General features: G+C 47.3%; 53 protein-coding genes, 1 tRNA gene and 1 pseudogene (2 of these 55 running past the window's edge). 29 read left to right on the forward strand and 26 right to left on the reverse strand.

The window, feature by feature from the left end; genetic code table 11:
• On the forward strand, positions 1–2,416 hold the 3' portion of the coding sequence (gene iatC / locus ACJHYD_RS12805) for an inverse autotransporter adhesin IatC (protein ID WP_078207437.1). 8,714 nt of this gene lie to the left of the window's left edge; the window shows 2,416 of its 11,130 coding nt (coding positions 8,715–11,130); its start codon lies off the left edge, out of view; it ends in the stop codon at positions 2,414–2,416.
• A 51-nt stretch (positions 2,417–2,467) separates the two neighbouring features.
• Here the strand turns inward: iatC and eilA are convergent, their stop codons facing one another.
• From eilA to yicS, 7 genes are all read right to left on the reverse strand, one after another.
• A complete protein-coding gene (eilA, locus tag ACJHYD_RS12810; protein ID WP_001176835.1) occupies positions 2,468–4,165 on the reverse strand; it encodes a HilA family transcriptional regulator EilA in 1,698 nt (565 codons plus the stop codon).
• Between the two features lie 202 nt (positions 4,166–4,367).
• Positions 4,368–5,717: an IpaD/SipD/SspD family type III secretion system needle tip protein gene (locus ACJHYD_RS12815; RefSeq protein WP_000608464.1), complete on the reverse strand. Its 1,350-nt coding sequence runs from the start codon at positions 5,715–5,717 to the stop codon at positions 4,368–4,370.
• Between the two features lie 43 nt (positions 5,718–5,760).
• Positions 5,761–6,891, reverse strand: a complete 1,131-nt coding sequence (locus ACJHYD_RS12820) for a hypothetical protein (protein WP_000183751.1) — start codon at positions 6,889–6,891, stop codon at positions 5,761–5,763.
• A gap of 12 nt (positions 6,892–6,903) precedes the next feature.
• Positions 6,904–8,685: a YopB/SseC family type III secretion system translocon subunit gene (locus ACJHYD_RS12825; protein WP_001551889.1), complete on the reverse strand. Its 1,782-nt coding sequence runs from the start codon at positions 8,683–8,685 to the stop codon at positions 6,904–6,906.
• Positions 8,686–8,740: 55 nt separating this feature from the next.
• Positions 8,741–8,923 (reverse strand): hypothetical protein, encoded by a 183-nt coding sequence (locus tag ACJHYD_RS12830; RefSeq protein ID WP_001551887.1) that lies wholly within the window; start codon positions 8,921–8,923, stop codon positions 8,741–8,743.
• Positions 8,924–8,932: 9 nt separating this feature from the next.
• Positions 8,933–9,430 (reverse strand): SycD/LcrH family type III secretion system chaperone, encoded by a 498-nt coding sequence (locus tag ACJHYD_RS12835; RefSeq protein WP_000443168.1) that lies wholly within the window; start codon positions 9,428–9,430, stop codon positions 8,933–8,935.
• A gap of 301 nt (positions 9,431–9,731) precedes the next feature.
• Positions 9,732–10,025, reverse strand: coding sequence for a protein YicS (yicS, locus tag ACJHYD_RS12840; RefSeq protein ID WP_001306625.1), 294 nt, complete (start codon positions 10,023–10,025; stop codon positions 9,732–9,734).
• Between the two features lie 209 nt (positions 10,026–10,234).
• Between yicS and nlpA the strand changes: the two genes are divergently transcribed.
• Positions 10,235–11,053 (forward strand): lipoprotein NlpA, encoded by an 819-nt coding sequence (gene nlpA / locus ACJHYD_RS12845; RefSeq protein ID WP_000779408.1) that lies wholly within the window; start codon positions 10,235–10,237, stop codon positions 11,051–11,053.
• 3 nt (positions 11,054–11,056) lie between these two features.
• Here nlpA and ACJHYD_RS12850 read toward each other — a convergent pair whose 3' ends face one another.
• The 4 genes and pseudogenes from ACJHYD_RS12850 to ACJHYD_RS12865 form a co-directional block, all read right to left on the reverse strand.
• Positions 11,057–11,980: a carboxylate/amino acid/amine transporter gene (locus ACJHYD_RS12850; RefSeq protein ID WP_000535949.1), complete on the reverse strand. Its 924-nt coding sequence runs from the start codon at positions 11,978–11,980 to the stop codon at positions 11,057–11,059.
• Between the two features lie 110 nt (positions 11,981–12,090).
• Positions 12,091–13,275 carry a sugar efflux transporter gene (locus ACJHYD_RS12855; RefSeq protein ID WP_001172876.1) on the reverse strand — a complete coding sequence of 395 codons (1,185 nt, stop codon included), beginning with the start codon at positions 13,273–13,275 and terminating at the stop codon, positions 12,091–12,093.
• Between the two features lie 428 nt (positions 13,276–13,703).
• A pseudogene (gene rhuM, locus ACJHYD_RS12860) lies at positions 13,704–13,831 on the reverse strand (RhuM family protein); the annotation flags it as partial.
• Positions 13,832–13,909: 78 nt separating this feature from the next.
• Positions 13,910–14,004, reverse strand: a tRNA-Sec gene (locus ACJHYD_RS12865).
• A 292-nt stretch (positions 14,005–14,296) separates the two neighbouring features.
• Between ACJHYD_RS12865 and ACJHYD_RS12870 the strand changes: the two genes are divergently transcribed.
• The 10 genes from ACJHYD_RS12870 (at position 14,297) to ACJHYD_RS12915 (ending at position 25,245) form a co-directional block, all read left to right on the forward strand.
• Positions 14,297–15,679, forward strand: a complete 1,383-nt coding sequence (locus ACJHYD_RS12870) for a glycoside-pentoside-hexuronide family transporter (protein WP_001551865.1) — start codon at positions 14,297–14,299, stop codon at positions 15,677–15,679.
• Positions 15,680–15,688: 9 nt separating this feature from the next.
• Entirely contained in the window at positions 15,689–18,007 is a 2,319-nt protein-coding gene (gene yicI, locus ACJHYD_RS12875; RefSeq protein WP_001551861.1) for an alpha-xylosidase, read from the forward strand.
• Between the two features lie 294 nt (positions 18,008–18,301).
• Positions 18,302–19,855, forward strand: coding sequence for a BglG family transcription antiterminator (locus tag ACJHYD_RS12880; protein ID WP_001177975.1), 1,554 nt, complete (start codon positions 18,302–18,304; stop codon positions 19,853–19,855).
• A gap of 26 nt (positions 19,856–19,881) precedes the next feature.
• Entirely contained in the window at positions 19,882–20,352 is a 471-nt protein-coding gene (locus ACJHYD_RS12885) for a PTS sugar transporter subunit IIA (RefSeq protein WP_001521621.1), read from the forward strand.
• Between the two features lie 17 nt (positions 20,353–20,369).
• Positions 20,370–20,684 carry a PTS fructose transporter subunit IIB gene (locus ACJHYD_RS12890; protein ID WP_001028074.1) on the forward strand — a complete coding sequence of 105 codons (315 nt, stop codon included), beginning with the start codon at positions 20,370–20,372 and terminating at the stop codon, positions 20,682–20,684.
• Between the two features lie 24 nt (positions 20,685–20,708).
• On the forward strand, positions 20,709–21,800 hold the full coding sequence (locus ACJHYD_RS12895; RefSeq protein WP_000662199.1) for a PTS fructose transporter subunit IIC: 1,092 nt from the start codon (positions 20,709–20,711) through the stop codon (positions 21,798–21,800).
• 11 nt (positions 21,801–21,811) lie between these two features.
• Entirely contained in the window at positions 21,812–22,663 is an 852-nt protein-coding gene (locus ACJHYD_RS12900) for a class II fructose-bisphosphate aldolase (protein ID WP_000457123.1), read from the forward strand.
• An 80-nt stretch (positions 22,664–22,743) separates the two neighbouring features.
• On the forward strand, positions 22,744–23,604 hold the full coding sequence (locus ACJHYD_RS12905) for a ketose-bisphosphate aldolase (RefSeq protein WP_001551859.1): 861 nt from the start codon (positions 22,744–22,746) through the stop codon (positions 23,602–23,604).
• A 47-nt stretch (positions 23,605–23,651) separates the two neighbouring features.
• The gene (locus tag ACJHYD_RS12910) at positions 23,652–24,584 is read left to right on the forward strand and encodes an ROK family protein (RefSeq protein ID WP_001551858.1); all 933 of its coding nucleotides are present in this window, start codon (positions 23,652–23,654) and stop codon (positions 24,582–24,584) included.
• Positions 24,565–25,245 carry a D-lyxose/D-mannose family sugar isomerase gene (locus tag ACJHYD_RS12915; RefSeq protein ID WP_001551856.1) on the forward strand — a complete coding sequence of 227 codons (681 nt, stop codon included), beginning with the start codon at positions 24,565–24,567 and terminating at the stop codon, positions 25,243–25,245. Before ACJHYD_RS12910 ends, ACJHYD_RS12915 begins: the two co-directional genes overlap by 20 nt.
• Positions 25,246–25,287: 42 nt before the next feature.
• On the opposite strand, the gene ACJHYD_RS12920 is transcribed toward ACJHYD_RS12915, so the two are convergent.
• On the reverse strand, positions 25,288–26,997 hold the full coding sequence (locus ACJHYD_RS12920; protein ID WP_001551854.1) for an AsmA family protein: 1,710 nt from the start codon (positions 26,995–26,997) through the stop codon (positions 25,288–25,290).
• Between the two features lie 120 nt (positions 26,998–27,117).
• Complete coding sequence (gene xanP, locus ACJHYD_RS12925) at positions 27,118–28,509, reverse strand: xanthine/proton symporter XanP (RefSeq protein ID WP_001295238.1); 1,392 nt, start codon at positions 28,507–28,509, stop codon at positions 27,118–27,120.
• A gap of 279 nt (positions 28,510–28,788) precedes the next feature.
• Between xanP and gltS the strand changes: the two genes are divergently transcribed.
• The gene (gene gltS / locus ACJHYD_RS12930) at positions 28,789–29,994 is read left to right on the forward strand and encodes a sodium/glutamate symporter (protein ID WP_000468836.1); all 1,206 of its coding nucleotides are present in this window, start codon (positions 28,789–28,791) and stop codon (positions 29,992–29,994) included.
• Positions 29,995–30,027: 33 nt separating this feature from the next.
• Here gltS and recG read toward each other — a convergent pair whose 3' ends face one another.
• Genes recG through gmk form a run of 5 tightly spaced genes read right to left on the reverse strand, consistent with a single transcriptional unit; the run spans position 30,028 to position 35,891 of the window.
• On the reverse strand, positions 30,028–32,109 hold the full coding sequence (recG, locus tag ACJHYD_RS12935) for an ATP-dependent DNA helicase RecG (RefSeq protein ID WP_000678399.1): 2,082 nt from the start codon (positions 32,107–32,109) through the stop codon (positions 30,028–30,030).
• Between the two features lie 5 nt (positions 32,110–32,114).
• Positions 32,115–32,804: a tRNA (guanosine(18)-2'-O)-methyltransferase TrmH gene (trmH, locus tag ACJHYD_RS12940; RefSeq protein WP_001070187.1), complete on the reverse strand. Its 690-nt coding sequence runs from the start codon at positions 32,802–32,804 to the stop codon at positions 32,115–32,117.
• Positions 32,805–32,810: 6 nt separating this feature from the next.
• Entirely contained in the window at positions 32,811–34,919 is a 2,109-nt protein-coding gene (spoT, locus tag ACJHYD_RS12945) for a bifunctional GTP diphosphokinase/guanosine-3',5'-bis pyrophosphate 3'-pyrophosphohydrolase (protein WP_000280488.1), read from the reverse strand.
• Between the two features lie 18 nt (positions 34,920–34,937).
• The gene (gene rpoZ, locus ACJHYD_RS12950; RefSeq protein WP_000135058.1) at positions 34,938–35,213 is read right to left on the reverse strand and encodes a DNA-directed RNA polymerase subunit omega; all 276 of its coding nucleotides are present in this window, start codon (positions 35,211–35,213) and stop codon (positions 34,938–34,940) included.
• Positions 35,214–35,267: 54 nt separating this feature from the next.
• Positions 35,268–35,891, reverse strand: coding sequence for a guanylate kinase (gene gmk / locus ACJHYD_RS12955; RefSeq protein ID WP_001295237.1), 624 nt, complete (start codon positions 35,889–35,891; stop codon positions 35,268–35,270).
• Between the two features lie 257 nt (positions 35,892–36,148).
• Between gmk and ligB the strand changes: the two genes are divergently transcribed.
• Positions 36,149–37,831, forward strand: coding sequence for an NAD-dependent DNA ligase LigB (gene ligB, locus ACJHYD_RS12960; protein WP_001445719.1), 1,683 nt, complete (start codon positions 36,149–36,151; stop codon positions 37,829–37,831).
• On the opposite strand, the gene ACJHYD_RS12965 is transcribed toward ligB, so the two are convergent.
• From ACJHYD_RS12965 to ACJHYD_RS12975, 3 genes are all read right to left on the reverse strand, one after another.
• Entirely contained in the window at positions 37,828–38,445 is a 618-nt protein-coding gene (locus ACJHYD_RS12965) for a trimeric intracellular cation channel family protein (protein WP_000924289.1), read from the reverse strand. The genes ligB and ACJHYD_RS12965 overlap by 4 nt on opposite strands.
• 290 nt (positions 38,446–38,735) lie before the next feature.
• Positions 38,736–39,560: a DNA damage-inducible protein D gene (gene dinD, locus ACJHYD_RS12970; RefSeq protein ID WP_001551850.1), complete on the reverse strand. Its 825-nt coding sequence runs from the start codon at positions 39,558–39,560 to the stop codon at positions 38,736–38,738.
• A gap of 220 nt (positions 39,561–39,780) precedes the next feature.
• Positions 39,781–40,644 (reverse strand): YicC/YloC family endoribonuclease, encoded by an 864-nt coding sequence (locus ACJHYD_RS12975; RefSeq protein ID WP_000621336.1) that lies wholly within the window; start codon positions 40,642–40,644, stop codon positions 39,781–39,783.
• Positions 40,645–40,770: 126 nt separating this feature from the next.
• Here ACJHYD_RS12975 and rph point away from each other — a divergent pair, with 126 nt between their 5' ends.
• On the forward strand, positions 40,771–41,487 hold the full coding sequence (gene rph / locus ACJHYD_RS12980) for a ribonuclease PH (protein ID WP_001247093.1): 717 nt from the start codon (positions 40,771–40,773) through the stop codon (positions 41,485–41,487).
• 65 nt (positions 41,488–41,552) lie between these two features.
• Positions 41,553–42,194: an orotate phosphoribosyltransferase gene (gene pyrE / locus ACJHYD_RS12985; protein ID WP_000806177.1), complete on the forward strand. Its 642-nt coding sequence runs from the start codon at positions 41,553–41,555 to the stop codon at positions 42,192–42,194.
• Between the two features lie 36 nt (positions 42,195–42,230).
• On the opposite strand, the gene slmA is transcribed toward pyrE, so the two are convergent.
• The 3 genes from slmA to coaBC form a co-directional block, all read right to left on the reverse strand.
• Positions 42,231–42,827 carry a nucleoid occlusion factor SlmA gene (gene slmA, locus ACJHYD_RS12990; RefSeq protein WP_000818601.1) on the reverse strand — a complete coding sequence of 199 codons (597 nt, stop codon included), beginning with the start codon at positions 42,825–42,827 and terminating at the stop codon, positions 42,231–42,233.
• Between the two features lie 106 nt (positions 42,828–42,933).
• Positions 42,934–43,392, reverse strand: a complete 459-nt coding sequence (dut, locus tag ACJHYD_RS12995; RefSeq protein WP_000976070.1) for a dUTP diphosphatase — start codon at positions 43,390–43,392, stop codon at positions 42,934–42,936.
• Complete coding sequence (gene coaBC / locus ACJHYD_RS13000) at positions 43,370–44,590, reverse strand: bifunctional phosphopantothenoylcysteine decarboxylase/phosphopantothenate--cysteine ligase CoaBC (RefSeq protein ID WP_000050171.1); 1,221 nt, start codon at positions 44,588–44,590, stop codon at positions 43,370–43,372. Before coaBC ends, dut begins: the two co-directional genes overlap by 23 nt.
• A 171-nt stretch (positions 44,591–44,761) precedes the next feature.
• Here coaBC and radC point away from each other — a divergent pair, with 171 nt between their 5' ends.
• The 4 genes from radC (at position 44,762) to mutM (ending at position 46,978) form a co-directional block, all read left to right on the forward strand.
• On the forward strand, positions 44,762–45,430 hold the full coding sequence (radC, locus tag ACJHYD_RS13005; RefSeq protein WP_001297375.1) for a RadC family protein: 669 nt from the start codon (positions 44,762–44,764) through the stop codon (positions 45,428–45,430).
• A 216-nt stretch (positions 45,431–45,646) separates the two neighbouring features.
• Positions 45,647–45,883 carry a 50S ribosomal protein L28 gene (rpmB, locus tag ACJHYD_RS13010; protein ID WP_000091955.1) on the forward strand — a complete coding sequence of 79 codons (237 nt, stop codon included), beginning with the start codon at positions 45,647–45,649 and terminating at the stop codon, positions 45,881–45,883.
• 20 nt (positions 45,884–45,903) lie between these two features.
• Positions 45,904–46,071: a 50S ribosomal protein L33 gene (gene rpmG / locus ACJHYD_RS13015; RefSeq protein ID WP_001051798.1), complete on the forward strand. Its 168-nt coding sequence runs from the start codon at positions 45,904–45,906 to the stop codon at positions 46,069–46,071.
• A gap of 97 nt (positions 46,072–46,168) precedes the next feature.
• Positions 46,169–46,978, forward strand: a complete 810-nt coding sequence (mutM, locus tag ACJHYD_RS13020; protein ID WP_001114542.1) for a bifunctional DNA-formamidopyrimidine glycosylase/DNA-(apurinic or apyrimidinic site) lyase — start codon at positions 46,169–46,171, stop codon at positions 46,976–46,978.
• 38 nt (positions 46,979–47,016) lie between these two features.
• On the opposite strand, the gene coaD is transcribed toward mutM, so the two are convergent.
• Positions 47,017–47,496 carry a pantetheine-phosphate adenylyltransferase gene (coaD, locus tag ACJHYD_RS13025; protein ID WP_001171866.1) on the reverse strand — a complete coding sequence of 160 codons (480 nt, stop codon included), beginning with the start codon at positions 47,494–47,496 and terminating at the stop codon, positions 47,017–47,019.
• Positions 47,497–47,503: 7 nt separating this feature from the next.
• Complete coding sequence (waaA, locus tag ACJHYD_RS13030; RefSeq protein WP_000891564.1) at positions 47,504–48,781, reverse strand: lipid IV(A) 3-deoxy-D-manno-octulosonic acid transferase; 1,278 nt, start codon at positions 48,779–48,781, stop codon at positions 47,504–47,506.
• A 412-nt stretch (positions 48,782–49,193) separates the two neighbouring features.
• Between waaA and rfaQ the strand changes: the two genes are divergently transcribed.
• The 9 genes in view from rfaQ to ACJHYD_RS13075 are tightly spaced (at most 34 nt apart) and all read left to right on the forward strand, a layout consistent with a single transcriptional unit that may run on beyond the window.
• On the forward strand, positions 49,194–50,252 hold the full coding sequence (rfaQ, locus tag ACJHYD_RS13035) for a lipopolysaccharide core heptosyltransferase RfaQ (RefSeq protein ID WP_001521608.1): 1,059 nt from the start codon (positions 49,194–49,196) through the stop codon (positions 50,250–50,252).
• Positions 50,249–51,373 (forward strand): glycosyltransferase family 4 protein, encoded by a 1,125-nt coding sequence (locus ACJHYD_RS13040; RefSeq protein ID WP_000634253.1) that lies wholly within the window; start codon positions 50,249–50,251, stop codon positions 51,371–51,373. The genes rfaQ and ACJHYD_RS13040 overlap by 4 nt, the downstream gene beginning before the upstream one ends.
• Positions 51,366–52,163, forward strand: a complete 798-nt coding sequence (gene rfaP / locus ACJHYD_RS13045; protein WP_001366774.1) for a lipopolysaccharide core heptose(I) kinase RfaP — start codon at positions 51,366–51,368, stop codon at positions 52,161–52,163. Before ACJHYD_RS13040 ends, rfaP begins: the two co-directional genes overlap by 8 nt.
• Before the next feature lie 15 nt (positions 52,164–52,178).
• Positions 52,179–53,195 (forward strand): lipopolysaccharide 3-alpha-galactosyltransferase, encoded by a 1,017-nt coding sequence (waaO, locus tag ACJHYD_RS13050; RefSeq protein WP_001272745.1) that lies wholly within the window; start codon positions 52,179–52,181, stop codon positions 53,193–53,195.
• A 16-nt stretch (positions 53,196–53,211) separates the two neighbouring features.
• Positions 53,212–54,207, forward strand: a complete 996-nt coding sequence (locus ACJHYD_RS13055; protein ID WP_001551848.1) for a glycosyltransferase family 8 protein — start codon at positions 53,212–53,214, stop codon at positions 54,205–54,207.
• A gap of 9 nt (positions 54,208–54,216) precedes the next feature.
• Positions 54,217–54,909 (forward strand): lipopolysaccharide core heptose(II) kinase RfaY, encoded by a 693-nt coding sequence (rfaY, locus tag ACJHYD_RS13060; RefSeq protein ID WP_000633080.1) that lies wholly within the window; start codon positions 54,217–54,219, stop codon positions 54,907–54,909.
• A gap of 25 nt (positions 54,910–54,934) precedes the next feature.
• Positions 54,935–55,963, forward strand: coding sequence for a UDP-galactose--(galactosyl) LPS alpha1,2-galactosyltransferase (locus ACJHYD_RS13065; protein WP_000364807.1), 1,029 nt, complete (start codon positions 54,935–54,937; stop codon positions 55,961–55,963).
• Between the two features lie 31 nt (positions 55,964–55,994).
• Positions 55,995–56,768 carry a glycosyltransferase family 25 protein gene (locus ACJHYD_RS13070; RefSeq protein WP_001052917.1) on the forward strand — a complete coding sequence of 258 codons (774 nt, stop codon included), beginning with the start codon at positions 55,995–55,997 and terminating at the stop codon, positions 56,766–56,768.
• Between the two features lie 34 nt (positions 56,769–56,802).
• Positions 56,803–57,671, forward strand: the 5' portion of a protein-coding gene (locus ACJHYD_RS13075; RefSeq protein WP_000453196.1) for an O-antigen ligase family protein. It continues 385 nt past the right edge of the window; 869 of the gene's 1,254 nt are visible here — the first part of the coding sequence; the start codon lies at positions 56,803–56,805; the stop codon falls past the right edge of the window.

Consider the following 57,671-nt stretch of genomic DNA (forward strand, 5'->3'; position numbering starts at 1 on the left):
GGACCTGGTGGTCATTAAGGACGACTCAGTGGCAGACGGTGCAATGGCGAATATGCTGCGGGCGAGAGTCACCGATGCGTTCGGTAATGCGCTTGCCGGGCAGACGGTCAGCGTGTTGGCGGGCAACAGCGCAACGGTTGCTCCGACGATGACCACAAAGCCGGATGGCACGGTGGAGATCAGTGTCACCAGCCAGACGGCGGGCACCAGTACAGTCACCGCCAGCATCAACAACAGCAGCCAGAGCCAGAACGTCACCTTTGTACCTGGTGATGCATCGCAACTCACTTCAATCGTTGAAACAAATAAGTCGAACTATACGGTTGGAGAGACAATCACCATCACGGTAACGCTCCGGGATGCGTTCGATAATCTGGTAACCGGTGCAGCTTCACAGTTAGCCGCTGATGGTGTGCTGACGGTGGCTGGCACTGACCCGTCAGAAATGGGAAGCTGGGTTGAATCAGGTGGCGTGTATACCACAACCCGAATGGCGACGATTGCCAGTACCAATCAGCACGCCAACCTGCAATTGCAGACGTGGAGTGATGGCGTAACGTCAGATCGCTATGACATCCAGTCCGGTTCTCCGGCGCAAGCCACATCAACTATCGCTACGGATAAAAACGCCTACACCGCTGGCGACACTATTACCGTCGCCGTGACGCTGAAAGACGCGCACGGTAACCTGGTTGAAGGGGGCGAGTCCTTACTGTCTGGTGATAACGTAATAGTGGAAGGAGCCGTACGTTCAGGAGGATGGTCTGAAAACGCCGGTGTTTATACTGCTACATGGTCGGCGCAAATGGCGGGAGACTCTCACCACGCGACGCTGAAGTTGTCTGAATGGGGCAGCAGTAAACAATCAGAGAGTTATTCCATCCACAGCGGTGCTCCGGTGCAGGCAAATTCTGCTATCAGGACAGATAAATCGGCATATATCGCCGGGGAGCCATTAACCGTCACAATAACGTTGCGGGATGAGTTTGGTAACCCTGCTTTAGGGCTGACATCAGAAGTCATCGAGTCTTATATTGATAGTTTCGCGGTAGGCGGCGCAACTCCCGATTCTATGCGGTGGGTCGAGCAGAATAATGGTGAATATACCATTGTCTGGACAGCATGGGTTGCCGACGAAAATCTGGTTGCCAGTCTGAAATTAAAAACATGGGCAACGGAGATTAAGTCCTCGCTATACGGGATACAACCAGGTGCAGCGGCAAAAACTCAATCAACGATTGTCGCGGACAAAACGATATATATCGCTGGGGATAGCATAACGGTGACCGTTGTTCTTAAAGATGCCCAGGGTAACTTTATTACTGATGGTGTTGTTCAGCTTAATGAGGAAAACGTACAAGTCAGGAATGCGGATCCTATCCAGGGCAATAATTGGGTTTACAACGGCAATGGGCAATATCAAAGACAGTATATGGCGCATTTTGCGGAAGCGAATTTGAATGCGCAACTGAAGATGGCTGGTTGGAGCGATGCCAATTATTCAAACAATTACACTATTAAACCAGGTGAAGTGAGTCCGCTTGGTTCACAGCTTCGTATACGAGAAGTTTTAGTAGTGGAAGGGGCGGATTTACCTGTCAGTGCTTTATTAGTTGATGATTTTGGAAATCCGGTGGATAACGGTCTGGATTTGCTGGATGATGCAGTGTACTTACAAAATGTAGAAAAAAAAGAAGGGGAAAAATGGAGATATGTGGGTGATGGAATATATGAACGTACATATATGGCCTACCAAGAAGGAGAAAATTTAACTTCATTTATGGAGATTAAAGGTTGGCGTATATACGGACAACCATCCTATACCATCCTTCCTTTTGTGGAAGTCGAGTTACTGAGTGTTAATGGTGTAAAATTCAGGGCGACAGATGGTTTTCCAGAAACAGGGTTTGATGGTGCAAAATTCACGCTGTTACTAACCCATAATATGAAAAATACGGATTATAATTGGACGGCTGGGATTTATGGAATTAATGTTGACAGTAATGGAGAAGTAACATTATCTGTGCTGATAAGAAGTGAAGTTACTATTACTGGGAAACCCAAGAATGGTAAAGGGAATGATGTTGTATTTAAATTCAAGATTAAAAAATGGTTTACTAGTTTAGGTGCTACCAGTAGTAATACCTGGGATATCATAAATACTTCATGTAGTTATGGTCAAATGCCGTCATCTTTAGAATTAGCGCAGCGGCCAAGCGGTGGGGTAGTACCGCGAAAAGTAGGTACGTTGTGGGGCGAATATGGTAATTTAAAAACTTATGGGAACGCTTTTAGCGGTACGGATTATTGGACAAGCACTCAGCTCATGGGAGTACACGAGAAATTTAATCCTGAAACTGGTATATCAGAGCTTGGGACAGGAAAGTCTTCTGGCTTGTGCGTAGAGTATTATTAACGAAGTAATTACTAAATTGCCCTGCATCAGCAGGGCAATTTATATTCGTTATTACGCAGAAGTACGCATCACACCGATAGTATTAAATTCATTTTTTACACTGAGCAAACGGGGGTCATGAAGCAAAACATTTGACCATAAATCATTGTCTTTAATTAATTGTTGCCAGCGCTTTTCATATTCTTTTTTACCATACACAGTGTAAATCAACGGCAAAATCACACCATTGATTTTGTTGGTGTTAATATTTGCCAGTAACTTCATAATGTCATTTTTTATAGATGCGCCATAGATCAGAAATTTCGTATAAAGCGAGTTAACACAGGTGTAATCAAGACCATGTTCAGGCTCAAGTTTAAGCAATAAACTTTTGGCTTTGTCATTATGTCCTTTCAGTGCCATGAACATAGCCAGAATAGAGGTAATAATTGGATTATTACAGGTGTTTTGACTGTTAAGATTTAATGCAAAAGATATCGCGTTATCGAGGGGGGATGTGTAATAAAGTATAATTAATTTAAGAATGCTTATACCCATTTTATTGGGTTCAAGAGCAATACTTTTTTCTATTAGATTAAATGCTCTTGCAAGGTCACCGTTCAAAAAACATAGCAGAGACTGATAATAATAAACGTCTGGCGAATTAGGTTTGAGTAAATGTGCTTGCTTAAATAGCACATTAGACACTGAATGTTCATCTTTTAGCCCACTGATTAAACCCAGTAAACCCAATGCCTGAGAATTTGAAGGGTTAATTTCAAGAGCCTTTTCAATGGAGGTTACTGCCGTAGTTATTGCTTGTTTTTGTTCACTGAGTCCAAGGAGGGCTAATGATATATGGCATTCCGCCAGGCAACAGTAGGGCAAGGTATTTTGCGGTTGCGTACTCACACAATCTCTAAATATTACTAATGCTCGTTTCAAACTCTCTGGTGTATAACGATACATTTCCATTCTGCCATTCATATACATAACAGCAGAATCCAGAGATGGCATTTGTTGTGTATTAATAGATTTAAAATTAATATTGGGTATTTTTTCAATAAGAATATTAATTACTTGTGATAATAATACGGAAAGAGGATTATCGGGGTTGAAATCAATACTTTGATGATCAATCAATTTATGTGTTCTGGCATGAATTAACTCAATAAATAAACGCCAGTTTTTACCATAGTGAACGACCTGACCCATAATATAATATTCTGGACCTGTTTTATTGATAAACTGATGGATAGTGGAAAAATCACTGGCCTCATTTGTTACCGAAGCGGGTAAAATATCTAAACCACAAAAAGCATATTTTGAAAGGCCCTGGACAAGTTCGTAATGGAGTTTTAGAACATTGATCGAACCTTCAGTACGAAAGGGAAAAACGGCAAGAGTAGTGGTCGACTTTACCGGTTCATTATCGGTCACAATCACAATAGGTACAGTAAAACGGTATCCACGACCATAGACCGTTTCGATATACTTACACTGTTTATTCTCATGCAAAAGTTTGCGCAATGCATAAATACATCGTGTTAGAGATTCATCACTGGCAACACTCGCGCTCCAGACCTTATCGATAATCTCTTCTTTGCTAACAATTTCACCGTCAGCATTAAGCAATAGAATAATAACGCCAAGTTCTTTCGGGGGAATATGATATTCTTTGTTTTTGAATAATAATATTCCATTGTTTTTTAATACAAAGTCGCCAAATATATATTGTTGTGTATTATTTTTTCCATGTTGCAGTTGCATAGAACGCTCCTTCCGTTTTCTCTATTCATAGTATTAATTTGATCAATATAAAATAAAGTATTGGCAGAATTGCTCTATCAAAAAACGCTCATTTTGTAAGATTGTGATGAAGAAATGAATGAAAGCTGATGCTTAATAATATGAAACGCTGGTCCCATTTTTCGGGACCAGATAGTGGGCGATAATTGTGGATGTTACTTAATCAGAAACGTAAATAATCTTTTGCTGAATCAAACAACGCAGTAATGGTTGAAGATAATAATTTGATAATTGTATCGTAGGTGGAGTTGGCTGTACTGTATTTAGTCGTGATAACCTGCACGTCGGTTTTCATGTTTTCTGCCTGGCTGTTATAACCCGCCAGCCATGCCTGGTATTCAGCCGTGCTTATTTCGTAGCCGGTGAATTCTTTAGATATATTTTTTTCCTTCCCTTTATCGTCCCTATGCACCATTGAGTCTGAAGACTGACTCATACTGTCTATAATCTGAGGGTTGGGAATAATAACATACAGACCGCTACCTTGCGGTTCAACTTCGACAATCGGAGAAGGTGTGCGGTGTTTGGGATCGGGTGGAATTACCGGAAGTCCTAAAGCGGCGCACCATTTTTCTGCTTCTTCCAGTGGAACGCCAATTTTGTCCGCAGGTGCCGGAGGGTATAAAACATAGTCTGGATTGTAATGATAGTGGAAATCACCATTAGGATATTTATCGATATAATAAAAATGCATCAAGGCTTTTTGGAATGCATTGACGTCAAAAACTATCGCATCGCCTTTTTTATTAGAGTGAGTCCATTTTCCCATATTGCTTTGGATATGTTCACTGAAGTCCTGCCAGTATGCGCTCATTATCTCAACGCTATTCGCATAAATTTCGAGGTAGTCGCTACCGAGCACACTCATCAAATCAGCAATATCACTGCATATATATTTATCACTTTTAAATTCGTTTGAACTACTGGCCGTTAAAGTACTGCTGGTTGCTGAACTTCTCACTTCAGGTGCAGAACTATCTAAAGAAGCGATAGCGTGATTTAAGGTACCTTTGGTCGATGCCATTGCACTTGACCCGGTTGTGTTGTCAGCAACGTTAGCCAGGGTTTTTCTCACAGAGTTATGCAAGGTCAATATTTTAGCGGGATCCTTTAATTTTCCGTCAATAGTATTAACATTTTCTGTAAGCTGCAGAACGTTTTTTATCAGCGAATAACTTTCGTGTAAGAGCGCAGATCCCTTCTCTGACAGGTTCTCAGTTGGGAAATTTCTGAGCATGTTTTTAACGAAGTTGAGTTGTATGTCATGCTGGCATTTCCAGTCTTCATTTCGCGGGCTACGTTCACTGACTAAAGTTGATAGTTTTTCAACATCTTTCTTGAGCATAGCGCCAATATTATTATCCATACTGGCGCTGTTATACAAATTACCCTCGCTTTTGCTGTTTTCCAGTTGATGAGGCTCCTCACTTTGTGAGGATGCCTCTTTAAGAGGAATGTTTGTATTCTGCTGACGTAAAATATCTATATTTAGATTATTATCTTTATTAATCATGTGCCATTCCTCCTTAAATATAACTAACTATTATTGCAATAATTTATGAGCGAATGCCTTGAACGATTGCACTATCAGTATCAATAATGGTTTGTATTATTTGCTGTAATAAATTGAGTGCTTGATCTCTTCCTTGAACATCACGATTAATTTGATCCAGATAGCTACTCATAACTGAATGCATAACATTTTTAGCTTGCTCAGCCAAGTCTTTTTCTGCACGAGTATGTTCTGCTGCCACTGTTCCGCCGTATTGAGATAGATTTGCAATAGACTGAAATAGATTATTGGTATGAGAAATAGAACTGGTAATACCATATCTTAGATTGTGACTATTAATTTTTTCTTTGTCTTTAATTTTATTAGTGATACTTTCTTTTTCTTTTTGTAACTTACTTGATTGCTCTTGTTTGTCATTATCCTCAATATTCTTGTTATTTGATAAATCTTTTTGTTGATTTTCTATTTCGGCAAGTCTGGCTTTCGCATTTGCCATATCTTCTTTTGATTTTATCCGAGTTTGGCTATCTGGTTTGTCTGTATTTTGTTCCTGGTTTTCTGCGATATCATCTATCTTTCCCGCGGGCTTCGCAAGTTCTGCACCTGCCATAAATACAGCTCCCGTAGCATTAATAGCTGAGCCTGCTAATGCACCTGCAAAATTTGCCCAAGAAGCATTTTTTGTTTCGCTACTCTGAAGATGGACAAGCTGTTCAAAAACGATGCTCATGCTAGCATCAGCCTTGGCAGAGGCATTGTACATTGATGTAAAGACTCTTAGAAAGGCCTCCATAATGTTCTGTTGTCTCATCGTCAAATTATCTAACATATCGAGAATATTAAATGTTATGGTTTTCTCTATTGACTCGGTAGACTGACAGGATGATTTTGTTGCTATGGCAGAATTTTGATTTATATTATGTAGTGTATTCTTAGCATAATTAAGACCATCTAGTACCTTACATTGTAATTCAGGAGAGAGAGCACGGACAGACTCTATCAGACTAATAAATTTAGTATTTGTATCAACTTTAATATCATTTGGCGCAAAACTTTGCAGTATTTTTTTAGCTTGTGATACTCTTGTTTCATAAGCAGGTTGTTCATCGAATGTTGTTTTATCGAGATTCTTATTATGAGCTGTATTGTTTATATTGCTAATATTATTGGTCATTTTTGAATCCTCTTATACGATAGAATGAGAAGCAAATTTCAAAGCTTCAGTTCGGTGTTGTAATACACGCACCATCTGAGCTACCTCTTGTTCGACGGTTTTATCTATCCTTTGCATCACTGTAAGCATTTGTTCGCGCGTTTTTGATAGATTGCTTATATCTTGTTGTAGAATTTCGATATCTGCAGACTTACTGGCAGCGTATTGATTCATGCTCGATGTAATTATTGTACAAACGCCCGAGGCAATTTTTTCAAGAAGAATAGTTATTTTTGCAAATATCATTATAAATTGTGATGATGCTTTTATTTTGTCACCGAGAAAATTTAATGCTGACATGATTTTTTTTGATACTGACTTGATCATAGATTCCACGGTGGATTTTATACTGTCAGTTATTTCTTTTGTGATTTCTTCGGCGGCAGTTTTTGAGAGTGCCTTTACAAGTTCACTTATTGCTACTGAACAAATTAATGTTGCACCAATCATTAATGTTACCATAACAATAGAAGCGGCTGCAGATGAGTAAATATCTTGTACTAAATCAATAGTCGTTTGTTGGACACCCAAGGCGTCCAGAAGAGCGCAGATTGCGAGTAGTGTGGGGTCATATTTAGAAATAATACCCGCAAGACCTTCAGTTAGTTTTCCCAAAATCCAACCGGTAGCCGTGGTACCCAGAGTGATTTGACAAATAATATCAACACCTAATACTACTGCCCCCGCGATTCCTCCAATTAGTGCCAGCGCTCCAGCAAAGCTTGCCCCAGCACTTGGAACTGCTGCGACAATACCAATCACAATTAAGGCTGCACTTACGGCAAATGTAACTACAGTAACGACCTCATTAATAATGTTTAAAACTTTTGTCCATGTAGTATAGCTACGCGCTGTTTCATTGAGTTTATTTTCCCTGACATGGTTAATCTCTTTCATTACCTCAGATTGATTTTTAATAGAGTCGCAATTGGTATCACCAATAACTTCCATTACTGAGGTAATCAAAAGGATAAATGTGGCTGTCGCGTTTCTGTTTTTCTGGTTTTCTTGCGTCAGGCAAATATTGGTGGTGAAGTTATTAATCTGTTCTTGCTGTTGAATTTCGTCAAAAATTTCCATACTTTGGCCGATCGCAGCATCAGCATCCATAATGGCTGTATTTAACGATTTCTCAGCTAACGATTTTTTTTGTAATGACAGCGTGAGTGTTTTTTCAGCCGCACTTTTTTGCGTCACTACTTTATTATATTGCGGATCGCCAGGTTGCAGTTGCGAGAGCTCTTGATTCAATGTGTTGACTTTTTTCTCCAGCGATTGCACCTTTTTATCGACCGCATTGTAATTATTATTGGCCTGATGCATGATGTCGTCGGCTTTTTGCGCGGAATCTAATGACGATGAGTAAGCGTCACTTAATTCACGAAACTTATTATGTGCCATTTCGTGTCGAAGCAGGGTGCTGTCAAGGTTATTATGCAAACGTGTTGTAATATCCTGATCGGCAATGCCTGTTAGATTACCCAAAATCATTGTCAGGCGGGCATCGTTCGTCTTTGCTGTAGTGGCGTTGTCGGAATCTGAAACCTGCATTGCAGGCGGAGCAAGCATCGGTTTGTTTTCAAGACGAGCGCGAATATCATTATCAAGGGATTTCGGGTTTTTATTAAGCCGCATGGGATCAACTTGCGTTTTGTTGCTGTCCTGCAGTCTTTTTTCCGCATCGCTATACTGTGTGCGCAATGTTTCGCTGATTTGTTCAAACGTGATCGTTTGTCCCGTAATCGGTGCCGACATAATTCACCTCCTTTTTAAGCTATCATCGGGTGTAATTAATTCTTTTTTATTTAACTCATGGCAGATGTTTATTCCCATCTAAAATGGCATCAACGGGAAAGTAAGTAATGTGTTTATTGTTATTCTTCTCATTTATTTTATCGCCATGGTTATTTTTTAAATCAACCGGGGCTTCCTCATGATATTTCCTGATTAACTCTTCAGGCGTAAAAGAAGCGTTTTTTCCGTTTATGTTCATTTTGCCGACTCACTCTGTTTGAACTTCCTCTTCGGTATTGGCTGTCAAGAGTTCAAGATAAGCAGTAGCCATCTCTTTAACTTTTTCATTTTGGCTGTAGGTTACGACTGTATTAAATAACTCAGTGGCCATTTTAATGTTTTTTAAGCCCATCTGGCATTGGCCCATATAATAAACCAAAGAGAAATCGTTATCGGGAGATAGCATTAAACAGATATGATACATGTCGAATGCCTTTTGATAATCTTTCTTCAACTGACAAACGGCGGCATATCCTTTTAAATAGTTATAATTTTGGAAATCATAAATACAGAGAAATTTAAAAAAGAGCTCAGCTTCGTCAAGTCTTCCTTTTTCATAAAAGTTATAAGCGTAAGCATAAACGCCTTCAAGGGTATCCGGAGTAATGCCATGCAGCTCTGCAAGTGTTGCTCCCATACCTAATGCACGTTCGAACTTACTGGCAATTTCTTTATTTTCTTCTAAATCCAGATTTGCGCTTTCCATCTCTACTCTCTCCTTTCGAACATTCTTTGTTCAGACTTCACCATTTTTTAGAGGGGGGTGATATCAAAATTCGCTCATTTTTATGCCCATCCGTTGGGCTTCCTTTTCTGCATTAAAAACAAGTATTGTTTCAATGAGATAAGATTTTCTATGTGATGAAATGAAAACAATGTAGAGGGAAATTTATCCACAATCCTGATGAACTGGTGCAATTTTGATTGGAATTTGAAAAAGCAGGTGATTTACTGATGTGCGAGCTTAAGTCAGCGGCTGCTGGCCTGAGCGCGGAGGTGTGCGAAATTCACATATCCGGGCATTCCACCTTACCCAGCGCTTCCCAGTAGTTATTCTGATTATTACGCTCCATCGCCACAATAGCTTCGCGGATATGTTGTTTGTTACTCTCATCAGACAACATTAATTTTTCCCACGCTTCGTCTGATAATGACGCCTGTGGCGTGCAAATTTTACGTAAATCTTGCAATACCGTGGTCTTTTCTTTTGCCGACTGTAGAGAACTGAATGGCGATTCGGCCTGAGAAATGGCTGGGAAAGTCAGGAATACGGTAATCATGAGTAGCATCGTTGGCTTCATAGCGGCAACCTTCTGCAAATGTGCATCGAATGAAGCATAAGTGTAGTTTGCTTTTGCCGCTCTCATCATGCTGTACGAAAGGTGTTTGCGTGGTCAGTAAGAAGTGCCAGTTTTATATACCTTTTTCTTCTATTCGATAGCTTTTCGTTTTTTAAATCGGAGTGATCTTGCCATTATAGTCAGTTAACGATTAAAAAAAGGATAAAAAAGTGAAACTGACAACACATCATCTACGGGCGGGGGCCGCATTATTACTGGCAGGAATTCTGCTGGCAGGTTGCGACCAGAGCAGCAGCGATGAAAAGCACATTAAAGTGGGCGTTATTAATGGCGCAGAACAAGATGTCGCGGAAGTCGCTAAAAAGGTGGCAAAAGAGAAATATGGCCTCGATGTTGAATTGGTAGGATTTAGCGGTTCGTTGCTACCGAACGATGCGACAAATCATGGCGAGCTTGATGCGAACGTCTTCCAGCATCGACCCTTTCTTGAACAAGATAATCAGGCGCATGGTTATAAACTGGTAGCGGTGGGAAATACGTTTGTCTTCCCCATGGCGGGTTATTCCAAAAAAATCAAAACCGTGGCGCAAATAAAAGAAGGCGCGACAGTGGCGATCCCCAACGACCCGACCAACCTTGGTCGCGCGCTTTTACTGTTGCAAAAAGAGAAGCTAATTACTCTGAAAGAGGGAAAAGGGTTACTACCTACCGCGCTGGATATAACCGAGAATCCTCGTCATTTGCAGATTATGGAACTCGAGGGGGCGCAGCTCCCGCGCGTACTGGATGATCCCAAAGTTGATGTGGCGATTATCAGCACCACTTACATTCAGCAGACCGGGCTTTCTCCGGTGCACGACAGCGTATTTATTGAAGATAAGAATTCGCCGTATGTGAATATTCTGGTAGCACGGGAAGATAATAAGAATGCAGAAAACGTGAAGGAATTTCTGCAATCTTATCAATCATCCGAAGTCGCTAAAGCGGCAGAAACCATCTTTAACGGTGGCGCGGTGCCTGGCTGGTAATTCTCACTCATCCCGCGCCGGACGATTTATTTTTCTGGCGCGGCGACGGGAATCCATTGAAATCAAAATCACCGATGACAGAATCAGCAGTGTGCCCAGCCAGTCCGGTAATGTGAATGTGATCCCCAGCAACAGCAAAGAGAGCAGCGCGCTACTTAATGGCTCTGCACAGCTCAAAATGCTGGCTTTTGGCCCGCCAATTAATTGTGCTCCTTTCAGGTACAGACTAAATGTCAGGGACGTACCAATGACCACCAAATAAAAAAACGCCAGAATCAAACTGCCGTTAACGACAAAGTTTGTCCCTTGTCTGGCATAAAAAGGCAACAGAATTAGACCGCCGATCAGCATACTCCAGCCGACGACAGGCAACGTGCCATAGCGGGCAATTAGCGTTGAGGGATAGGTGGTATAGAATGCCGCAGCAAATGCCGAGGCAATGCCCCAGAATAACGCGGCAGGAGAGATCGATAATGACGTCGGATTACCGTGTGTCACCAATAAAAAAGTCCCGATCAGCGATGTCAAAATAGCGCAGAAAACCAGAATGCCCGGGCGAGATTTACGCACCAGTGAGAACCAGGCGACGATAATCGTCGGTGAGAGGAATTGCAGCACCGTTGCCGTGGCAGCATTCGATTTTTCAATGGTTAGCAAAAAAGTGAGCTGTACGGTTAGCGCGCCAACCACGGAAAAAATCAGCAGACTAATGGCATCTTTGTGATTGTTAATAATAGAAAAGATTTTATCGCCATGAACAAATGACAGCGTCAGCAGAATCAAACCGGCGAATATCAAACGCGTCATAGTCAAAAACTGCGACGACATCTGGCTTTGCTCCATGATGTATTGCGCGCAGACCCCTGAACTTCCCCACAACACGGCGGCAATCAGAACGTTCAGCATCCCCTTTCTGGTGGAACCCATTTTTCCCTCTGCATACTGTTTTGTCGTTTATGTATGCAGGCATGATAGCAAAAATGGCGAGGATGGCTCTGTTTGCGCCACTCCGATTTTTCTTAGCCCAGACAGGTGAGCTAAATATCTTTAATAAACAGCAGGCAAATCATCGCAATACCCAACATCCCTATCGCCAGCCAGAACAACGCGTGGTAGCTCCAGATTTCAACCATAATTCCGTCAACAGAGCCGGCGATAATCCAGCCGACGCGTGAAGTATTTGCATATAACGTTGTCGCAGAGCCTATTTTTTCAGGCATCAGGTCCTGAAAATAAAGCATGCCGATACCACAGAGAATACCAAGGAAGATGGCATTTAGAATTTGCAATTCCAGCTCAACTGCCGGAGTCGTCGCCATGAGTACGCTGGCGTAAAAACACATTCCACTCACGATAGCAATGAGCATTAATAGCCGCTTGCCAATACGTTTCATGTAATAGCCTGCGATTAACATCATCGGAATTTCCAGACCGGCAGCAATACCAATCATTTCTCCAGCCAGTTTATCGGTTAGATGCAGTTCATCAATAATAAATAGCGGCATATTTATCATGTAGAGATTATTCGCCGCCCACATCATTGAACAAACCACGAAAAGTAGCCGTGTATCCCGCTTCCTATGGGTGGAGGGTAAAATTTCTACGGGTTGGGTAACGACAGGAATATTTCTTTGTATTGATGGCAAAAACAACCAGACTATCAGCCCGCAAACAACAAATGCGATGGCTGCGGTGAGATACATCACTTTAAAACTAAATCCCATTGCCAGCTCATAAGCGAGCGGTGGCCCGATAACCCAGGCAAGCGAGATCTGAGCACGTAAAAATGTACTGAACATTACCGTCTCACGGCCTGTTCTGTCGGCGTGTTCACGGGCGAGGGCGAACATTTGCGGGTTTGCGGTGGAAGCAAAACTACTCAGAAGTACGCCCGTAGAGAGGAGAATGAAGTAGTTGCGATTCCACGCAAAAAGCGTGCAGGCCAGCACTCCAAATAAGCAACATAGCAGGATCAGTAATTTACGGTCGCCTTGTTTATCGGAGTGTCTTGCCAGAAATTGACTGACAAGAATTCCCATAATAGCGCTACCGGTGAAGAAAAAACCTACCATTATAGGACGGGCTTTCAGTTCATCTGCGAGGAATATACTTAGGGTAGGAGTCTGGAGAGCGCCCGCAATACCCGTCAGAAAGGCGACAAGTAAAAATGCCGCGGCAGTGAGATCAAGTATTTTTGATGGAGTGGTAGCCGTTTTTTGCATTCTTCTGAATCACCGGGCGACAAAATATAACTGAGTTACAAATAAGTACCAGTCGAATGAGTATTGTATTAAGAATTTTTGAGTATCGCTGATACAACCAGAAAGCAATGCTAGCGCAATATTATAGGGCCAGCAATTGAGATTATTAGCAAAAGCATGTTAAGAATTAATCACCGAATTTATATATTAATTATAGTAAGGCAATGAGCTATTTTTGATAGTAAAAATAAAACAAGTTGATTTGATATATTAAATGAAAAAATTAATCTTGATGACAGTCTGATTATTGGTGAAGTTTACAGGTCAGTTTTTTTCGCCAGCTGTTAAAGGAATAGAATCGTCGTATAAAAAAGGTGTTCTGGGGCGTATGAAACAACATCTTCACCTTAATGGCGATACAGTTGGCTGAGAGCCAGCAGGGGGTAAATCACCTGCAAATAAACACGGCACATGCTGGCGCGCATATCGCGGATGCGTTGAGGACAGAAGAACCGACAGGCGGATTCTTCAGCCGCTCATCGTCCATCACAAAACCTTTGACCAGGTATTCCTGAAGCCGATTGAATATTGAGCAGTAGAAAATATCTGGATTGACAGTATTACAAGGGATTGGAGAACGTCAGAAGAGGTATTTTGGCGGAAGATCACAGGAGTCGAACCTGCCCGGGACCGCTGGCGGCCCCAACTGGATTTGAAGTCCAGCCGCCTCACCGGAGACGACGATCTTCCGCGCCTCGATTGCTACATGGAGGCGGGGCGCATTATAGCTACTTCCTTGAGTTTCTACATCCCCCAGATCAGTTTTTTCCGCCTAATACACGCAGCGTATTATCACGGAAGCATTATAATTCATATAAAACCCATATTTTACAATGATATATGAGCGGAATTAACGCTACCACGATCACATAAAACAAGAATCATAAATTAATAACCAGATATCGGAATATTCGCTCTCACAGGGATGGTTTACAAAATGCGTTATCGGTCTCAGCACCCCTATAGCATCAAGGAAAAGCAGATGAAGAGTGAAGTGTTGTCCGTTAAAGAGAAAATTGGTTATGGCATGGGAGACGCCGCCAGCCACATTATTTTCGATAACGTAATGTTATATATGATGTTCTTTTATACCGATATTTTTGGCATTCCTGCCGGATTTGTCGGAACTATGTTTTTGGTCGCTCGTGCACTGGATGCGATTTCCGATCCTTGCATGGGGTTGTTGGCCGATCGAACGCGCTCTCGCTGGGGTAAATTTCGTCCGTGGGTACTGTTTGGCGCACTGCCATTTGGGATCGTCTGTGTACTGGCCTATAGCACGCCAGATCTCAGTATGAACGGAAAAATGATTTATGCAGCAATTACTTACACCCTACTTACCTTACTTTATACCATCGTTAATATCCCTTACTGCGCATTGGGTGGTGTAATCACCAATGACCCGACTCAGCGTATCTCGCTGCAATCCTGGCGTTTTGTGCTGGCGACCGCGGGAGGCATGCTCTCTACTGTGCTGATGATGCCGCTGGTTAATTTAATTGGTGGTGATAATAAACCACTCGGTTTCCTGGGCGGTATCGCGGTCCTTTCCGTGGTGGCATTCATGATGCTGGCATTTTGTTTCTTTACCACTAAAGAACGCGTTGAAGCACCACCTACAACGACGTCTATGCGGGAAGATTTACGTGATATCTGGCAAAACGATCAGTGGCGGATTGTCGGTTTACTGACCATTTTCAATATTCTGGCGGTGTGCGTACGCGGCGGGGCGATGATGTATTACGTCACATGGATTTTGGGTACGCCGGAAGTGTTTGTCGCTTTTCTTACCACTTATTGCGTGGGTAACCTGATTGGTTCCGCACTGGCGAAACCGCTGACCGACTGGAAATGTAAAGTCACTATCTTCTGGTGGACGAACGCCCTGCTGGCAGTGATTAGCCTCGCGATGTTCTTTGTTCCTATGCAGGCCAGCATCACTATGTTTGTCTTCATCTTCGTGATTGGTGTGTTGCATCAACTGGTGACACCTATCCAGTGGGTAATGATGTCCGATACCGTCGACTACGGCGAGTGGTGCAATGGTAAACGCCTGACCGGGATCAGTTTTGCTGGCACGCTGTTTGTGCTCAAGCTGGGGTTGGCCTTCGGCGGCGCTCTTATCGGCTGGATGCTGGCTTATGGCGGATATGATGCGGCAGAAAAAGCGCAGAACAGCGCCACGATTAGCATCATTATCGCGCTATTCACGATTGTTCCGGCGATCTGTTATTTGCTGAGCGCGATTATCGCTAAACGCTACTACTCACTCACGACGCACAATCTGAAAACCGTTATGGAACAGCTGGCTCAGGGCAAACGCCGTTGCCAGCAACAATTCACCTCTCAAAATGTGCAGAACTAAGGAACGGCAATGAAAATTAGCGACGGAAACTGGTTGATTCAACCTGGCCTCAATTTGATTCACCCGCTTCAGGTGTTCGAGGTTGAACAGCAGGGTAATGAAATGGTGGTCTATGCTGCCCCTCGTGATGTGCGTGAACGTACCTGGCAGCTTGATACGCCTTTATTTACGCTGCGCTTTTTCTCCCCACAGGAAGGTATTGTCGGTGTACGGATTGAGCATTTTCAGGGGGCGCTGAATAACGGTCCTCATTACCCGCTCAATATTTTGCAGGACGTGAAGGTCACAATCGAAAACACAGAACGTTACGCTGAGTTTAAAAGTGGCAACTTAAGTGCGCGTGTCAGCAAAGGTGAGTTCTGGTCACTGGATTTTCTGCGTAACGGCGAACGTATTACCGGTAGTCAGGTGAAAAATAATGGCTACGTGCAGGACACGAATAATCAACGAAATTATATGTTTGAGCGGCTGGATCTTGGCGTTGGCGAAACAGTTTACGGTCTGGGAGAGCGCTTTACTGCGCTGGTGCGCAATGGCCAGACGGTAGAGACCTGGAACCGGGACGGCGGCACAAGTACTGAACAGGCGTATAAAAATATCCCGTTCTATATGACTAACCGTGGCTATGGGGTACTGGTCAATCATCCTCAATGCGTCTCTTTTGAAGTGGGATCGGAGAAAGTCTCCAAAGTGCAGTTCAGCGTTGAGAGTGAATATCTCGAATACTTTGTTATCGACGGCCCGACGCCGAAAGCGGTACTTGATCGTTATACCCGTTTTACTGGTCGTCCGGCGCTGCCGCCCGCGTGGTCCTTCGGCCTGTGGCTAACCACTTCATTTACCACCAACTACGACGAAGCGACGGTAAACAGTTTTATCGATGGTATGGCGGAACGCAATCTGCCACTGCATGTTTTCCACTTTGACTGTTTCTGGATGAAAGCCTTCCAGTGGTGCGATTTTGAGTGGGACCCGCTGACTTTCCCGGACCCGGAAGGGATGATCCGCCGCCTGAAAGCGAAAGGGCTAAAAATCTGCGTCTGGATTAACCCCTATATCGGGCAAAAATCCCCTGTCTTTAAAGAGTTACAAGAGAAAGGCTATTTACTCAAACGCCCGGACGGTTCGTTATGGCAGTGGGATAAATGGCAGCCAGGTCTGGCGATTTATGACTTTACCAATCCGGATGCCTGCAAATGGTACGCCGACAAACTGAAAGGTCTGGTCGCGATGGGCGTTGATTGCTTTAAGACCGACTTTGGCGAACGTATTCCAACCGATGTTCAGTGGTTTGACGGTTCCGATCCGCAGAAAATGCATAACCATTATGCGTACATCTACAACGAACTGGTGTGGAAAGTGCTCAAGGAAACCGTTGGCGAGGAAGAAGCCGTCTTGTTTGCTCGCTCGGCCTCCGTTGGTGCGCAGAAATTCCCGGTACACTGGGGTGGTGACTGTTACGCTAACTACGAATCAATGGCGGAAAGCCTGCGCGGTGGTTTGTCTATTGGCCTTTCAGGTTTTGGTTTCTGGAGCCACGATATCGGCGGCTTTGAGAATACCGCGCCGGCGCACGTTTACAAACGCTGGTGCGCGTTTGGTTTGCTCTCCAGCCATAGCCGTTTACACGGCAGCAAATCTTATCGTGTGCCGTGGGCCTACGATGATGAGTCCTGTGATGTGGTGCGCTTCTTCACGCAACTGAAATGCCGCATGATGCCGTATCTGTATCGTGAAGCTGCTCGTGCGAACGCGCGGGGTACGCCGATGATGCGGGCCATGATGATGGAGTTTCCGGACGATCCGGCTTGTGATTACCTTGACCGTCAATACATGTTAGGCGACAACGTGATGGTTGCGCCTGTGTTCACTGAATCGGGCGATGTGCAGTTCTACTTGCCTGAAGGTCGCTGGACACACCTGTGGCACAACGATGAACTCGATGGTAGTCGCTGGCATAAACAGCAGCACAGCTTCCTGAGTCTGCCCGTTTATGTGCGTGATAACACCCTACTGGCGCTGGGCAACAACGAGCAACGTCCCGATTACGCGTGGCACGAAGGCACGGCATTCCAGCTCTTTAATCTACAAGACGGGCATGAAGCCATCTGTGAAGTGCCCGCTGCTGACGGTTCCGTTCTTTTCACCCTGAAAGCGGCGCGTACTGGCAACACGATTACTGTGACTGGTGCGGGCGAGGCGAAGAACTGGACACTGTGCTTGCGCAATATTGTGAAAGTAAATGGTCTGCAAGGCGGTTCGCAGGCTGAAAGTGAGCAGGGACTGGTGGTGACTCCTCAAGGGAATGCGCTGACAATTACGTTGTAATCTATTGAAGAATGCCGGATACGAATGGTTTTGTGTCGTATCCGGTAAATAATCTCACATCTGGTAATAAATATTTCTTCCATCGTATTTGCGAGCATGATCACGATTATTCATCACGAAAATGTGATCTGTGCCGAAAAATATCTATTAACCGCCCCGTTTTGTTTTATACATGTCCGGACTACGGACAGATTTTAGTATTGTTGTGAAATTATTCTGCTTTATATTTACCCTCAGAGATGGCAACTGAAGCTCTTCCACATGGGGCTTCTTAATCTGTGATAAGGGTAAAAAATGCAAATGATTACCTCGCGACAAAACAGATTATTACGATTCCTTTTACCACGAAGGGAATATACGACTATTGTTACGATTGCCGGCTATTTAAATGTTTCGGAAAAAACCATTCAACGTGATTTACGTTTACTTGAGCAATGGCTGGAACAATGGCGAATAACCGTTGAGAAGCGTGCTGGCGCGGGTGTGATGTTAGACTCGAAGAATATTACTGATTTGCTGCATCTTGATCATTTGTTGGGAGCAGAATGTGAAGAGATTGATGGTGTAATGAATAATGCCAGGCGCGTTAAAATAGCGTCGCAGTTATTAAGTGAAACACCGAATGAAACGTCGATCAGTAAATTGTCAGAGCGCTATTTTATCAGTGGAGCCTCTATTGTTAATGACCTGAGAGTGATTGAGTCCTGGCTTGCGCCGTTGGGGTTATCATTGATCCGCAGCCCAAGTGGTACGCATATTGAAGGTAGTGAAGGGCAAGTCCGACAGGCAATGGCATTACTGATTAACGGCATTATTAACCATAATGAGCCGCAAGGTGTCGTGTATTCACGTCTGGATCCCGGAAGTTATAAAGCATTAGTCCATTATTTTGGAGAAGAAGAGGTGTTATTTGTCCAGTCATTGTTACTGGATATGGAAAATGAATTAAGTTGGTCTTTGGGAGAGCCTTATTACGTTAACATTTTTACTCACATCCTTATTATGATGTATCGCAACACGCACGGGAATGCGTTATCCAGAGAAGAAGATCAAACCAGGCAATATGATGAAAATATCTTTAATGTTGCCAGTCAGATGATTCATAAGATAGAACAACGAATTGCACATACATTGCCCGATGATGAAGTCTGGTTTATTTATCAATATATCATTTCATCAGGTGTGGCGATTGATGGACAAAAAGATGTGAGCATTATTTCACATATGCAGGCCAGCAATGAAGCGCGTCTGATTACCTGGCGTTTAATTACGGTATTCAGTGACATCGTGGACTGCGATTTTAGTGAAGACAGCGCATTATATGATGGCTTGTTGGTTCATATTAAGCCGCTGATTAACCGACTAAATTATCGCATTCATATCCGTAATCCATTGCTGGAAGATATTAAAGCAGAATTAGCGGATGTCTGGCGGTTGACGCAATATGTGGTGAATCAGGTATTTAAAACCTGGGGTGAGAATGCAGTGAGCGAGGATGAAGTAGGTTACCTGACCGTTCATTTTCAGGCTGCGATGGAGCGGCAAATTGCCCGTAAACGTGTATTACTGGTCTGTTCAACCGGAATCGGAACTTCGCATCTACTGAAAAGCCGTATTCTGCGAGCATTTCCTGAATGGACGATTGTTGATGTTATTTCAGCAGCGAATTTATCACAGGTTTTGCCTGACAATATCGAACTGATTATTTCGACCATTAATTTGCCTACAGTCACTATGCCGGTCGCTTATGTTACCGCTTTTTTTAATGATGCCGATATTAAGCGGGTCACTGAAATGGTGATTACGGAAAAATTACATCATGCGACATCTCGGGTCGTTGAAATTTAATGTCAGAATTTTATGAGGTATGACGAATGGACATAACAAAAATCCTGAATACGAATCGCGTTATTTTAGATATGCAAGCGACGAATAAAGCGGAGGCGATTGAAGAATTAACTAATCTTCTCAAAAAAGATGGTGCGATCGATTGTCGGGAAACCTTTATTAAAGATGTCTGGCAGCGCGAAGCGGAAGGCTCGACTGGTTTTGAAAATCATATTGCGATCCCGCATGGTAAATCTTCTGCGGTAATTAATACCACGCTGGCTATCGGGCGTACCCGGCAGGATATTCCCTGGGAAACACTGGATGGCAGTAGCGTACGCTGTATTATTTTATTTGCGGTACGTCTTGAAGATCAAAATACCACTCATATCCGTTTACTTTCCCAGGTCGCGGGCGCGCTTGCAGATGATGACATCATAGCGCAATTGCTGGTTGAGACGAGCCCGCAAAAAATCATTGATCTCTTTAGTCAGTATGCACAATCCGATGTCTACTAAATAACAGGGAGTATATCATGAATATTGTCTGTGTTGCCGCCTGCACGGCGGGTATTGCTCACACCTATATTGCTCGTGAAAAGTTAATTAAAGGGGCAAAAGCACTGGGCCACACCATTAAAGTTGAAACCCAGGGAACCATTGGTACAGAAAACGAATTACAGGCGGCAGAGATCTCTGCTGCTGACGTCGTGATTCTTGCTGTGGATGTGAAAATAAAAGGAGAAGAACGTTTTACCAATAAACGCATTGTGCGAGTAAAGACAGAGATCGTCATTAAATCGCCCGTTCAATTTCTTGAAAAGGTCGAAAAATCACTGGGAAATAAATGATCCTTATACTGGAGGGATCTTAATATGAAAGAAAATAAAATTCCGGTTTCACAGGAAATTAAAAAACATTTATTAACCGGCATCTCGTGGATGATACCCCTTATTGTGGCCGCCGGGATATGTATTGCGTTGGGGCAAGTTCTTGGCGGTACAGATGTTGGTGAAAAAACAGGAACAATCCCGTGGATGCTTAATCAGATTGGCGGCTGGGGAATGGGGCTGATTGTGCCGCTGATTAGCGCGGCAATTGCCTATTCTATTGCCGATCGTCCCGGATTTGCCCCGGGCCTGATTGTCGGCTTTCTCTGTGGGCAAATCCATACCGGATTTATTGGCGGTATGTTGGGTGGTTTCCTGGTGGGCTACACCATTTTGCTACTTAAACGCTATATTCGCCTGCCGCAGTCGATGCAAGGACTCATGCCAATCATGGTGTTACCGGTATTGAGCACCATTATTGGTGGTCTGTTAATGATGACGCTGATTGGTAAACCCATCGCCTGGTTACAAGAAGCACTGATTCATTTGCTCGAGTCGATGCAGGGCGGATCGCGCTTCCTGATGGGGGCCATACTTGGCGCGATGGCAACCTTCGATTTCGGTGGTCCGGTCAACAAAACCATGTCGCTGTTTTCCGATGGCTTGCTGGTCAGTGGCGTCTACGGACCAGAAGCCGTGAAATTTGTCGGCTCAATCATCCCTCCGTTTGGCATCACACTTTCGTTCTTACTGACACGCCATAAATACACCCGTGCGGAGCGCGAGGCGCTGAAAGCCGCGTTTCCGATGGGGATCTGCATGATCACTGAAGGAGTCATTCCGATCGCCGCGCGTGACCTGTTGCGAGTAGTGGGATCTTGTGTGGTGGCATCGGCGGTCGCGGGCGGCTTAATCATGGTGTGGGGCGTGGAGAGTCCGGTTCCACATGGCGGCATGTTTGTTGTGCCTCTGTTCACCCATCCTCTGCTGTTTTGCCTGGCGCTGGGTATAGGCACGGTGATTTGTGGCGTGATGCTTTCACTCTGGAAGAAACCGGTAACGGAACGCGACGAAGAGTTTGACGAACTGAGCGATCAAAAGCTGAAAGATGAAGAGATCACTTTCACCCTCGAATAACCGGAGGCCCTATGTTTGCCGATATGAAAAGTATGGTGATGAAAGCCTGGCATGAACATTACGCCTTGCTGGCGATCAACTGTATGAATCTGGAAAGTGCTCACGCAGCTATCCGCGTGGCGGAGAAGAATCGCGCTCCGATCATTCTCAATCTCTATCAGGGGCATCTGGCGCATTTTCCTGCACCCGTCGCGGCGGCAGTGGTTAAAACGCTCGCGGAATCTGCCTCAGTACCGGTCGCTCTGGCGCTTGATCATGGCAAAAATCCGGACTGTATTCGTCAGGCGTTTCGTGCTGGTTTCAGCGGATTAATGATTGATGCTTCTGCTTTTCCCCTGGAGGAAAACGTGCGCCAGACCAGGGCGGTGGTGGAACTCGCCGCCAGCGCGCAGCTCTGCGTGGAAGGCGAACTGGGCCATCTGGCAGATGCGCCGCGTTACGACCAGGCCGCCAATGCAGACCTGATGACGCAACCCACTGATGTGGAACCGTTTATCGCGCAGACAGGCATTGATCTACTGGCCGTCTCGGTAGGCACGGCGCACGGCATGTACGCGCCTGGTGTTGTACCTGCTATTGATTTTCAGCGTCTGGCGGAGATTTTCCACTGCTCGAGCGTGCCTCTGGCATTACATGGCGGTAGCGGTACGCCGTTCGATCAGCTCCAGCTCTGTACGACGCTGGGGGTAGCAAAAATCAACGTGGGGGCGGCCATTTTTGAACGGGGGAAATCCGCGCTCCTGCATACCCTCTGTCACGATATATCCATTGAACTGGTGGACGCGCTGAAAGCTATGGAACTGGCCTTCGAAGAAGCGATTACACCGTATTTACAGGCGAGCGGCTCTATAGGCAAAGCCTGATTCATTTTCTGTCATGGCCTTTATGCCAGTGCAATAACGCACCGGCAGGGCGGACTACACGCTGAAACTGGAGATTTAACATGTTAGTTTCGATGAAAGAATTACTGCAACCTACCCGCCAGCACGGCTTTGCCATTGGCGCATTTAATGTGGCGGATAACTGTTTCCTTCGCGCAGTCGTGGATGAAGCAGAAGCGACAAATACTCCGACGATTATTGCCATCCATCCCAGCGAACATGATTTTGTGGGCGATGCCTTTTTCGCTCACGTTCGCGAAATTACCCAGCGTAGTCCGGTCCCGTTTGTACTGCACCTCGATCATGGTGCCTCTGTAGAGCATGTTTTGCGTGCGATTCGCTGCGGATTTACCTCAGTAATGATCGACGGTTCGCTGCTGCCGTATGAAGAAAACGTGGCGCTGACCGCAGAAGTGGTTCGCCTCGCTCACGCGGTTGGAGTGTCGGTTGAGGGTGAACTGGGAACCATCGGACAAACAGGAACGTCGGTAGAAGGTGGTGTTTCACAAGTGACCTACACAGATCCGGCGCAGGCCGCCGATTTTATTGCTCGTACAGGTGCCGACACACTGGCTGTGGCGATTGGTACAGCGCATGGCATCTATCCAAAAGGGATGCAGCCGAAGCTGCAAATGGACATTTTGCGCGACATTGCCGGGCGCATTGATATTCCATTGGTGTTGCACGGTGGTTCGGCAAATCCGGACGCGGAGATTGCTGAATCAGTTACGCTCGGCGTTGGCAAAATCAATATCTCCAGCGATATGAAATACGCCTATTTCCAGAAAGTGCGTGAAATTCTCGCCAAAGAGAGCTGGTGGGATCCGAACGTCATCTATCCGGATGCGATTAACGCGGCGCGGGAAGTCATTCGCCACAAAATGAAACTGTTCGGTTCGCTCGGTAAAGCATCACTGTACTAAGCCAGAAGGGCGGGATGACCCGCCTTTTACGCAACAAGGAACGAGATATGCACTATCTGGGGTTGGATATTGGTGGGACCAAAATCGCCGCCGTCGTCATGGATGCGCATGGCTGGGAGATTCGCCGTTACCGCTGCCCGACGCAAAAGTCGACATATCAACAATTTGTCTCATGCGTTGTGGCGCTTATCGAGCAGATTAGGCGGGACGTTCAACGACCGATGCTGACAGGGGTCGCCTTACCCGGCAGTATCTCGCCACTCACTGGCCTGATTAAAAACGCGAATATTCAGGTGATTAACGGTCATGCGTTACAGGCTGATTTGCAGCAATTGCTTGGGCAACCGGTGGTGATAGCCAATGATGGTAACTGTTTCGCGCTATCAGAAGCTTGCGACGGTGCCGGGCAAGATTATGACGTAGTATTTGGTATTACGCTTGGTACAGGCTGCGGCGGTGGCATTGCCATCAAGCAACGACCGTTTATAGGGGCCTGGGGAAATGCTGCCGAATGCGGTCATATCACGTTGCCAGGCTATATGGAGCAGGAAGATGGTCCATCAGTCAGTTGCTATTGCGGCAAACACAACTGCGTGGAGTCGTTTGTTTCCGGCAGCGGTTTTAGTGAACGCTATCAACAGATGACTGGTAACTTGCTCACTCCTGCGGCGATTGTCACCCTGGCACAACGTGGTGATGCTTGTGCCATGCAGCAGGTGGCACGTTTTCGCCAACAGCTTGCCCGCACGCTGGCAACCATCGTTAACGTTGTTGACCCTGGCGTGATTGTCATCGGCGGCGGGCTTTCGAATGTGGAACTGCTTATCACCGATCTGAACGCAGAAGTCGCTCCACTGGTTTTCACCGATCAATTCACCACTCCCATTGTAAAAGCACAGCACGGCGACAGTAGCGGAATGCGTGGCGCTGCCTGGCTTGCTATGCGCAACGGAGAAGCCAATGAAACGTTCACAAATTAATTATGTTATTGATAAAGCACATGCCATTGCGCAGACCTTCCGCGTTTGTTTGCCAGAGTTCGCCTATTTTACGGTGGATGACTGGCTGCAGCGGGAACGGGATAACTGGCAAGAAGTGGTCGACTTACAGCTCGGTTGGGATATCACCGATTTTGGTCGTGGTGATTTCAACCAAACGGGACTAACACTGCTAACGATGCGCAACGGCGCGCTGGGGGCGGCGGCATATCCAAAACCGTATGCTGAGAAAATGTTGCAGATCCAACAAGATCAGCAGACTCCCTGGCATTTTCACACCCACAAAATGGAAGATATCCTCAATCGGGGCGGTGGAGACTTATGCATGCAGTTGGCCTGGGCCAACGAAGCCAATCTCTGTGATGATCAGCGGGTTATTACCGTGAGTGTTGATGGTCAGCGGCGTGCCGTGAAACCTGGTGAAACGCTGGTGCTAAAGCCGGGGCAGGGCATTTGCCTGCCGCCGCGTCTGTATCATCGCTTCTGGGCGGAAAAAGCGTTTGTTCTCGGCTGGGAAATTTCGATGGTAAATGATGACCAACATGATAACCATTTTCTTGAGCCGGGAGGACGTTTTCCGGCGATAGAAGAAGATGAACCGGTGAAATGGTTATTGTGTAGTGAGTATGCTGTTTTGCGGTAATAGCGGGGACGCTAACGTTGATATCCGTTAGCGCCCGCGTATTTACTGCACCGGCTCCGTCGATGTAACTTCGCCACTGGAAACGACGCCTGCATTCATGGTTTGAGTCACTTGCTGCTTTGTGGCGTTCACGGCATGCAATTGCCCGCTAACCGTAGGTTTCAGCGGGATATTGGCCTGAATATCGCCGCTGGCGGTAAGCTGAATATTGCCGTCGCCAGTCAACGGTAATTCAGGCCATCCCCACTGTTGCAAAATATTCACCGGCACACCGCGTCCATTCAGGCTGATATGGGTCTGACGTTGTGGCGTTTGTGAAACACTGGCGGTGGCTTCCAGAATGCCTTTTTCAGTAAATGCACTCAGTTCGCTGATATTCACCGTGCTGCTGTTGGCGGTCAGCGCCAGCGATGGGCGACGAACATCAACACGATTAAATGTCGCGGCGGCGGCATTCAGATTCGCCGAACCACTCCAGACGCCCCATTTATGATCGGTAACCAGCGTCAGGTTGGCACCGTAACCATCGAGCGCGGTGAGCTGCCACGGGAAGTCAGGGTCGATATCAATGATCAGATTGCGGCTGGCGCTAAATCTCTTCAGTTGCAGGCTGTTTAACCAACCGGGTGTTGTTTCCATCCACAACTGTTGCCAGTTTTTTGGCAAGGTATATTCCAGTCCGGCAATTGCCGCATCATCGAGGATCAGCGTTTTCCCGTCGCGTTGCCAGTTTCCTGACGTTCTGACCATACCCCCTTCCCAGCGGCTGGTGAACTGGCGCAGCGCTACGCCCTGCGGGGAAAATTCCGCGTTTATAATCGGGTCAAATAAATGCAGCGAACCATAAATGAACTCGCTGGCGTTCATCGACAGTTTGCCTTCCTGTGTCTGCCAGTCATCTTTACTGAAGGTCATGTTGCGCAAGCTGAGATCGAGGTCGGTCACCGCCCAGTCCGGACCTTGCAAACGAGCATCGATCACTTCCAGGCGACCAATCTGCAACGACGGGACAGAGCGTAATGGCGCAAAGAAGTCGGTTAGCGATTTTTCGCTTTGTAGACGGATATCCGCCATGCGCAGATTTTCCACTTGCCAGCTGCCGTCGGCGTTACGCTGCGCGTTTCCGGTTAATGTCCCGCGGGCGATGTCGGCACCCAGGTTAGTCAGCGTAACGCGATCGTTATCAATACTGCCTTCAATCAGTACATTGGTGGCAGGAACATCATTGAGCGAAAGCGATCCGGCACTAAACTGAATCTGCGCCTTCGTACCCAGCACTTTACCGGCTTCTGGTGACCACGGAACCACGCCGCCATTTACCCGCTGCGCGCTCAGTTTCCATTCGCTATTCGGGCTATTAAACGCCATATCACGCAGTTGCAGACGATCGGCTTTGAACGGTAGCGGCGCGGTCTGGTCGGTGAGATTCAGCGTCCCGTTTTCCAGCAGGATGGTATCGACATGGCGTGGTTCGGTCAGTTGCCGACTGCTTAGCGCAATGTCGACACTTTTTGCCACCAGGGTCGCGGGCTGGCCATCACGGCCGAACGTGACGTTCTCCAGCACGATATGAGATGGCGCGGAAAAACGGTGATCCATCGCCCCGAAGGCCAGATGATAGTCGCTATTCTCGGAAACCCATGCGCTGATATGTTCTGCTCCCCAGCGGGTTTGCAGAAGAAAATAGAGGCCAGCGATCACCACTAACAGAGCGATGAAAATGTAGAGAAGCAGCTTCCCAATAAATTTCATGGTCTTCCATCCCGTGAAATGCACATAAGGGAGTTATGCACGATTTACGCGCAATCCTCAAGGCGGGAATGGTGAAAGAGGTGAGACTGCGGCGGTAATTATCTTACCGCCGCCAGTGAATTACTGTTTTTCTGGTGGGAAAATCAGATTCAGCACGATGGCAGTAATACCGCCCGCGGCGATCCCGGAGGAGAGCAGGTTTTTCAGCCACTCAGGGGCAAACTGCAAAATCAGCGGCTGCTGAGAGACGCCCAGACCAACCGCCAGCGACAGCGCGATAATCAGAATCGCCCGACGGTTCAGCGGCTCACGAGACACAATGCGCACACCGGAGGCGGCGATGGTGCCAAACATTACAAGTGTTGCGCCGCCCAGAACCGGTTCTGGAATATGTTGTACAAAACCGCTCACTGCCGGGAACAGACCCAGCACGATCAACATCAGCGCGACGACAAAACCGACATAGCGGCTGGCAACCCCGGTCAACTGGATCACTCCGTTGTTCTGCCCGAAGCAGGAGTTCGGGAAGGTGTTAAACACCGCCGAAACAAACGAGTTCAGGCCGTTTGCCAGCACGCCGCCTTTCAGGCGTTTCATGTACAGTGGACCGGACACTGGCTGTTCGGAAACGTCAGAGGTCGCCGTGATATCGCCAATGGTTTCCAGTGAAGTGATCATAAAGACCAGCATCAGCGGCAGCAGCAGACTCCATTCAATGCCAAGACCGTAATAGAGCGGCGTTGGCACCATAATCAGTTCTTGCGTCATCGGTTCGTTGCTTTCTGGCAACATGCCCATAAACCACGCCAGCGCATATCCGGCCGCCATCGCAATCACCAGTGAGGCCACGCGTAAGTAAGGGTTACGTTGACGGTTAAGCAGGATAATTAAGGCTAAGACCACGCCTGCCAGCAGCAGATTTTTCGGTGCGCCGAAGGTGTTATCGCTCATGGCTGCGTAACCGCCGCCAATGGAAGTCAGCCCAACCTGAATTAGCGACAGGCCGATAATCATCACCACAACGCCAGAAACCAGCGGCGTAATAATGCGGCGCGCCAGATGCAGAACGCGGGAGATCACCATCTCGGTGCAACTTGCCAGCATCAACGTGCCGAACAAAGCCGCCATCATGGTAGGAACATCAGCACCACCGGTCTTCAGCGCTGTGCCGCCCATAATCAGCGGGGCAACAAAGTTGAAGCTGGTGCCCTGAATAGACAACAACCCGGAGCCAACCGGACCCCAGGCCTTAATTTGAATAATCGATGCCACACCGGAGGCAAACAGCGACATACTAATAATGTGTTGCGTGTCTTGTGCCGGTAAACCCAGCGCCTGGCAGATTAATAGCGCTGGCGTGATCACCGCAACGAACATCGCCAGCAGATGCTGACAGGCGGCAAACAGAGTTTGAGGAAGCGGCGGACGATCTTCAAGACGGTAAATCAGTTCGCTGTTTTGAGTCTGCGCAACCGGTTGCGCATTTTCTGACTCGAGGGTGGAAACAGACATCGAAAACAATCCCGTGGTAGCAAAGCGGGCATTTTAGCTGACCGAAAGAGAAAAGCAAACGTTTGCCACATCCTCATCTAAATATTTAAATGAGATAAATGCACTTTTTTATATAACTTTTGGTATTTTTCTGCTTAAAATCCATGCCATTTGTTCATTAACAGCTGAGAATTTGACCCAGGAAAGCATAACTCGATACCCGTCATAGTTCATGAAGTTGCCACTGCGCGATGAAGTATGACGAGTATGAAAGAGTGATGCGGATACAAAGGAGTAACTATGTTTCATCTCGATACTTTAGCAACGCTTGTTGCCGCAACGCTGACGTTGCTGCTCGGGCGTAAGTTGGTCCATTCCGTCTCCTTTTTGAAGAAATACACCATACCGGAACCTGTTGCGGGTGGTTTGTTGGTGGCGCTGGCGCTACTAGTACTGAAAAAAAGCATGGGCTGGGAAGTCAACTTTGATATGTCCCTGCGCGATCCGTTAATGCTGGCTTTCTTCGCCACCATTGGCCTGAACGCCAACATTGCCAGTTTGCGTGCCGGTGGGCGTGTGGTTGGCATCTTCTTGATTGTGGTTGTTGGTCTGTTGGTGATGCAAAATGCCATTGGCATTGGTATGGCTAGCCTGTTAGGGCTTGATCCGCTGATGGGGCTGTTGGCCGGTTCTATTACGCTTTCCGGCGGTCACGGTACGGGCGCTGCGTGGAGTAAATTGTTCATTGAACGTTATGGCTTCACCAATGCGACGGAAGTGGCGATGGCCTGTGCAACGTTCGGTCTGGTGCTGGGCGGCTTGATTGGCGGTCCGGTGGCGCGCTATCTGGTGAAACACTCCACCACGCCGAACGGTATTCCGGATGACCAGGAAGTCCCGACGGCGTTTGAAAAGCCGGATGTGGGACGCATGATCACCTCGTTGGTGCTGATTGAAACTATCGCGCTGATTGCTATCTGCCTGACGGTGGGGAAAATTGTTGCGCAACTTTTGGCTGGCACTGCTTTTGAACTGCCGACCTTCGTCTGTGTCCTGTTTGTTGGCGTGATTCTGAGCAACGGTCTGTCAATGATGGGCTTTTACCGCGTCTTTGAGCGTGCGGTATCCGTGCTGGGTAACGTAAGCCTGTCGTTGTTCCTGGCGATGGCGCTGATGGGGCTGAAACTGTGGGAGCTGGCTTCGCTGGCGCTGCCGATGCTGGCGATTCTGGTGGTACAGACCATCTTCATGGCGTTGTATGCCATCTTCGTTACCTGGCGCATGATGGGCAAAAACTACGATGCGGCAGTGCTGGCTGCGGGTCATTGTGGTTTTGGCCTCGGTGCAACGCCAACGGCAATCGCCAACATGCAGGCGATCACTGAACGTTTTGGCCCGTCGCACATGGCGTTCCTGGTAGTGCCGATGGTCGGTGCGTTCTTTATTGATATCGTTAACGCGCTGGTGATTAAGCTGTATTTAATGTTGCCGATTTTTGCGGGCTAACCGATGAAGCGGCGGTCTTCTCACCGCCGCCTTTTACGCATTCGAGTAACGTTCCGTCTCCGGCATCCAGCGTTCTATCAGGGCTTTTGCTTGTTGTGGGTAACGTTCGTGAATATGTCGCGCCAGGCGCTGAACTTCCGGGATCATCGCCTGATCGCGCAGTAAATCCGCCACTTTAAACTCAGCATTACCCGTCTGACGCGTACCTAACAGTTCACCCGGTCCGCGAATCTCTAAGTCTTTCTGTGCAATCACAAAACCGTCGTTGCTGTCGCGCAGCACTTGCAGCCGAATTTGCGCGGTTTTGGAGAGCGGCGTTTTGTAGAGCAGCACGCAGTGAGAAGCCACCGCACCACGACCTACACGCCCGCGAAGCTGGTGCAACTGCGCCAGACCCAGACGCTCCGGGTTTTCGATAATCATCAGGCTGGCGTTAGGCACATCAACGCCGACTTCAATAACGGTAGTGGCAACCAGCAGGTGTAACTCGCCTTGTTTAAATGATGCCATGACGGCCTGCTTCTCGGCTGGTTTCATCCGTCCGTGTACCAGACCAACATTCAACTCTGGTAGCGCCAGTTTCAACTCTTCCCAGGTAGCTTCCGCCGCCTGCGCTTCCAGTAACTCTGACTCTTCAATGAGTGTGCACACCCAGTACGCCTGACGCCCTTCAGTCATACAGGCGTGGCGCACGCGGTCGATAATGTCGTTACGACGCGTATCCGGGATTGCCACTGTCGTCACTGGCGTGCGGCCTGGCGGCAGCTCATCTATCACCGAGGTATCGAGATCGGCATACGCGGTCATCGCCAGCGTGCGGGGGATCGGCGTCGCGGTCATGATCAACTGATGCGGATGGAAGCCCTGCTGCTGGCCTTTCTCCCATAACGCCAGACGCTGATGCACGCCAAAACGATGCTGTTCGTCGATAATCACCAGCGCCAGACCGTTAAACTGCACCTGTTCCTGGAAGATGGCGTGTGTACCGACAATCATCTGCACCTGACCGCTGGCGATGGCTTCCTGCTGTGCCAGTCGCGCTTTACCTTTCTGCTTACCGGCGAGCCAGCCCACTTCGATACCGAGCGGTGCAAACCAGTTGCGGAAGTTATTCGCGTGCTGCTCGGCGAGTAATTCGGTTGGTGCCATCAATGCCACCTGTTTGCCGTGGGCAATCGCACGCAACGCGGCGAGGGCGGCGACCAGCGTTTTACCGGAACCTACATCGCCCTGCACCAGGCGCATCATCGGCGCATCCAGCGCCATATCGCGCTCGATCTCCGCCACCACGCGTGCCTGTGCGCCCGTTGGCTTGAACGGTAAGGCTGCGAGGAGTTTATTTTTCAGCGCGTCATTGGCGCTAAGCGGCTGGGCATGGAAACGTTGTGCACCAGCGCGTAACGCCAACATGCTGAGGTTGTGCGCAAGCAGTTCTTCCAGAATCAGACGGCGTTGTGCTGGATGCTGCCCGGTTTCGAGATCGCTAAGCTGTAGCGTCGGCGGCGGGCGGTGCAAAGTGCGCAACGCTTCCGGTAGCGTCATCATTCCTTGTGACAGTTCCGGCGGCAGGAGTTCTTCAATGGCGCAGGTGTCGAGCAGATCCAGCGCCTGGTCGGTTAATTTACGCAGCGTGGCCTGCTTTACGCCTTCGGTTGTTGGGTAAACCGGCGTAAGCGTTTCCTGCAACTCTGGCGTACTGAGATCGCCCTGCACGCGGTATTCCGGGTGGATCATCTCCGCGCCATATTTACCGCGCTTTGCTTCTCCATAGGCCAGCACGCGGCGGCCCGTCGCCAGGCTATTTTTCATTGCCGCGTTGAAGTTGAAAAAGCGCATGGTGAGAATGCCGGAACCGTCGCTGATCTGGCAGGTCATCATCCGCCGACCGCCGAAGGAGATATTGCAGTTCAGCACTTCGCCTTCCACCGTGGCATAAACGCCCGGTAGTAGTTCTCCGATGGGGTAGAGATGGGTGCGATCTTCGTAGCGCAGGGGAAGGTGTAAGAGTAGATCCTGCACGGTATGCAGGTTGATTTTCGCCAGCTTGTTACTAAGCGCTGCACCAACGCCCGTTAGGGAACTGAGCGGGACAGCATCTAACAGGCGACCTTTCATGGTACTTACCCTGCAGCTTGCATAGTGGCCCACCAGTCGGCATCGGCTTCAATTTCGCCCTGCTGATTGACGTGGGGGTAAGGCAGGCCTTTGCGTTTTGCGACTTTCGCCAGCACCGGATAGCCGCCTTCAAACAGCAGGCGTTGTTGCTCTGCTTCCGGCAACATGCTGTTTTCACGCAGGTACATGCCCGCATTTTGCCGCTGGCGCTGGGCTTCGTAAAGAATGAGGGCTGAGGCAACGGAAACATTCAGCGATTGCACCATGCCAATCATCGGAATGATGATGTCCCGATCCGCCAGGGCCAACGCTTCCTGCGTGATGCCTGTTTTCTCCTGTCCCATCAAAATACAGGTCGGGCGAGTGTAATCAATTTCGCGGAAATCGACAGCGTTATCAGAAAGATGGGTTGCCAGAATCTGCATGCCCTGGCCTTTCAGATGAGCGACGGCATCGCCAATGGTGCGGTGCGTTTTCACCTGTACCCAGCTGTTACTACCCGCAGCTGCCGAAGCCATGGTGCGCATCCGGCTACCAGGCCAGACAGCATGAACTTCATGTACACCAACGGCATCTGCGGTACGAATAATCGCAGAAACGTTATGAGGTTTGTGGACCTGCTCCATGCAGACGGTCAGATCAGGCTGCCGCCTGGCGAGCATTTCGCAGATACGTGCATAACGTGTTGGGTTCATAAAACATTAATTTCGGTTTCGGGTGACTTTAATCACGTCTGGCATCACGCGGATTTTGCGCATGATATTCGCCAGATGCACACGGTCACGGGCGGTCAGACGAATAAAGGCGCTGTAGACGCGACCATCTTTCTCTTCCGTATTCAAACTTTGAATATTCGAGGTGGTGGTGTTAATTGCCGCTGTCAGGTTTGCCAGCGCGCCCTGATGATTGAACATCTCCACCTTGATTTCGGTGATGAACTCCTGCGCCGTCTCTTTATCCCATTCCACAGCCATAAACTTCTCTGGCTCTTTCTGGTAGCCACGGATGTTACGGCAGGATTCATGGTGGATCACCAGACCTTTACCGGGGCTGACGTGGGCGATAATCGGGTCGCCAGGAATAGGGCGGCAGCATTTCGCAAAGGTGATCAGCACGCCATCGGCACCTTTAATGGGCAGATGTCCGTGACTTTGGGTTGCCGGTGGAATGGAGGCGTCCCCATGTTGCAGATTTTTCGCGACCACCACGCTCATTGCGTTACCAAGGCCGATTTCAGCCAGCAGATCGTCAAGCGTTGCCAGCTTCATGCGGTCCAGCTCGCGCTGAATATTTTCCTGCGGGATTTCATTGAGCTTGCGGCTGCCACCCAACGCATGGTTGAGCAGACGACGGCCCAGGCTTACAGAATCATCACGCTTGAGGTTTTTCAGCAATTGACGAATTTTGGCGCGCGCTTTCGAGCTAACGACAAAGTTCAGCCACGCGGCATTCGGGCGAGCGCCCGGTGCGGTAATAATTTCAACGGTTTGACCGCTGGTCAGCGGCTGCGACAGCGGGTAAGGCTGGCGGTCGACACGCGCGCCCACGCAGGCATGACCGATATCGGTATGCACCGCATAAGCGAAGTCGACGGGCGTTGCACCGGCAGGCAGCTCTACAATGCGCCCTTCCGGTGTGAAAACGTAAATTTCATCCGGGAAGAGATCGGATTTAACGCTCTCGATAAATTCAAACGAGCTACCGGCACTCTGTTGCAGCTCCAGCAGGCTTTGCATCCAGCGCTGGGCGCGGATTTGTGCGGTAGTACTGGTTTCGCCGTGCTCTTTATAAGCCCAGTGCGCGGCAACACCCATCTCTGCCATCTGATCCATATCTTCGGTACGGATCTGGACCTCAACCGGCACGCCGTGCGGGCCAATCATCGAGGTGTGCAAAGACTGATAGCCGTTCGCTTTTGGAATGGCGATGTAGTCTTTCACGCGACCCGGACGCGGCTTGTACAGGCTATGCATTTGCCCGAGCACGCGATAACAGGTGTCGGAATCATTGACGATCACGCGGAAGGCGTAGATGTCCATGATTGAGTGAAAACGCTGCTCTTTGAGCACCATTTTGCAGTAGATCGAATAAAGATGCTTTTCGCGACCACTGACGCGGCACGGTATTCCCGCTTCCTGCAAACGCCCTTCGATTTCAGAAAGAATCTTCTGGATCATCTCTTTACGGTTGCCGCGCGCGGCTTTCACCACTTCTTTGATTACGCGATAACGGTTGGGATACAGCGCCTCAAAACCCAGCTCTTCGAGTTCGGTTTTAATGTGGTGGATACCTAAACGGTGCGCCAGCGGGCTGTAAATTTCGAGTGTTTCACGGGCGATGCGGCGACGTTTGTCCGGGCGAAGTGAGCCCAGCGTGCGCATGTTGTGGGTACGGTCGGCAAGTTTGATGAGAATGACGCGGATATCCTGCACCATCGCCATAATCATCTTGCGAAAGTTTTCGGCCTGCGCCTCTTTCTTATCGCGGAACTTGAGCTTATCAAGTTTCGACACCCCCTCTACCAGCTCGGCGACGCTTTTACCAAAAAGCTGTTCCATATCCTGATAGGTGGCGGGTGTATCTTCAATCACGTCATGCAGCAGCGCCGCCATTAGCGTTTCATAGTCGAGTTTCATCTCGGCCAGAATGCAGGCAACCGCTACCGGGTGCGTGATATAGGGTTCACCGCTTGAACGTGTTTGCCCCTCGTGAGCATCACGTGCAACGAGATACGCCTGCCGCAGACGCTTGATTTGGTCTTCCGGCAGGTAGGTTTGAATCAGTTGATTCAGGCTTTCAAACAGATACAAGGGCGACCCGCTTTGTGATTAACGACGACCTTCAGCAATAGCGGTAACGGCTTGTAATTCAGCGGCTTCCTGCTCTTGCTGTTCCTGGCGTTCGCGAACGTCGAGGATCTGGTTGTTGATCAGACCTTCTTCGATTTCGCGCAGCGCGATTACAGTGGTTTTATCGTTTTCTTCCGGTACCAGCGGATCCTTTCCGCCTACCTGCATCTGACGAGCGCGACGCGCGGCGACCAGTACCAGGTCAAAACGGTTACCAATTTTCTCTACAGCGTCCTGAACAGTTACGCGTGCCATACTTAAAAAGCTCCACAGGTGAAGAAATGACTGGGCATGATACTGAAATCAGGTTCAGTCTGCCAACAATTTGCTGATTAAAGCGTCATGACGCTGCTTTTGGCGGCTCATGCGCAGACGTTCGGCGCGAATAATGGTCTTCAAATCGGTCAACGCGGTATCGAAGTCATCATTCACAATCAGGTAATCATATTCGGCGTAATGGCTCATTTCTGCAACAGCTTGCGCCATACGCTTTGCAATGACCTCTTCGCTGTCCTGACCGCGACCGCGTAGACGGCGGTCCAGTTCAATTTTGGACGGCGGTAAAATAAAGATACTCCGCGCGTGCGGCATCTTCTGGCGAATTTGCTGCGCACCCTGCCAGTCGATATCGAGAAAAACATCGACACCGGTCGCCAGGACTTGCTCAATGGCCTCACGCGAAGTGCCATAGTAATTACCAAAAACTTCTGCGTGTTCGAGGAACGCATCTCTGCTAATCATTTCTTTAAATTCATCATGATTAACAAAGAAATAATGTTCACCGTGGACTTCACCAGGACGCGGTTGGCGTGTGGTGTGTGAAACAGAAACCTGGGTGTCATACAACGGTTGGGTTTTTAATAAAGCCTGAATCAGGCTGGATTTACCCGCGCCACTGGGGGCAGAAACAATATAAAGCGTGCCTTGAGCCATGAGTATCTTTCGTATGTGATTAGCGAAATAAAGCCTACATACGAGCTTATTATACACGGCGCGGGCATGTGACGTAGCCCTTGCTCACACTTTTTGCGCAAAGTTGTTGCGTTTTGCGTAGCTGCTTCCGCATTTGCCTGTCATTCACTGCAATAAAGACGATTCTCAGGAAGCGTCCTCGCAGACTCCGTTTTTGCCACTCGGCTTTGCTTTCATCACGTTGTATATCTGCCTGACTATCTACAGCGGAGGTGATGATGAAAGTATGGATGGCGATATTAATAAGTATCTTGTGCTGGCAATCATCGGCGTGGGCAGTCTGTCCGGCCTGGTCGCCAGCCAGAGCACAGGAAGAAATTTCCCGCCTGCAACAGCAAATAAAACAGTGGGACGATGACTACTGGAAAGAAGGGAAAAGTGAGGTGGAAGACGGTATTTACGATCAGTTAAGCGCCCGTCTTACGCAATGGCAACGCTGTTTTGGGAACGAGACCCGCGATGTGATGATGCCGCCTTTAAACGGTGCGGTTATACATCCGGTTGCCCATACGGGTGTACGCAAAATGGCGGATAAAATCGCATTAAGTCTGTGGATGCGCGAACGTAGCGATCTTTGGGTGCAGCCAAAAGTTGATGGCGTTGCGGTAACCCTGGTTTATCGGGACGGGAAACTGAACAAAGCAATCAGTCGCGGCAATGGCCTGAAAGGCGAGGACTGGACGCAGAAAGTTCGCTTAATTTCCGCTGTGCCGCAAACCGCTAGCGGGCCTTTAGCCAACAGTACGCTTCAGGGGGAAATATTTCTCAAACGCGAGGGGCATATCCAACAACAAATGGGGGGAATAAATGCCCGCGCAAAAGTTGCTGGTCTGATGATGCGCCAGGACGATAGCGACACGCTGAATTCTCTGGGCGTTTTTGTCTGGGCATGGCCGGATGGACCGCAGTTAATGACCGATCGTTTAAAAGAGCTGACTACCGCTGGTTTTACTCTAACGCAGACGTATACCCGTGCGGTGAAAAATGCTGATGAAGTTGCGCGCGTACGCAATGCGTGGTGGAAAGCGAAATTACCCTTCGTCACCGATGGCGTGGTTGTGCGAGCGGCGAAAGAACCCGAATCCCGCTATTGGCTACCAGGCCAGGCAGAATGGTTGGTGGCCTGGAAATATCAACCGGTAGCTCAGGTTGCCGAAGTGAAGGCGATTCAGTTTGCGGTGGGTAAGAGCGGTAAAATATCGGTGGTTGCGTCACTCGCACCTGTCATGCTTGATGATAAAAAAGTCCAGCGGGTGAATATTGGTTCCGTCAGGCGCTGGCAGGAGTGGGATATTGCGCCTGGTGATCAGATCCTCGTCAGCCTTGCCGGTCAGGGTATTCCTCGCATTGATGATGTGGTGTGGCGCGGTGCAGAACGCACAAAACCGACACCGCCAGAAAACCGCTTTAACTCGTTGACCTGCTACTTTGCTTCTGATGTTTGTCAGGAACAGTTCATTTCACGCTTAGTCTGGCTGGGGTCAAAACAGGTTCTTGGGCTGGATGGCATTGGTGAGGCCGGCTGGCGCGCGCTGCATCAGACTCATCGCTTTGAGCATATCTTTTCCTGGCTTTTATTAACGCCAGAGCAATTACAGAACACGCCGGGGATCGCGAAAAGTAAAAGTGCGCAGTTATGGCATCAGTTTAATCTGGCTCGTAAGCAGCCTTTTACTCGCTGGGTGATGGCAATGGGAATACCGCTAACCCGGGTGGCGCTTAATGCCAGTGATGAACGGTCCTGGTCGCAACTTTTATTGAGCACGGAGCAGTTCTGGCAGCAGCTGCCGGGGACTGGATCGGGGCGCGCCAGACAGGTTATTGAATGGAAGGAAAATGCGCAAATCAAGAAGCTGGGCAGTTGGCTGGCTGCCCAGCAGATCACAGGTTTTGAACCTTAGTGTCCTTCGTGGCTGTAGTAAAAGACCGGTAATCCCAGCTTAAGGCGTAGCGCCAGTAAACGGGCAAAAAAGCCGAATACCAGGGTGGAGATAATTACCACATCATGATTAGAAACATAGTGTTGCAGCGCGATGTACAGCACGGCGGAGGCAAATGAGACACCGGCATACAATTCTTTCTGGAATACCAGCGGGATGCGTTTACAGAACATATCGCGCAAAACGCCGCCAAATACGCCGGTCGTCACAGCTGCGACAACGGCAATGATCGGGCCGTGTCCCATATCCAGTGCAACCTGTGCGCCAATGATAGAAAAGACCACCAGTCCGAGCGCATCGAGCACCAGAAACACTTTGCGCAGGTAAGGCATTACAGGAGCAACGATAGTGGTGAGTACTGCGGCGGTAGCGACAATAATCACATATTCCGGGTGTTTGACCCAGCCGAGCGGATAGTGGCCCAGCAGAATATCGCGCACTGACCCTCCGCCAATTGCCGTGGCGGTCGCAATAATAATTACGCCAAATGTATCCATGCGCCGTCGTCCGGCCGCCAGCGCCCCCGTCATGGCTTCGGCAGTAATGCCAACCAAATACAAAATGTGTAACAGCATGGTTATCTCCCTAAAAATCTGTCTGGCAGGGTAGCGATTTGTACGCATTGTCACGATTGAGATTTTTTAAGGTGAGAGGAAATTGATAATTTTTAGTTATGTGAAATCGTTGTTTTCTGTAGCGTAGATGCATTCTTCTGACTTCTTGTCTGAGAAAATACATAAGAAAAAGTAGGTTAAAACTGAGGGGTGGAAAAGAAAGGTGCAATGTTAGCCATTGTGTTCACCGCACATGGACTTTGGCTTACGCATCGGGTATCTCAATCAACAAAAAGAGTTTTTAGTTTCGGCTATTTTTTCTCTGTAATTTTTACACTGTTTTCCAACTGCTTGATGCTGATCTGCGGGGTCGGCAACTCCTCAGGCATGGTTCCGCCAAGTTCCTGAATGGTTTGCCTCACCTTGCGACCCACGTCAAAGTGTGTGGTGTTAGCTTGCTGTTTTGAATTCACGCCATCCCGCTTGAGTTTTTCTTCTGTTTGGGTAGCTCGAAAGAGATTAGCCGCCAGTTCTGTTGAACCCATATGATCCAGGATCTTCTGACTCTTTTTCAGCCCCTTCCGCTGATGGATGGCTTTCTGATCTAATCCACCATACAGCCCCCGGTAACCATGATTCTGAAATATGGCGAAATCGATAGCTGTCGCTACCCCAGCTTGCTGCGCTGCCTCAACTAATTGTTTGTTATGTTCTTTCAACTCATTTCTCAGAAAAAGACGCTTTTCGTCTTCACGAAGTTGCCTGAAAGCTTCATCGTCAGCCAGCTCCTGTCGTCGGGTCTGGATAGCAAAATAAGTTTGCCCTGCCGCAATAACCGGTTTCGCAGGGTCGCCGTTTTGTACTACCAGGTAACAGGCATAGCGGGAGAGTACGATGTCTTTTAATGCTCTTTTGGCATTTGAGCCAATTTTGACCATATCGAGGATCTCCTCGAAATGGTCATCAATTGTGTGACCACTATTCAGACAAGCTTCTTTGGCGCGCGTTAATACAGGTATAAAGTGACGATACTCTGAATAACCCAGTAGTTTCCCAAGTTGTCTTGCTGACCATTGTTCTGCTCCGTTTGCATTAATCAGCTTTATCTCTTCAAAAGGTTGATGATGTTCGTTCATTGCCCACTCCATGTGATATCGATTGCAAGGAAAGTAAGTCTACAACTGTGTTTATATACAGTTGTGAGTATCTCACGTTCTCACTGCGCTGGGCAAAAAAACATCGCAAAATCTGGAGCAGGCACGCAAAACAGAATTGAATGTTGCGGGGAAGAAAAATGCCGCTCTGTTTTAGTGGCGGCATTTGTGAAGGCGGAAAAGTAAGAATTGGCGTTACGAGTTACTCGATATTCTGGATCTGCTCGCGCATCTGCTCAATCAACACTTTCAGCTCAATCGCGGAGTTTGTCACTTCGGCATTGATAGACTTCGACGCAAGAGTGTTCGACTCGCGGTTGAATTCCTGCATCATAAAGTCCAGACGACGACCAACGGCTTCTTTTTTCTTCAGAATGTTGTAGGTCTCTTTGACATGCGCTTCTAGGCGGTCCAGTTCTTCGGCAACGTCAATTCGTTGTGCCAGCAGAACCAACTCCTGCTCCAGACGGTTGTTTTCCAACTGAACCTGAGCATCTTCCAGCTTCGCGACCAGACGCTCACGCTGCCATTGCAGGATTTCCGGCATATGGGCGCGGACTTTGACCACTTCGGCGGTGACGCCTTCCAGACGCTGCTCGATCAATGCTTTCAGCGCCTGACCTTCGGTTTCGCGCGCGACGATAAAGTCGTCCAGCGTACCATCCAACGCCGCGAGAATTTCAGCGGCAATCGCGTCGAGATCCTGCTCCTGGGCTGCCATCACGCCCGGCCAGCGTAGAATATCAACCGGGTTGATTTCCCCTTCGTCACTCTGCATTTTTACCCAGTTCGCGGCAGTTACCAGCTGTTTAGCCAGTTTTTCGTTGAGGATCAGCTCACCTTGTGCGCTAACATCTGGTTCATAGCGCAGGGTACATTCCACTTTACCGCGCGTCAGGCGAGAACGAATACGCTCGCGAACGACAGGTTCAAGGCTACGGAACTGCTCCGGCAGACGAAAGTAAGTTTCCAGATAACGCTGGTTTACCGAGCGCATTTCCCAGGTTGCGCTCCCCCATTCACCCTTGATTTCACGCCGGGCGTAGGCGGTCATACTGCGGATCATAGACGTTCCTGTTTATAAAAGGAGAGGTGGAAGGATTATAGCCATCGATGCCTTGTCAGGATAGGAATAACCGCCGGAAGTCCGTATAATGCGCAGCCACATTTGTTTCAAGCCGGAGATTTCAATATGCGTCCAGCAGGCCGTAGCAATAATCAGGTGCGTCCCGTTACCCTGACTCGTAACTATACAAAACATGCAGAAGGCTCGGTGCTGGTCGAATTTGGCGATACCAAAGTATTGTGTACCGCCTCTATTGAAGAAGGCGTGCCGCGCTTCCTGAAAGGTCAGGGCCAGGGCTGGATCACCGCAGAGTACGGCATGCTGCCACGTTCTACCCACACCCGTAACGCGCGTGAAGCGGCGAAAGGTAAGCAGGGTGGACGCACCATGGAAATCCAGCGTCTGATCGCCCGTGCTCTTCGTGCGGCAGTAGATTTGAAAGCGCTGGGTGAGTTCACTATTACGCTGGACTGCGACGTGCTTCAGGCTGATGGTGGCACGCGTACCGCTTCGATTACGGGTGCCTGCGTGGCGCTGGCAGATGCGCTACAGAAGCTGGTGGAAAACGGCAAGCTGAAAACCAACCCGATGAAAGGGATGGTAGCCGCAGTTTCTGTCGGGATTGTGAACGGCGAAGCGGTTTGCGATCTGGAATACGTTGAAGACTCTGCCGCTGAAACGGACATGAACGTGGTGATGACTGAAGACGGGCGCATCATTGAAGTGCAGGGGACGGCAGAAGGCGAGCCGTTCACCCATGAAGAGCTTCTCACCTTGTTGGCGCTGGCCCGAGGGGGAATCGAATCCATTGTAGCGACGCAGAAGGCGGCGCTGGCAAACTGATTTTTAAGGCGACTGATGAGTCGCCTTTTTTTTGTCTGTAGAAAAGTAAGATGAGGAGCGAAGGCATGAAACCATATCAGCGCCAGTTTATTGAATTTGCGCTTAGCAAGCAGGTGTTAAAGTTTGGCGAGTTTACGCTGAAATCCGGGCGCAAAAGCCCCTATTTCTTCAACGCCGGGCTGTTTAATACCGGGCGCGATCTGGCACTGTTAGGCCGTTTTTACGCTGAAGCATTGGTGGATTCCGGCATTGAGTTCGATCTGCTGTTTGGCCCTGCTTACAAAGGGATCCCGATTGCCACCACAACTGCCGTGGCGCTGGCGGAGCATCATGACCTGGACCTGCCGTACTGCTTTAACCGCAAAGAAGCAAAAGACCACGGTGAAGGCGGCAATCTGGTCGGTAGCGCGTTACAAGGACGCGTAATGCTGGTGGATGATGTGATCACCGCCGGAACGGCGATCCGCGAGTCGATGGAAATTATTCAGGCCAATGGCGCGACGCTTGCTGGCGTATTGATTTCGCTCGATCGTCAGGAACGGGGGCGCGGCGAGATTTCGGCAATTCAGGAAGTTGAGCGTGATTACAACTGCAAAGTGATCTCTATCATCACCCTGAAAGACCTGATTGCTTACCTGGAAGAGAAGCCGGAAATGGCGGAACATCTGGCGGCGGTTAAGGCCTATCGCGAAGAGTTCGGCGTTTAAAGAAACTCGCCGGATGAAAAGTCATCCGGCGTCATATTACTGCAACTGTGCGGCAATTAGCGGCCAGCGGGCGTCAAAATCATCCGTCGGGCGGTATTTAAACTCGCTGCGGACAAAGCGTGACAGCATACCTTCACAGAAGGCCAGGATCTGGCTTGCCAGCAGGGTTTCATCGGTGGTGTAACCTTCACCCTCACGCATTCTCTTTTCGCGCAATACCTGACGCAACTGCGCTTCAATACGCTCGAACAGCTGGTTGATGCGCCCTTGCAGGCGATCCTGTTCAAACATTAGTGCATGACCAGTGAGGATGCGGGTCAGGCCAGGATTACGCTCACCAAAACCGAGAAGCAGCAACACAATCAGACGCAGGCGCGCTGTGGTGTCCTTCTCATCTTTCAGAATCAGATTGATGCGAGTAATCAGGCTATCTTCGATAAACTCAATCAGGCTATCGAACATGCGGGTCTTACTGGGGAAGTGGCGATACAGTGCCGCTTCGGAAACGCCGACAGAGGCGGCCAGTTTTGCCGTCGTGATACGTTGGCTTCCATCGCTGGATTCCAGCATCAGCGCCAGAGACTGAAGTATTTCCTCGCGACGGTTCCTTTTCGCAGTTTGTTTTTCTGCCATGTTACAAAATACCCCTGAAAATAAGCACTTGCCAGGCGGCACCCACGCTATGACCGCAAACGAAATGTTTGCGGCTATGTTATGACGTTATTCGGATGCGTATGTGTTACTGACGACCAGAGTGACCAAAGCCGCCTTCACCGCGGTCGGTGGCGTCGAAATCTTCCACCAGATTAAATTCAGCCTGTACTACCGGAACAAAAATCATCTGGGCGATGCGTTCGCCAGGTTGAATGGTGAAGCTGTCCTGACCACGGTTCCACACGGAAATCATCAACTGGCCCTGATAGTCAGAATCGATCAATCCTACCAGGTTACCAAGCACGATACCGTGCTTATGTCCCAATCCGGAGCGCGGCAGCATCATTGCCGCCAGTGAAGGATCGGCAATATGAATCGCCAGCCCGGTCGGAACCAGCGTAGTGTCACCCGGAGCCAGTTCTACGGCGTCGTCGAGACAGGCACGCAGGTCAAGTCCGGCAGAGCCAGAGGTGGCATAAGTCGGGAGCGGAAATTCCTTCCCAACGCGCGGGTCCAGAATCTTAACGTCGATTTTTTTCATCATAACGGGTCACGATCTCGTCGAGTAATAATTGGCCAAGGAGCTCTTTGCGCTCAAGCGGTAAGACTTTATCTCCGTCCTGCCAGAAAAGGTGTAATGCGTTGTTGTCGCTGTTAAATCCTTGAGTTGGCTGGGAAACATCGTTCGCGCAGATCAGATCAAGGTTTTTACGGATACGTTTTTGCCGGGCGTATTCTTCCACATTATTTGTTTCGGCGGCAAATCCAACGACGTAGGGTCGATGGTCTTTTAGTGCGGCAACGCCTGCGACGATATCGGGGTTTTTAACCATTTTTATTGTTAATTCATCACCCTGCGTGGCCTGCTTTTTGATTTTCTCTGGGGCCACGGTAGCTGCGCGATAATCCGCCACGGCGGCGCAACCGATAAAAATATTTTGCTGCTGTACAGAAGCATTCACGGCCGCTTCCATTTCCAGCGCAGTCATCACATCAACACGTTTAACAAACGGTGGCGTCGGTAGTGAAACCGGACCTGATACCAGCGTGACGTTCGCGCCACGACGGGCAGCGGCGGCGGCGATAGCAAAACCCATCTTGCCGGAGCTGTGATTAGAGATATAACGCACGGGATCGAGCGGTTCACGCGTCGGGCCGGCGGTAATCATAATGTTCAGATGTTTCAGGTCGTTGACGGGCGAAAAATGCGCCACCGCCATATCCACAATGGTTAACGGATCGAGCATTCGCCCAGGACCGATATCACCACAAGCCTGACTGCCACTGTCTGGCCCCCAGATGAGCAAACCACGGGAAGCAAGCACCTCTAAATTATGCTGCGTGGCAGCGGCACGGTACATCTGCTGGTTCATGGCGGGGAGCACGGCTACAGGCGCAGGTGTAGCCAGACAAATCGTCGATACCAGGTCATTCGCCATTCCGGCAGCAACACGGGCAATCAAATCTGCCGTGGCAGGGGCGAGAATCACTAAATCAGCCCATTTACCCAGCTCAATATGGCCCATAGCGGCTTCGGCTGCTGGGTCCAGCAGACTGTCGGAAACGGGATAACCAGAAACCGCCTGCAAGCTAAGTGGGGTGATAAAGGCTTTTGCCGCTTCGGTCATGGCTACGCGGACGTCGGCCCCGCGCTCGCGCAAACGACGCACCAGTTCAGGGGTTTTATAGGCAGCAATACCGCCGCTGACGCCGAGAACGATTTTTTTACCGGCCAGGCTCATGATGATTTTTCCTGTTGGGTGACACCAGAAGTTGGCGATTTTATCACAATACTTTTGTTGTCGTGCCTTCACCTGAGAATCACTTTGCGAGGCGTTTTCCAGGATTGAAAACTGGCCGTCGATTTAACGGAACGGCTATGACAGGATGCGAGCACCACAAAGGAGGTGAAGGTGAAAAACAATGCACAGCTGTTGATGCCGCGCGAAAAAATGCTGAAGTTTGGTATTAGCGCCTTAACGGATGTCGAGCTGCTGGCGCTATTTCTGCGTACCGGAACGCGCGGTAAAGATGTATTAACCCTGGCAAAAGAGATGCTGGAGAATTTCGGCTCTCTTTATGGCTTGTTAACCTCTGAATATGAACAATTTAGTGGTGTTCATGGAATTGGCGTGGCGAAATTTGCCCAGTTAAAGGGGATTGCTGAACTAGCGCGGCGTTACTACAACGTGCGGATGCGTGAAGAAAGCCCTTTACTCAGCCCGGAGATGACGCGGGAATTTTTACAAAGCCAGCTCACGGGGGAGGAGCGGGAGATCTTTATGGTGATCTTTCTCGACTCACAACACCGGGTTATAACGCATAGCCGTCTTTTTTCCGGCACGCTAAACCATGTTGAAGTCCATCCTCGGGAAATTATCCGCGAAGCGATAAAAATAAATGCCTCGGCGCTGATCCTTGCACATAATCACCCTTCGGGTTGTGCTGAACCCAGTAAAGCGGATAAACTCATTACTGAACGGATAATAAAGAGTTGTCAGTTCATGGATTTACGCGTGCTCGACCATATCGTGATTGGGCGTGGAGAGTATGTTTCTTTTGCCGAACGCGGCTGGATTTAACCCGCTATGCGCGATCCTTCGGGATCTTTGTCTGTTCGGGACTTGAGCACATCGCTGAGTCAGCGTATACTACGCCACCTTTGAGAATCTCGGGTTTGGCATTTGGGCCTGGCAATCGAGAGTTCACATAGAACTGCGATGACCGGGCTGTAAAGCCTGACGAGGCGCCAATACCCCATACGAAGCTCGAGCTAATTTGATTTTTGGAGAATAGACATGTCCCGAGTCTGCCAAGTTACTGGCAAGCGTCCGGTGACCGGTAACAACCGTTCCCACGCACTGAACGCGACTAAACGCCGTTTCCTGCCGAACCTGCACTCTCACCGTTTCTGGGTTGAGAGCGAGAAGCGTTTTGTCACCCTGCGCGTATCTGCTAAAGGTATGCGTGTAATCGATAAAAAAGGCATCGATACAGTTCTGGCTGAACTGCGTGCCCGTGGCGAAAAGTACTAAGTACTTAGAGGAAATAAATCATGGCTAAAGGTATTCGTGAGAAAATCAAGCTGGTTTCTTCTGCTGGTACTGGTCACTTCTATACCACTACGAAGAACAAACGTACTAAGCCGGAAAAACTGGAACTGAAAAAATTCGATCCAGTTGTTCGCCAGCACGTGATCTACAAAGAAGCGAAAATCAAATAATTTCCGCTTTGATGTAACAAAAAACCTCGCTCCGGCGGGGTTTTTTGTTATCTGCTTGCCCCCATATTGACTGCATCTGTTCATTCCTGGAGATGCTATGCCTGAATTACCCGAAGTTGAAACCAGCCGTCGCGGCATAGAACCGCATCTCGTTGGTGCAACCATTCTTCATGCGGTGGTGCGCAACGGACGCTTGCGCTGGCCGGTTTCAGAAGAGATCTACCGTTTAAGCGACCAACCAGTGCTTAGCGTGCAGCGGCGGGCTAAATATCTGCTGCTGGAGCTGCCTGAGGGCTGGATTATCATTCATTTGGGGATGTCTGGCAGCCTGCGCATCCTTCCAGAAGAACTTCCCCCTGAAAAGCATGACCATGTTGATTTGGTGATGAGCAACGGTAAAGTGCTGCGCTACACCGATCCGCGCCGCTTTGGTGCCTGGCTGTGGACCAAAGAGCTGGAAGGGCACAACGTGCTGGCCCATCTTGGACCGGAGCCGCTTAGCGACGATTTCAACGGTGAGTACCTGCATCAGAAGTGCGAGAAGAAAAAAACGGCGATTAAACCGTGGCTGATGGATAACAAGCTGGTGGTAGGGGTAGGGAATATCTATGCCAGCGAATCTCTGTTTGCGGCGGGGATCCATCCGGATCGGCTGGCGTCATCACTGTCGCTGGCAGAGTGTGAATTGCTGGCTCGGGTGATTAAAGCGGTGTTGCTGCGTTCGATTGAGCAGGGCGGTACAACGCTGAAAGATTTTCTGCAAAGCGACGGTAAACCGGGCTATTTCGCTCAAGAATTGCAGGTTTACGGGCGAAAAGGCGAGCCGTGTCGTGTGTGCGGTACGCCGATTGTGGCGACTAAACATGCGCAGCGGGCAACGTTTTATTGTCGGCAGTGCCAGAAGTAATTGATGCGCGCCGGATGGCATACCATCCGGCATAAACGCTACGCTAACTTCGCCATCAGCGCCTGATGGACATTCTCCGGCAGGAAATGGGTGACATCGCCCTGATGGCGCGCCACCTCTTTCACCAACGATGAAGAGATAAACGACCACTCTTTCGACGGCATCAGAAACACACTTTCCAGTTCCGGCATTAAGTGGCGATTCATATGCGCCAGCTGCATTTCATATTCAAAATCCGCCACCGCACGCAGGCCACGAATCAGCACCGTAGCGTGTTGATTACGGGCGAAGTTCGCCATCAAATCACTAAACCCGACCACTTCCACGTTCCCCAGATGCGCGGTTGCCTGCTGTGCCAGCGCCACACGCTCTTCCAGAGTAAACATCGGTTTTTTACTGGGGCTGGCGGCAATCGCCAGAATAACGTGATCGAACATTTGCGTGGCGCGCGTCACGATATCGATATGACCATTGGTAATGGGATCGAAAGTACCCGGATAAATCGCCCGTTTTTGCATAACAACCTCAATGCGTTTTCGGTGGCAGGTAAGGTTCCAGCAGTTGAAGCAGGCGCTGTAGCGCGCCCTGGTTTTGATACAGTACTTCAACGGCATGACGGCCATAGAAACTACGGTAATCGGCATCGGTGAGTAAAGAGGAAACCTCTTTTGCAAGCGTAGTGGCATCGGTAACGGTAATCAGCCCGCTTGCCTGTTCCAGCCGCGCGCAAATGTCTTTAAAGTTAAAAGTATGCGGCCCCATCAATACCGGAATAGCGTGTGCGGCAGCTTCCAGCGGATTATGCCCACCACGTTCAACCAGTGAACCGCCAACAAAGGCGAGATCGGCAATGCCGTACAGTAACATCAGCTCGCCCATCGTATCGCCAACCACAACCTGCGTGCTGGTGGAAGGGACTTCCCCTGAAGAGCGTGTGATATAGCTTAGTCCAGCCTGGCGGACAAGGTTAATCGCATCCGGGAAGCGTTCCGGATGACGGGGTACCAGGATGAGCAATAAATTAGGGAATTGCTGTAACAATGCCTGATGTGCGGCGATCACCACACTCTCTTCGCCTTCGTGAGTGCTGGTGGCAATCCATACCGGGCGGTGTGGTGCCCACTGGCGGCGCAGCGTCACGGCTTTAGCAGCCAGTTGCGGCGTTACAGAAATATCAAATTTCAGGCTACCGGTAACGGTCACCTGATTATTTTTTGCGCCCAGCGCCACAAAACGCGCGCCATCTTCTTCATTTTGCGCAGCAATCAGTGTAATACGACGCAGCAAGCGGCGGACGAATTTACCCAGTTTGGCGTAACCTGCGGCCGAGCGGGCAGAGAGTCGCGCGTTAGCGATCACCAGCGGAATTTTACGTTTATGTAGCGCCGCAATCAGGTTAGGCCATAGTTCGGTTTCCATAATCAACACCAGTTTAGGGTCGACTTTATTCAGGAAACGATTAAGTGCATCGGGCAGGTCATACGGCAGATAAACGTGCTGAACATCCTTCCCGAAAGCCGATTGTACGCGCTCCGAACCGGTTGGCGTCATGGTTGTAACGGTAATCGGTAAATCAGGATAACGATGACGCAGCGCGCGCACCAACGGGATTGCCGCCAGAGTTTCACCGACGGAGACGGAGTGCAGCATAATGCCGCCTGGTTTTAGCGGATGGCGGTAAAAACCGTAACGTTCACCCCAGCGTTTTCGATAGGCCGGAGCCTTACGTCCGCGCACCCAGAGCCGTATCCAGATCAGCGGCTGAATAAGGTAGAGAAGGGCGGTGTAAAGCAATTCGAGCATAGTAAATAGCTGACTTATGGATGTGCTGGGGATTCTATGTATTTAGCTGTGGCTTTACCATTACTTTTCCCGTTTTTGACTTAAATAGCAATTTACCCGCCAATTCTTGCTGAACATCTATACTTTTTTTGTATTTTTATGCGATTCATTGATTTCTGCAGTACGTGCAGGAAGGAATCGCAGAGCAACAGTGAAAGAATATGGTTGCTAATGATTTTATTTGATTGATTTCTTTATTGAAAATCAACAATGTGCTTAAAAATCATTCGGGTCGGATTGCCGCGAAAGAAGTGATACACTAGCGCGTCAATATCAGTGCGGTATCAGTATTCAGGTAGCTGTTGAGCCTGGGGCGGTAGCGTGCTTTTTCTGCTTCACCTTAATCGGATAATCTCAACAAAAAGAGTTACTTGTGGATAAGCCATTTCGAAGAATTTTGCTCATTAAGATGCGTTTTCATGGGGATATGTTATTAACTACTCCCGTCATTAGTTCGCTGAAAAAAAATTACCCTGACGCAAAAATCGATGTGCTGCTTTATCAGGACACCATCCCGATCCTGTCTGAAAATCCAGAGATTAACGCGCTCTACGGCATAAAAAATAAAAAAGCAAAAGCCTCAGAAAAAATCGCCAACTTTTTTCATCTCATCAAGGTATTACGTGCCAATAAGTATGACCTTATCGTCAATCTTACCGATCAATGGATGGTTGCTATACTGGTTCGCTTATTAAATGCCCGTGTGAAAATTTCCCAGGATTATCATCATCGGCAGTCTGCTTTTTGGCGTAAAAGTTTCACCCATTTGGTGCCGTTGCAGGGTGGAAATGTGGTGGAAAGTAACTTATCCGTGCTGACACCATTGGGACTTGATTCGTTGGTGAAGCAGACAACCATGAGTTACCCGCCTGCAAGCTGGAAACGTATGCGTCGCGAACTTGATCACGCTGGTGTTGGACAAAATTATGTGGTTATCCAACCTACGGCGCGGCAAATCTTCAAATGCTGGGACAACGCCAAGTTTTCCGCTGTGATTGATGCCTTACATGCTCGTGGTTATGAAGTCGTTCTGACGTCCGGCCCAGATAAAGACGATCTGGTCTGCGTCAATGAAATTGCGCAAGGATGCCAGACGCCACCAGTAACGGCGCTGGCCGGAAAGGTGACCTTCCCGGAACTTGGTGCGTTAATCGATCATGCGCAGCTGTTTATTGGCGTTGATTCCGCACCGGCGCATATTGCCGCAGCAGTTAATACGCCGCTGATATCGCTGTTTGGTGCGACAGACCATATTTTCTGGCGTCCCTGGTCAAATAACATGATTCAATTCTGGGCGGGAGATTACCGGGAAATGCCAACGCGCGATCAGCGTGACCGAAATGAGATGTATCTTTCGGTTATTCCGGCGGCAGATGTCATTGCTGCTGTCGATAAATTACTGCCCTCCTCCACGACAGGTACGTCGTTATGATCGTTGCTTTTTGTTTATATAAATATTTTCCCTTTGGCGGTTTGCAGCGCGATTTTATGCGTATTGCTCAGACAGTCGCCGCCCGAGGTCATCATGTTCGGGTTTATACCCAGTCGTGGGAAGGCGAATGTCCTGATGTATTTGAACTGATCAAAGTGCCGGTTAAATCGCATACCAATCACGGGCGCAATGCGGAGTATTTTGCCTGGGTGCAAAAACATTTACGCGAACATCCCGTCGATAAAGTCGTTGGATTCAACAAAATGCCGGGGCTGGACGTTTATTATGCCGCTGATGTTTGTTATGCCGAGAAAGTAGCGCAGGAAAAAGGCTTTTTCTATCGCCTGACGTCACGTTATCGCCATTATGCCGCCTTTGAGCGGGCAACCTTCGAACAGGGCAAGCCGACACAGCTGCTGATGCTGACAGATAAGCAAATCGCCGATTTCCAGAAACATTATCAGACTGAAGTGGAGCGTTTTCATATTCTGCCACCGGGGATTTATCCTGATCGTAAATATAGCCAGCAGCCAGCCAATAGCCGTGAAATCTTCCGTAAGAAGAATGGAATAACCGAACAACAATATTTATTGTTGCAGGTTGGTTCAGACTTCACGCGTAAAGGTGTCGATCGTTCCATTGAAGCACTTGCTTCGTTACCGGATTCGCTGCGCCACAACACATTGCTATATGTTGTTGGGCAGGATAAACCGCGAAAATTTGAGGCGCTGGCAGAAAAACGCGGCGTGCGCAGTAATGTTCACTTCTTCTCGGGGCGCAACGATGTCTCGGAATTAATGGCGGCGGCGGATTTATTACTGCATCCTGCCTACCAGGAAGCCGCGGGAATTGTACTGCTGGAAGCGATAACTGCAGGATTACCGGTACTAACAACAGCCGTTTGTGGCTATGCGCATTATATTGTCGACGCCAATTGCGGCGAGGCTATTGCTGAGCCATTCCGCCAGGAAACATTGAATGAGATTTTACGCAAAGCGTTAACGCAATCTTCATTGCGCCAGGCCTGGGCGGAAAATGCGCGACATTATGCTGATACACAAGATTTATACAGTCTGCCAGAGAAAGCGGCGGACATCATAACGGGTGGTCTGGATGGTTGAACTTAAAGAGCCGTTTGCCACGTTATGGCGCGGTAAAGATCCTTTTGAGGAAGTTAAAACCTTGCAGGGTGAGGTATTTCGTGAACTGGAAACTCGCCGCACTCTGCGCTTTGAAATGGCGGGCAAAAGCTATTTTCTCAAATGGCATCGCGGCACGACCCTGAAAGAGATAATCAAAAATTTACTCTCATTGCGGATGCCAGTATTAGGCGCAGACCGCGAATGGAATGCGATTCATCGACTGCGGGATGTCGGCGTTGATACTATGTATGGGGTGGCATTCGGCGAAAAAGGCATTAATCCGCTCACCAGAACCTCGTTTATTATAACCGAAGATCTGACACCAACCATCAGTCTGGAAGATTACTGTGCTGACTGGGCGACTAACCCACCAGATGTTCGCGTAAAGCGTATGCTTATTAAGCGTGTCGCGACGATGGTGCGCGATATGCATGCTGCGGGCATTAACCACCGTGACTGTTATATCTGTCATTTCCTGCTGCACTTGCCTTTTTCCGGTAAGGAAGAGGAGTTAAAAATTTCAGTAATTGACCTGCACCGGGCGCAGCTTCGCACGCGCGTTCCACGTCGTTGGCGCGATAAAGATCTTATTGGACTTTATTTTTCTTCGATGAATATTGGCCTGACTCAGCGGGATATCTGGCGGTTTATGAAAGTGTATTTTGTCGCCCCGCTTAAAGACATTATCAAGCAGGAACAAGGGCTGCTGTCGCAAGCAGAAGCAAAAGCCACAAAAATCAGGGAAAGAACGATTAGAAAATCGTTGTAATTTCCGGAGAGAAATATGAGTGCCCACTATTTTAATCCACAAGAGATGATCAATAAGACAATCATCTTCGATGAAAGGCCAGCGGCGTCAGTGGCATCATCATTCCATGTTTCTTATGGCATTGATAAAAACTTTCTTTTTGGTTGTGGTGTTTCAATCACGTCAGTTTTGTTACATAACAACGACGTGAGTTTTGTTTTCCACGTTTTTATTGATGCTATCCCTGAAGCCGATATCCAGCGTTTAGCCCAATTGGCGAAAAGCTATCGTACCTGTATCCAGATCCATCTAGTAAATTGTGAACGGCTTAAGGCATTACCGACGACCAAAAATTGGTCTATTGCCATGTATTTCCGTTTTGTAATTGCAGATTACTTTATTGATCAACAAGATAAGATCCTTTACCTGGATGCTGATATCGCCTGTCAGGGAAACTTAAAGCCGCTGATAACAATGGATCTTGCCAATAACGTTGCTGCTGTTGTTACTGAACGCGATGCTAACTGGTGGTCGTTACGGGGTCAAAGTCTGCAGTGTAATGAACTTGAAAAGGGTTACTTTAATTCAGGTGTCCTGTTAATTAATACACTAGCGTGGGCGCAGGAGTCCGTTTCTGCTAAAGCGATGTCGATGCTTGCTGATAAAGCCATCGTTTCCCGTTTAACCTATATGGATCAAGATATCCTTAATCTTATCCTGTTAGGGAAAGTTAAATTCATTGATGCTAAATACAATACGCAATTTAGTTTAAATTATGAATTAAAAAAATCATTTGTTTGTCCAATTAATGATGAAACCGTATTAATTCATTATGTCGGCCCGACAAAACCCTGGCATTACTGGGCCGGTTATCCAAGTGCGCAACCTTTTATCAAAGCCAAAGAAGCATCGCCCTGGAAAAATGAACCGTTAATGCGGCCAGTTAACTCAAACTATGCTCGTTATTGCGCCAAGCATAATTTTAAACAAAATAAACCAATTAACGGGATAATGAATTATATTTATTATTTTTATTTAAAGATAATAAAATGAAATTGAGAAAAGTTAAATGAATGAATTTATAAAAGAACGGTTTTCGTATTTAGCAGATAATAAAAAAGAAGACGCCCCAGAGCTAAATGTTTCCTACGGTATCGATAAGAATTTTTTGTATGGTGCTGGCGTTTCAATTTCTTCCGTTTTGATTAATAATTCAGATATTAATTTTGTCTTTCATGTTTTCACTGATTATGTGGATGATGATTATTTAAAGTCATTTAATGAAACAGCAAAACAATTTAATACCTCAATTATTGTATATTTAATTGACCCCAAATACTTTGCTGATCTGCCGACGTCACAGTTTTGGTCGTACGCGACATACTTCAGGGTATTGTCTTTTGAATATCTGAGTGAAAGTATTTCCACACTGCTGTATCTGGATGCCGATGTTGTTTGTAAAGGAAGCCTGAAACCTCTCACAGAAATTATATTTAAAGATGAGTTTGCTGCGGTCATTCCTGACAATGATAGTACTCAGGCGGCATGTGCAAAACGCCTCAACATTCCCGAAATGAATGGACGTTATTTCAATGCAGGCGTTATCTATGTCAATCTTAAAAAATGGCATGAAGCAAATTTGACACCGTATTTACTCAAACTTTTACGAGGGGAAACTAAATATGGCTCTCTTAAATATTTAGATCAGGATGCGTTGAATATCGCATTTAATATGAATAATATCTACCTTGCGAAGGATTTTGATACTATTTATACCCTGAAAAACGAACTTTATGATCGTAGTCATCGAAAGTATCAGCAAACCATTACCGATAAAACAGTGTTGATTCACTATACAGGGATAACTAAACCATGGCATAGCTGGGCTGGATATCCGTCTGCATCATACTTTAATATCGCGCGTGAACAATCTCCCTGGAAGAAATATCCTCTTAAAGAGGCGCGGACTGTTGCAGAAATGCAGAAACAATATAAGCATCTGTTTGCCCATGGTGAGTATATAAAAGGCATAACTTCATTAATTAAGTACAAGCTTAAGAAATAAATTACTCTTATGATTACAAGTATACGTTATCGCGGCTTCTCATTTTATTACAAAGATAATGATAATAAATATAAAGAAATCTTTGATGAAATACTGGCCTATAATTTTAAAACAGTAAAAGTATTACGTAATATTGATGATACCAAAGTATCGTTGATTGATACGAAATATGGTCGCTATGTTTTTAAAGTCTTTGCTCCGAAAACGAAAAGGAATGAACGTTTTTTTAAATCTTTTGTAAAAGGTGACTACTATCAGAATTTGATCGTTGAAACCGATCGTGTCAGAAGTGCAGGTCTTACTTTTCCTAATGATTTTTATTTTCTGGCTGAGCGTAAATTTTTCAACTATGCCAGTGTTTTTATCATGCTTATCGAGTATGTCGAGGGCGTAGAGCTCAATGATATGCCGATTATTCCAGAAAATGTTAAAGCAGAAATTAAGGCTTCAATGGAAAAATTGCATGCCTTAAATATGCTATCGGGCGACCCACACCGGGGTAACTTTATCGTTAGTAAAGATGGTGTCAGGATAATTGACCTATCCGGTAAAAGCTGTACGGCAGAGCGTAAAGCTCGTGATCGTCTGGCCATGGAACGTCACCTGGGTATTGCCAACGAAATAAAAGATTATGGCTACTATTCAGTAATCTACAGAACCAAACTACGCAAATTTATTAAAAAATTAAAAGGCAAAGCGTAAACCACACAGTCAAAACGGAACCAACATGGATTTATTAGCTGAGAGTATTACTGAAGTCACTGTCTCTGGGAAAATTACTAACACCGATCGTGTGTTAAATATCGCTTACGGTATTGACCGCAACTTTTTATTTGGTGCGGCAGTATCTATGCAATCAGTTATTATGCATAACCCGGACCTTGCGGTTAAGTTTCATCTCTTTACCGACTACATTGATGAAGATTATCTACAACGTGTTAACGCTTTTACCAGCAAAAATGCTAACGTTGAAGTAAGAATTTATAAAGTCTCCAGTGCCTTTATTGATATCTTCCCCAGCCTGAAACAGTGGTCTTATGCAACATTCTTCCGTTTAGTTGCGTTCCAGTATCTGAGTGAAGTTATTGAAAATCTGTTATATATCGATGCTGATGTCATCTGTAAAGGCTCATTAGCTGGATTGCTTGATATTAATTTTGATGGCGATAAGTTCGCAGCTGTTATTAAAGATGTGCCTTTTATGCAGGAAAAACCAGCGAAGCGTCTGGCTATAGAGGGACTTCCAGGTAATTATTTCAACGCCGGTGTAGTATATCTGCAGCTTGAAGCATGGGCGAAAAATGATTTTATGAATAAAGCCATTGCTATGCTGGCAAGTGACCCGCAGCATACGAAGTATAAATGCCTTGATCAGGATATTTTAAATATTCTGTTCTTTGGTCATTGTATTTTTATTAGCGGCGATTATGATTGCTTTTATGGCATTGACTATGAGTTAAAAAATAAAAGCGATGAAGATTATAAAAAGACCATTACCGATGATACTAAGCTGATTCATTATGTTGGCGTAACGAAGCCCTGGAACGACTGGACGAATTATCCCTGCCAGAAGTATTTTAATGAGGCTTATCAGGCTTCTTGCTGGAATGATGTGGCGTTTATTCCAGCCACGAATGAAAAGCAGTATCAAGTGAAATCCAGACATTTGAAAAGAAATGGTAATATTGCATCTTCATTTTACTATTTCATGCTCTATTATAGTAAGAAAATAGCGCGTAAGCATTTTTCCAAATAATTATTAAGATTAATCACCCAGAGATTTTTTAATGAACTTGCCCATTTATATTGTCTCACTTAAAAGAGATATTGAGCGAAGAAATAAAATAAATGATGTTTTTCATCGATTAAATATTAATTTTGATTTTTTTGATGCCATAGATGCTAAAGACCCTCAAAATAAAGAAATTATTGATAAAATGAGATTAAGTGGTGTCGGCGCAGAAATGACTGATGGAGAAATTGCTTGTACATTAAGTCATCAGCTTATATATAAGGATATGATAGATAAAAATATAGAATGGGCAGTCATTCTCGAGGATGATGTTATCGTCAATGAGAAATTTAAAAAATTTCTGCAATATTTTAATCTTCCTGAAAAAGACAAGTTAAAACATAATAATTTGTATTTGCTTGGAGGACAGAAAGGATTACATGATTATCCGGTATTGGGGCAAAGCCTTTTTAGTAAAGTTAAGGTAAGTACTTGTACTTTTCGGCGTGTTAATTTCAATAAAAATAAAATTCGTCGTACATGTTCATATTTGATGAATAAAGATATGGCACAAAAGTTGCTCAAATTGACAAAGGATTATGGCACCTATCGAGCTGATAGCTGGAAGTTAATGCATCAACATAATATTATAAAAGAGTTTTATTTAGACGAAATAATATTACATCCTATTTTAAATGAGTTTAATAGTCATCTTGAAAGTGAAAGGCTATTAACATCGGAAAAAAAACAACCTAGAACAAGGCTTCAGAAAAGAATGAAGTTTATACGCTCCTGGATAAAGGTGGCTTTTTTTTCTCTTTTGAAATGAGATTGTTAATTTCAATTTGTTGTGAGATATTAACGTGGAAGTAAAAATTGAGCAATTTCGAAATAATAGCTGTAATTTTATTTTTTTATTGTATTTAATCGGTTTGTTGTTTGTGCCAATTGATCTTAATATCACCACTAAAATAATTAATGCGACAGGTGCATTTTCTCTTTTCTTATTAATTGTAAATAAAAAGCACAATTATAATAAAAATGTCATTATATTAATTCTTGGTTTACTTCTTTTGGGTGCAATGAACCTTATATGGTATGAATTTTATAAAACAGAAGATGTAGTATATAGAAATGCTTATCGAGGCTACCTTGAGTCTGGAAAACTATTAGTATTTAGCTCGTTGACATTTTTATTACTAAGTAAAAATAAATTCAGGCAAAATGAAAAACTACATTTTATTTCAGCTATCTTAGTTCAAATAATCATGCTATGTAGAGCATATTATCAAGGGATATATTTGCATGCAGACCGCATTCCCCTCTCCGCCATGAATGGGAATATTGGTCAGATGGGGGCAGCGACTATTGCGGCTTATGTGATTACATTTACAACTTTATATTCTTCAATTGTATTCATAAAAATGCAATCGAAATATAAATGGTTTCTATTTTATGCTAACTTTGCTTTAAGCTTTGCAGCAGTAATGATGACAGGAACGCGTGCGGCAATTTTCACATTCCCACTTATGATTATGGTCATATTATTTCTTCAGCATCGTGATCAAAAAGTGTTTTTATTTAAAGGATTGAGTGGTGTTTTTATATTGCTACTTGCTTGTGGTTTGATATTTAATAAGGAAATTGATAGGCGAATTAATTCATTAAAAGCTGATGTTATTTCATATGCTACAAAAAATAACAGTCAATCCTCGGTCGGAGCACGTTTTGC

The sequence above is a fragment of the Escherichia sp. WS1368 genome (genome assembly GCF_046487485.1).
Classification (GTDB): Bacteria; Pseudomonadota; Gammaproteobacteria; order Enterobacterales; family Enterobacteriaceae; genus Escherichia; species Escherichia coli.

What these genes read in the sequence shown, in the direction of transcription:
- eilA (WP_001176835.1), bottom strand. Translation starts at nt 4,165, where the DNA reads ATGCAACTGCAACATGGAAAAAATAATACACAACAATATATATTTGGC.
- ACJHYD_RS12815 (WP_000608464.1), bottom strand. Translation starts at nt 5,717, where the DNA reads ATGATTAATAAAGATAATAATCTAAATATAGATATTTTACGTCAGCAG.
- ACJHYD_RS12820 (WP_000183751.1), bottom strand. Translation starts at nt 6,891, where the DNA reads ATGACCAATAATATTAGCAATATAAACAATACAGCTCATAATAAGAAT.
- ACJHYD_RS12825 (WP_001551889.1), bottom strand. Translation starts at nt 8,685, where the DNA reads ATGTCGGCACCGATTACGGGACAAACGATCACGTTTGAACAAATCAGC.
- ACJHYD_RS12830 (WP_001551887.1), bottom strand. Translation starts at nt 8,923, where the DNA reads ATGAACATAAACGGAAAAAACGCTTCTTTTACGCCTGAAGAGTTAATC.
- ACJHYD_RS12835 (WP_000443168.1), bottom strand. Translation starts at nt 9,430, where the DNA reads ATGGAAAGCGCAAATCTGGATTTAGAAGAAAATAAAGAAATTGCCAGT.
- yicS (WP_001306625.1), bottom strand. Translation starts at nt 10,025, where the DNA reads ATGAAGCCAACGATGCTACTCATGATTACCGTATTCCTGACTTTCCCA.
- ACJHYD_RS12850 (WP_000535949.1), bottom strand. Translation starts at nt 11,980, where the DNA reads ATGGGTTCCACCAGAAAGGGGATGCTGAACGTTCTGATTGCCGCCGTG.
- ACJHYD_RS12855 (WP_001172876.1), bottom strand. Translation starts at nt 13,275, where the DNA reads ATGCAAAAAACGGCTACCACTCCATCAAAAATACTTGATCTCACTGCC.
- ACJHYD_RS12870 (WP_001551865.1), top strand. Translation starts at nt 14,297, where the DNA reads ATGAAGAGTGAAGTGTTGTCCGTTAAAGAGAAAATTGGTTATGGCATG.
- yicI (WP_001551861.1), top strand. Translation starts at nt 15,689, where the DNA reads ATGAAAATTAGCGACGGAAACTGGTTGATTCAACCTGGCCTCAATTTG.
- ACJHYD_RS12880 (WP_001177975.1), top strand. Translation starts at nt 18,302, where the DNA reads ATGCAAATGATTACCTCGCGACAAAACAGATTATTACGATTCCTTTTA.
- ACJHYD_RS12885 (WP_001521621.1), top strand. Translation starts at nt 19,882, where the DNA reads ATGGACATAACAAAAATCCTGAATACGAATCGCGTTATTTTAGATATG.
- ACJHYD_RS12890 (WP_001028074.1), top strand. Translation starts at nt 20,370, where the DNA reads ATGAATATTGTCTGTGTTGCCGCCTGCACGGCGGGTATTGCTCACACC.
- ACJHYD_RS12895 (WP_000662199.1), top strand. Translation starts at nt 20,709, where the DNA reads ATGAAAGAAAATAAAATTCCGGTTTCACAGGAAATTAAAAAACATTTA.
- ACJHYD_RS12900 (WP_000457123.1), top strand. Translation starts at nt 21,812, where the DNA reads ATGTTTGCCGATATGAAAAGTATGGTGATGAAAGCCTGGCATGAACAT.
- ACJHYD_RS12905 (WP_001551859.1), top strand. Translation starts at nt 22,744, where the DNA reads ATGTTAGTTTCGATGAAAGAATTACTGCAACCTACCCGCCAGCACGGC.
- ACJHYD_RS12910 (WP_001551858.1), top strand. Translation starts at nt 23,652, where the DNA reads ATGCACTATCTGGGGTTGGATATTGGTGGGACCAAAATCGCCGCCGTC.
- ACJHYD_RS12915 (WP_001551856.1), top strand. Translation starts at nt 24,565, where the DNA reads ATGAAACGTTCACAAATTAATTATGTTATTGATAAAGCACATGCCATT.
- ACJHYD_RS12920 (WP_001551854.1), bottom strand. Translation starts at nt 26,997, where the DNA reads ATGAAATTTATTGGGAAGCTGCTTCTCTACATTTTCATCGCTCTGTTA.
- xanP (WP_001295238.1), bottom strand. Translation starts at nt 28,509, where the DNA reads ATGTCTGTTTCCACCCTCGAGTCAGAAAATGCGCAACCGGTTGCGCAG.
- gltS (WP_000468836.1), top strand. Translation starts at nt 28,789, where the DNA reads ATGTTTCATCTCGATACTTTAGCAACGCTTGTTGCCGCAACGCTGACG.
- recG (WP_000678399.1), bottom strand. Translation starts at nt 32,109, where the DNA reads ATGAAAGGTCGCCTGTTAGATGCTGTCCCGCTCAGTTCCCTAACGGGC.
- trmH (WP_001070187.1), bottom strand. Translation starts at nt 32,804, where the DNA reads ATGAACCCAACACGTTATGCACGTATCTGCGAAATGCTCGCCAGGCGG.
- rpoZ (WP_000135058.1), bottom strand. Translation starts at nt 35,213, where the DNA reads ATGGCACGCGTAACTGTTCAGGACGCTGTAGAGAAAATTGGTAACCGT.
- gmk (WP_001295237.1), bottom strand. Translation starts at nt 35,891, where the DNA reads ATGGCTCAAGGCACGCTTTATATTGTTTCTGCCCCCAGTGGCGCGGGT.
- ligB (WP_001445719.1), top strand. Translation starts at nt 36,149, where the DNA reads ATGAAAGTATGGATGGCGATATTAATAAGTATCTTGTGCTGGCAATCA.
- ACJHYD_RS12965 (WP_000924289.1), bottom strand. Translation starts at nt 38,445, where the DNA reads ATGCTGTTACACATTTTGTATTTGGTTGGCATTACTGCCGAAGCCATG.
- dinD (WP_001551850.1), bottom strand. Translation starts at nt 39,560, where the DNA reads ATGAACGAACATCATCAACCTTTTGAAGAGATAAAGCTGATTAATGCA.
- ACJHYD_RS12975 (WP_000621336.1), bottom strand. Translation starts at nt 40,644, where the DNA reads ATGATCCGCAGTATGACCGCCTACGCCCGGCGTGAAATCAAGGGTGAA.
- rph (WP_001247093.1), top strand. Translation starts at nt 40,771, where the DNA reads ATGCGTCCAGCAGGCCGTAGCAATAATCAGGTGCGTCCCGTTACCCTG.
- pyrE (WP_000806177.1), top strand. Translation starts at nt 41,553, where the DNA reads ATGAAACCATATCAGCGCCAGTTTATTGAATTTGCGCTTAGCAAGCAG.
- slmA (WP_000818601.1), bottom strand. Translation starts at nt 42,827, where the DNA reads ATGGCAGAAAAACAAACTGCGAAAAGGAACCGTCGCGAGGAAATACTT.
- dut (WP_000976070.1), bottom strand. Translation starts at nt 43,392, where the DNA reads ATGATGAAAAAAATCGACGTTAAGATTCTGGACCCGCGCGTTGGGAAG.
- coaBC (WP_000050171.1), bottom strand. Translation starts at nt 44,590, where the DNA reads ATGAGCCTGGCCGGTAAAAAAATCGTTCTCGGCGTCAGCGGCGGTATT.
- rpmB (WP_000091955.1), top strand. Translation starts at nt 45,647, where the DNA reads ATGTCCCGAGTCTGCCAAGTTACTGGCAAGCGTCCGGTGACCGGTAAC.
- rpmG (WP_001051798.1), top strand. Translation starts at nt 45,904, where the DNA reads ATGGCTAAAGGTATTCGTGAGAAAATCAAGCTGGTTTCTTCTGCTGGT.
- mutM (WP_001114542.1), top strand. Translation starts at nt 46,169, where the DNA reads ATGCCTGAATTACCCGAAGTTGAAACCAGCCGTCGCGGCATAGAACCG.
- coaD (WP_001171866.1), bottom strand. Translation starts at nt 47,496, where the DNA reads ATGCAAAAACGGGCGATTTATCCGGGTACTTTCGATCCCATTACCAAT.
- waaA (WP_000891564.1), bottom strand. Translation starts at nt 48,781, where the DNA reads ATGCTCGAATTGCTTTACACCGCCCTTCTCTACCTTATTCAGCCGCTG.
- ACJHYD_RS13040 (WP_000634253.1), top strand. Translation starts at nt 50,249, where the DNA reads ATGATCGTTGCTTTTTGTTTATATAAATATTTTCCCTTTGGCGGTTTG.
- rfaP (WP_001366774.1), top strand. Translation starts at nt 51,366, where the DNA reads ATGGTTGAACTTAAAGAGCCGTTTGCCACGTTATGGCGCGGTAAAGAT.
- waaO (WP_001272745.1), top strand. Translation starts at nt 52,179, where the DNA reads ATGAGTGCCCACTATTTTAATCCACAAGAGATGATCAATAAGACAATC.
- ACJHYD_RS13055 (WP_001551848.1), top strand. Translation starts at nt 53,212, where the DNA reads ATGAATGAATTTATAAAAGAACGGTTTTCGTATTTAGCAGATAATAAA.
- rfaY (WP_000633080.1), top strand. Translation starts at nt 54,217, where the DNA reads ATGATTACAAGTATACGTTATCGCGGCTTCTCATTTTATTACAAAGAT.
- ACJHYD_RS13065 (WP_000364807.1), top strand. Translation starts at nt 54,935, where the DNA reads ATGGATTTATTAGCTGAGAGTATTACTGAAGTCACTGTCTCTGGGAAA.
- ACJHYD_RS13070 (WP_001052917.1), top strand. Translation starts at nt 55,995, where the DNA reads ATGAACTTGCCCATTTATATTGTCTCACTTAAAAGAGATATTGAGCGA.